At 52.1% G+C, this 47,764-nt stretch carries 40 protein-coding genes and 2 pseudogenes; 26 read left to right on the forward strand and 16 right to left on the reverse strand.

The annotated features are described in order from the left end of the window. The 9 genes and pseudogenes from TRICHSKD4_RS31885 to TRICHSKD4_RS25935 all read left to right on the forward strand — a co-directional run. A pseudogene (locus TRICHSKD4_RS31885) lies at nucleotides 1–425 on the forward strand (xanthine dehydrogenase small subunit); the annotation flags it as partial. Then, nucleotides 409–2,769, forward strand: a complete 2,361-nt coding sequence (gene xdhB, locus TRICHSKD4_RS25900; protein ID WP_009760256.1) for a xanthine dehydrogenase molybdopterin binding subunit — start codon at nucleotides 409–411, stop codon at nucleotides 2,767–2,769. The pseudogene TRICHSKD4_RS31885 and the gene xdhB, both read left to right, overlap by 17 nt. Then, complete coding sequence (gene xdhC / locus TRICHSKD4_RS25905; RefSeq protein WP_009760257.1) at nucleotides 2,766–3,752, forward strand: xanthine dehydrogenase accessory protein XdhC; 987 nt, start codon at nucleotides 2,766–2,768, stop codon at nucleotides 3,750–3,752. Before xdhB ends, xdhC begins: the two co-directional genes overlap by 4 nt. Nucleotides 3,753–3,793: 41 nt before the next feature. Continuing rightward, nucleotides 3,794–5,362, forward strand: a complete 1,569-nt coding sequence (locus TRICHSKD4_RS25910; protein ID WP_009760258.1) for an ABC transporter ATP-binding protein — start codon at nucleotides 3,794–3,796, stop codon at nucleotides 5,360–5,362. After that, nucleotides 5,362–6,456 carry an ABC transporter permease gene (locus TRICHSKD4_RS25915; protein ID WP_009760259.1) on the forward strand — a complete coding sequence of 365 codons (1,095 nt, stop codon included), beginning with the start codon at nucleotides 5,362–5,364 and terminating at the stop codon, nucleotides 6,454–6,456. The genes TRICHSKD4_RS25910 and TRICHSKD4_RS25915 overlap by 1 nt, the downstream gene beginning before the upstream one ends. Then, nucleotides 6,449–7,363, forward strand: coding sequence for an ABC transporter permease (locus TRICHSKD4_RS25920; protein ID WP_009760260.1), 915 nt, complete (start codon nucleotides 6,449–6,451; stop codon nucleotides 7,361–7,363). Before TRICHSKD4_RS25915 ends, TRICHSKD4_RS25920 begins: the two co-directional genes overlap by 8 nt. 54 nt (nucleotides 7,364–7,417) lie before the next feature. Further along, nucleotides 7,418–8,482 carry a BMP family ABC transporter substrate-binding protein gene (locus TRICHSKD4_RS25925; protein WP_009760261.1) on the forward strand — a complete coding sequence of 355 codons (1,065 nt, stop codon included), beginning with the start codon at nucleotides 7,418–7,420 and terminating at the stop codon, nucleotides 8,480–8,482. Between the two features lie 456 nt (nucleotides 8,483–8,938). Then, complete coding sequence (locus tag TRICHSKD4_RS28660) at nucleotides 8,939–10,840, forward strand: bifunctional diguanylate cyclase/phosphodiesterase (protein WP_009760262.1); 1,902 nt, start codon at nucleotides 8,939–8,941, stop codon at nucleotides 10,838–10,840. A gap of 199 nt (nucleotides 10,841–11,039) precedes the next feature. Continuing rightward, the gene (locus tag TRICHSKD4_RS25935) at nucleotides 11,040–12,497 is read left to right on the forward strand and encodes an EAL domain-containing protein (protein WP_009760263.1); all 1,458 of its coding nucleotides are present in this window, start codon (nucleotides 11,040–11,042) and stop codon (nucleotides 12,495–12,497) included. Here TRICHSKD4_RS25935 and TRICHSKD4_RS25940 read toward each other — a convergent pair. From TRICHSKD4_RS25940 to TRICHSKD4_RS25960, 5 genes are read right to left on the reverse strand one after another with little or no spacing between them, the layout of a single operon-like run. Continuing rightward, the gene (locus TRICHSKD4_RS25940; RefSeq protein WP_009760264.1) at nucleotides 12,494–13,936 is read right to left on the reverse strand and encodes a M81 family metallopeptidase; all 1,443 of its coding nucleotides are present in this window, start codon (nucleotides 13,934–13,936) and stop codon (nucleotides 12,494–12,496) included. The two genes, TRICHSKD4_RS25935 and TRICHSKD4_RS25940, sit on opposite strands and share 4 nt — an antisense overlap. A 15-nt stretch (nucleotides 13,937–13,951) precedes the next feature. Continuing rightward, nucleotides 13,952–15,862 (reverse strand): beta-N-acetylhexosaminidase, encoded by a 1,911-nt coding sequence (locus TRICHSKD4_RS25945; protein WP_009760265.1) that lies wholly within the window; start codon nucleotides 15,860–15,862, stop codon nucleotides 13,952–13,954. Nucleotides 15,863–15,881: 19 nt separating this feature from the next. After that, nucleotides 15,882–16,670: an SDR family oxidoreductase gene (locus tag TRICHSKD4_RS25950; RefSeq protein ID WP_009760266.1), complete on the reverse strand. Its 789-nt coding sequence runs from the start codon at nucleotides 16,668–16,670 to the stop codon at nucleotides 15,882–15,884. Then, on the reverse strand, nucleotides 16,663–17,529 hold the full coding sequence (locus tag TRICHSKD4_RS25955; protein ID WP_009760267.1) for a MurR/RpiR family transcriptional regulator: 867 nt from the start codon (nucleotides 17,527–17,529) through the stop codon (nucleotides 16,663–16,665). The genes TRICHSKD4_RS25950 and TRICHSKD4_RS25955 overlap by 8 nt, the downstream gene beginning before the upstream one ends. A 7-nt stretch (nucleotides 17,530–17,536) precedes the next feature. Continuing rightward, nucleotides 17,537–17,920: a RidA family protein gene (locus TRICHSKD4_RS25960; protein ID WP_009760268.1), complete on the reverse strand. Its 384-nt coding sequence runs from the start codon at nucleotides 17,918–17,920 to the stop codon at nucleotides 17,537–17,539. A 104-nt stretch (nucleotides 17,921–18,024) separates the two neighbouring features. Between TRICHSKD4_RS25960 and TRICHSKD4_RS25965 the strand changes: the two genes are divergently transcribed. From TRICHSKD4_RS25965 to TRICHSKD4_RS25975, 3 genes are read left to right on the forward strand one after another with little or no spacing between them, the layout of a single operon-like run. Next, nucleotides 18,025–18,525, forward strand: a complete 501-nt coding sequence (locus TRICHSKD4_RS25965) for a hypothetical protein (RefSeq protein ID WP_040617427.1) — start codon at nucleotides 18,025–18,027, stop codon at nucleotides 18,523–18,525. A gap of 5 nt (nucleotides 18,526–18,530) precedes the next feature. Then, nucleotides 18,531–20,015 carry a M81 family metallopeptidase gene (locus TRICHSKD4_RS25970; protein ID WP_009760271.1) on the forward strand — a complete coding sequence of 495 codons (1,485 nt, stop codon included), beginning with the start codon at nucleotides 18,531–18,533 and terminating at the stop codon, nucleotides 20,013–20,015. Nucleotides 20,016–20,032: 17 nt separating this feature from the next. Further along, complete coding sequence (locus TRICHSKD4_RS25975) at nucleotides 20,033–21,100, forward strand: D-TA family PLP-dependent enzyme (RefSeq protein ID WP_009760272.1); 1,068 nt, start codon at nucleotides 20,033–20,035, stop codon at nucleotides 21,098–21,100. A 57-nt stretch (nucleotides 21,101–21,157) separates the two neighbouring features. Here the strand turns inward: TRICHSKD4_RS25975 and TRICHSKD4_RS25980 are convergent, their stop codons facing one another. The 8 genes and pseudogenes from TRICHSKD4_RS25980 to TRICHSKD4_RS26015 all read right to left on the reverse strand — a co-directional run bounded on the left by TRICHSKD4_RS25980 (nucleotide 21,158) and on the right by TRICHSKD4_RS26015 (nucleotide 29,244). Next, a complete protein-coding gene (locus TRICHSKD4_RS25980) occupies nucleotides 21,158–22,285 on the reverse strand; it encodes an ABC transporter ATP-binding protein (protein ID WP_009760273.1) in 1,128 nt (375 codons plus the stop codon). A 342-nt stretch (nucleotides 22,286–22,627) separates the two neighbouring features. Further along, a pseudogene (locus TRICHSKD4_RS25985) lies at nucleotides 22,628–23,566 on the reverse strand (sugar ABC transporter substrate-binding protein); the annotation flags it as partial. A 30-nt stretch (nucleotides 23,567–23,596) separates the two neighbouring features. Further along, nucleotides 23,597–24,439, reverse strand: coding sequence for a carbohydrate ABC transporter permease (locus TRICHSKD4_RS25990; protein ID WP_009760275.1), 843 nt, complete (start codon nucleotides 24,437–24,439; stop codon nucleotides 23,597–23,599). After that, nucleotides 24,429–25,325, reverse strand: a complete 897-nt coding sequence (locus tag TRICHSKD4_RS25995) for a carbohydrate ABC transporter permease (RefSeq protein WP_009760276.1) — start codon at nucleotides 25,323–25,325, stop codon at nucleotides 24,429–24,431. The genes TRICHSKD4_RS25990 and TRICHSKD4_RS25995 overlap by 11 nt, the downstream gene beginning before the upstream one ends. Nucleotides 25,326–25,333: 8 nt before the next feature. Beyond that, nucleotides 25,334–26,500, reverse strand: coding sequence for a Gfo/Idh/MocA family protein (locus TRICHSKD4_RS26000; protein WP_009760277.1), 1,167 nt, complete (start codon nucleotides 26,498–26,500; stop codon nucleotides 25,334–25,336). After that, the gene (locus tag TRICHSKD4_RS26005) at nucleotides 26,497–27,243 is read right to left on the reverse strand and encodes a copper homeostasis protein CutC (protein WP_009760278.1); all 747 of its coding nucleotides are present in this window, start codon (nucleotides 27,241–27,243) and stop codon (nucleotides 26,497–26,499) included. Before TRICHSKD4_RS26005 ends, TRICHSKD4_RS26000 begins: the two co-directional genes overlap by 4 nt. Beyond that, the gene (locus tag TRICHSKD4_RS26010; RefSeq protein ID WP_009760279.1) at nucleotides 27,243–28,148 is read right to left on the reverse strand and encodes an ROK family protein; all 906 of its coding nucleotides are present in this window, start codon (nucleotides 28,146–28,148) and stop codon (nucleotides 27,243–27,245) included. The genes TRICHSKD4_RS26005 and TRICHSKD4_RS26010 overlap by 1 nt, the downstream gene beginning before the upstream one ends. Nucleotides 28,149–28,338: 190 nt before the next feature. Then, on the reverse strand, nucleotides 28,339–29,244 hold the full coding sequence (locus TRICHSKD4_RS26015; RefSeq protein ID WP_009760280.1) for an N-acetylmuramic acid 6-phosphate etherase: 906 nt from the start codon (nucleotides 29,242–29,244) through the stop codon (nucleotides 28,339–28,341). 198 nt (nucleotides 29,245–29,442) lie between these two features. On the opposite strand from TRICHSKD4_RS26015, the gene TRICHSKD4_RS26020 reads away from it, so the two are divergent. From TRICHSKD4_RS26020 to TRICHSKD4_RS26045, 6 genes are all read left to right on the forward strand, one after another. Continuing rightward, nucleotides 29,443–30,210, forward strand: a complete 768-nt coding sequence (locus TRICHSKD4_RS26020; protein ID WP_009760281.1) for a GntR family transcriptional regulator — start codon at nucleotides 29,443–29,445, stop codon at nucleotides 30,208–30,210. Between the two features lie 37 nt (nucleotides 30,211–30,247). Further along, a complete protein-coding gene (locus TRICHSKD4_RS26025) occupies nucleotides 30,248–31,252 on the forward strand; it encodes an SIS domain-containing protein (protein WP_168157078.1) in 1,005 nt (334 codons plus the stop codon). Next, on the forward strand, nucleotides 31,249–32,427 hold the full coding sequence (gene nagA / locus TRICHSKD4_RS26030) for an N-acetylglucosamine-6-phosphate deacetylase (protein ID WP_009760283.1): 1,179 nt from the start codon (nucleotides 31,249–31,251) through the stop codon (nucleotides 32,425–32,427). The genes TRICHSKD4_RS26025 and nagA overlap by 4 nt, the downstream gene beginning before the upstream one ends. A gap of 280 nt (nucleotides 32,428–32,707) precedes the next feature. Next, nucleotides 32,708–33,916 (forward strand): ABC transporter substrate-binding protein, encoded by a 1,209-nt coding sequence (locus tag TRICHSKD4_RS26035; RefSeq protein WP_009760284.1) that lies wholly within the window; start codon nucleotides 32,708–32,710, stop codon nucleotides 33,914–33,916. Next, nucleotides 33,855–34,268, forward strand: coding sequence for a hypothetical protein (locus tag TRICHSKD4_RS26040; RefSeq protein ID WP_139052278.1), 414 nt, complete (start codon nucleotides 33,855–33,857; stop codon nucleotides 34,266–34,268). Before TRICHSKD4_RS26035 ends, TRICHSKD4_RS26040 begins: the two co-directional genes overlap by 62 nt. Continuing rightward, nucleotides 34,250–35,716 carry a response regulator gene (locus tag TRICHSKD4_RS26045; RefSeq protein ID WP_009760286.1) on the forward strand — a complete coding sequence of 489 codons (1,467 nt, stop codon included), beginning with the start codon at nucleotides 34,250–34,252 and terminating at the stop codon, nucleotides 35,714–35,716. Before TRICHSKD4_RS26040 ends, TRICHSKD4_RS26045 begins: the two co-directional genes overlap by 19 nt. A gap of 13 nt (nucleotides 35,717–35,729) precedes the next feature. Here the strand turns inward: TRICHSKD4_RS26045 and TRICHSKD4_RS26050 are convergent, their stop codons facing one another. Further along, the gene (locus TRICHSKD4_RS26050) at nucleotides 35,730–36,992 is read right to left on the reverse strand and encodes a urate hydroxylase PuuD (protein ID WP_009760287.1); all 1,263 of its coding nucleotides are present in this window, start codon (nucleotides 36,990–36,992) and stop codon (nucleotides 35,730–35,732) included. 107 nt (nucleotides 36,993–37,099) lie between these two features. Here TRICHSKD4_RS26050 and TRICHSKD4_RS26055 point away from each other — a divergent pair, with 107 nt between their 5' ends. Then, entirely contained in the window at nucleotides 37,100–38,053 is a 954-nt protein-coding gene (locus TRICHSKD4_RS26055) for a LysR family transcriptional regulator (protein ID WP_009760288.1), read from the forward strand. Between the two features lie 101 nt (nucleotides 38,054–38,154). Continuing rightward, complete coding sequence (gene puuE / locus TRICHSKD4_RS26060) at nucleotides 38,155–39,549, forward strand: allantoinase PuuE (RefSeq protein WP_208993203.1); 1,395 nt, start codon at nucleotides 38,155–38,157, stop codon at nucleotides 39,547–39,549. A gap of 15 nt (nucleotides 39,550–39,564) precedes the next feature. Here the strand turns inward: puuE and TRICHSKD4_RS26065 are convergent, their stop codons facing one another. After that, nucleotides 39,565–40,548 carry a type I glyceraldehyde-3-phosphate dehydrogenase gene (locus tag TRICHSKD4_RS26065; protein ID WP_009760290.1) on the reverse strand — a complete coding sequence of 328 codons (984 nt, stop codon included), beginning with the start codon at nucleotides 40,546–40,548 and terminating at the stop codon, nucleotides 39,565–39,567. 345 nt (nucleotides 40,549–40,893) lie between these two features. On the opposite strand from TRICHSKD4_RS26065, the gene TRICHSKD4_RS26070 reads away from it, so the two are divergent. Together TRICHSKD4_RS26070 and TRICHSKD4_RS26075 are read left to right on the forward strand one after the other, a co-directional pair. Continuing rightward, nucleotides 40,894–42,600 carry a methyl-accepting chemotaxis protein gene (locus TRICHSKD4_RS26070; protein ID WP_009760291.1) on the forward strand — a complete coding sequence of 569 codons (1,707 nt, stop codon included), beginning with the start codon at nucleotides 40,894–40,896 and terminating at the stop codon, nucleotides 42,598–42,600. Nucleotides 42,601–42,886: 286 nt separating this feature from the next. Next, nucleotides 42,887–43,096 (forward strand): hypothetical protein, encoded by a 210-nt coding sequence (locus TRICHSKD4_RS26075; RefSeq protein WP_009760292.1) that lies wholly within the window; start codon nucleotides 42,887–42,889, stop codon nucleotides 43,094–43,096. Between the two features lie 279 nt (nucleotides 43,097–43,375). Here the strand turns inward: TRICHSKD4_RS26075 and TRICHSKD4_RS29830 are convergent. Next, nucleotides 43,376–44,502 (reverse strand): IS3 family transposase gene (locus TRICHSKD4_RS29830; RefSeq protein WP_085979601.1). Its coding sequence is split into 2 segments (ribosomal slippage): nucleotides 43,376–44,238 and nucleotides 44,238–44,502, totalling 1,128 coding nucleotides; the frame shifts between segments, so codons are not numbered across the junction. Nucleotides 44,503–44,531: 29 nt separating this feature from the next. Between TRICHSKD4_RS29830 and TRICHSKD4_RS26090 the strand changes: the two genes are divergently transcribed. The 4 genes from TRICHSKD4_RS26090 to TRICHSKD4_RS26105 form a co-directional block, all read left to right on the forward strand. Further along, the gene (locus TRICHSKD4_RS26090) at nucleotides 44,532–44,978 is read left to right on the forward strand and encodes a virulence-associated protein E (RefSeq protein WP_009760293.1); all 447 of its coding nucleotides are present in this window, start codon (nucleotides 44,532–44,534) and stop codon (nucleotides 44,976–44,978) included. 179 nt (nucleotides 44,979–45,157) lie between these two features. Continuing rightward, nucleotides 45,158–46,507 (forward strand): IS5 family transposase, encoded by a 1,350-nt coding sequence (locus tag TRICHSKD4_RS26095; protein ID WP_009465529.1) that lies wholly within the window; start codon nucleotides 45,158–45,160, stop codon nucleotides 46,505–46,507. Further along, a complete protein-coding gene (locus TRICHSKD4_RS26100) occupies nucleotides 46,468–46,893 on the forward strand; it encodes a hypothetical protein (RefSeq protein WP_040617430.1) in 426 nt (141 codons plus the stop codon). The genes TRICHSKD4_RS26095 and TRICHSKD4_RS26100 overlap by 40 nt, the downstream gene beginning before the upstream one ends. Next, nucleotides 46,890–47,764: DnaB-like helicase C-terminal domain-containing protein (locus tag TRICHSKD4_RS26105; protein ID WP_040617431.1), on the forward strand; the 875-nt coding region annotated here is incomplete at its 3' end. The genes TRICHSKD4_RS26100 and TRICHSKD4_RS26105, both read left to right, overlap by 4 nt.

Here is a 47,764-nt window from a genome sequence, read left to right on the forward strand (position 1 = left end):
TCGTGACCGGGGTATTTGTGCCGCGCCCAACCCTTAATCAGTTGTTTCGCTGTTACAAGATTTCCAAACGCTTTGATCAGGATATTTCGTCAGTCATGGGCGCATTTCGCTTTACCTTGTCGGATGGTGTTATCACCGAAGCGCGGATTGCTTATGGAGGCATGGCCGGCACGCCCAAACGGGCGTCTGAGGCCGAGCGCGCTTTGATCGGTGCGCGCGTAGATGACCCTTCCAGCTGGGTCGGCGCCATGAAGGCCCTGCAGTCAGATTATGCTCCATTGTCCGACATGCGTGCATCTGATGAATATCGCCAGGAAACGGCGCGTGCACTGCTGGTCAAGGCTTTGATGGAAGCAGATGGCACTGATCCAGTGTCTCTGAACGTTCTCAAGCGGCGGGAGGCAGACAATGACCGCGCCGCATAATGCAGAAATGGATAAATCCCTGGGCCATGTCCATAAGCCGCTTAAGCACGACAGTGCAGACAAGCATGTTGCTGGCGTAGCTGCTTACATCGACGATATTCCGGAACCTGAAGATACGCTCCACGTCGTGCCGGTTTGGTCCAAAAAAGCTGTACGTGCCAATATATTATCAGTTGATGTTGATAGGGCAGTTGAACTACCCGGAGTTCTGGCTGTTCTGACCAAGGACGACATTCCGGGCATCAATGATTGTTCGGCAGCCATGGGTGATGATCCGGTTCTGGCGGATGGTGAAATCCAGTTTTTCGGGCAAGCAGTGTGTGCTGTTGTTGCGGTAACCCGAGACATTGCCCGGCGAGCAGGGCTGTTGGTGGACATTCAGTTTGAGACCACTACGCCGATATTGACTGCCGAAGATGCGGTCGATGCCGATACAACTGTGTTACCCGATTATCAGTTCCGCCGTGGTTCACCAGAGACTGGGCTGACGGCCACTGAAATGTCGCTCGCTGGAACCATGCATATCGGTGGTCAGGAGCACTTTTATCTGGAAGGCCAGATTGCGATGGCCACTCCGCAGGAAGATGGCGGCATGTTTGTTCATTCTTCCACCCAGCACCCGACCGAGGTTCAGCACACGGTCGCCAAGGTTCTCGGTGTTCCGGATGCGGCAGTCACGACCGAAATACGGCGCATGGGCGGCGGGTTTGGCGGCAAGGAATCCCAAGCCAATCAATGGGCAGCGCTCGCGGCTTTGGCGGCTGCCAAGACAGGCCGGACCTGCAAATTGAGACTGGACCGGGACGATGACATGGTCATGACCGGAAAACGTCACGACTTCCGTGTCGATTGGCAAGTGGGACACGATCAGGATGGTCGTATCCGAGCGGTTGATCTCAATTTTCTGGCTCGTTGTGGCTATTCGGCGGATTTATCGCTTGGGGTAAATGACCGGACGCTGTTTCACGCAGATTCCAGCTATTTTTATCCAGATGCGGCAATTCGCAGTCGAAGGCTGAAAACAGATACGTGTTCTAACACGGCATTCCGCGGATTTGGCGGTCCTCAGGGCATGTTGGCTGCCGAGCGTTTGATTGATGCGATTGCAATCCGGTTGGGCAAAGACGCGCTTCAGGTTCGTAAGTTGAATTTCTATGACGGCGAGCGAAACCTGACACCCTATGGGATGCCAGTTGAAGAATATGAGGTGATGCATGACCTTATTTCAAAACTGGAAGAAAGCTCAGGTTATTGGGAACGCCGTGAGGCTGTTCGTGCGTTTAATCAGACCAGTCCTGTATTGAAAAAAGGATTGGCGTTGACGCCGGTGAAATTCGGAATTTCCTTTACACTCAAACATCTGAATCAGGCTGGCGCGCTTGTTCATCTGTACACTGACGGTTCGGTTCATCTGAACCATGGCGGCACAGAAATGGGGCAGGGGCTTTATCAAAAAGTCGCCCAGGTCGTGGCCGATGAATTTGGCGTAACGCTCGACAAGGTTCGGATCACGGCGACAAATACGTCCAAGGTGCCCAACACGGGGCCGACGGCAGCCTCGTCTGGTACCGACCTCAATGCGATGGCGGCGAAAATTGCAGCGCGTACCATCAAGGAACGTCTGATCCACTTCCTGTGTGCCGATCACGATGTGACGCCGGACAAAATCCGCTTTGTGGACAATCTGGTTCATGTGGGTGAAACAACGCTGAAATTGGCTGAGGTCGCCAAATTGGCGCACATGGCCCGCATACAAATGTCTCATGCCGGTTTTTACGCGACTCCGGGCATTACCTGGGATCGAGACACTGCGACTGGGCGGCCGTTTTTATATTTTGCCTATGGCGGAGCCTGCGCTGAAGTAACAATTGACACGATGACCGGTGAAATGACCGTCGATCGTGTCGATATTCTGCACGATGTTGGTCACTCACTGAACCCGGCAATTGACATTGGGCAGATTGAAGGCGGTTTCGTGCAAGGCATGGGCTGGCTTACCACCGAGGAGCTTTGGTGGGATGATGAAGGCCGGCTGCGCACGCATGCACCTTCAACATATAAGATCCCAACAGCCTCGGACATTCCGGAGGACTTTCGGGTCAGTCTTTATGAGGGGCGCGGAAACCCTCAAGACACGATCTATCGATCAAAAGCTGTTGGCGAACCGCCGGTTATGCTGGCCAACTCTGTTTTTTGCGCAATCAATGATGCGGTTGCCAGTTTGAAGCCCGGCGTTGTTCCAAATCTGAATGCGCCGGCAACACCGGAAGCGATCATGAAGGCCGTCCGGTTCATGCGGTCCAGCCCCGCGCCCAACCAAACTGCGGGAGAGGCGTTAGAATGAGGGTTTGGGGGCACATTGCAAATACGCTTGACCAAGGCGCTGCATGTGTCCTCGTAACCGTTGCGTCTGTCGCCGGATCAACCCCGCGCGAAGTTGGGGCGCGAATGATCGTGCTGGAGGATGGTGGTTTTTATGGCACCATCGGTGGTGGAACGCTTGAGTTTGAAGCCATCAAAGCAGCCCAGCGGTTTCTGCAAAGCGGTGATACCGGTCTGACGTTGCGAAGAATGTCCCTTGGCCCGGACCTCGGCCAATGCTGCGGCGGGGCGGTTCAGATCGCTTTTGAAGTCTTCTCATCAGACCAGAGAGAGAATGTTACCGAGTTTGCCAAAGCAGAACTGGCTGGTGTTCCTTTCTCAACGCAGGCGAAGGTGAGCGACGGCAAAGTGGAGCGGTCAAACGTGGAGCCCCACGCGCATCGCTTTCATATGGAAAGCGGCTGTTTGCTTGAAACCTTCGGGGAGGCGCGTCGTCCTGTTTATCTGTTCGGGGCAGGGCATGTCGGCAAGGCTGTTGTGCTGGCCCTTGCGCCGTTGCCGTTTCAGCTGACATGGATTGATTCCCGAAAGGACGTCTTTCCTGCCGCTGTTCCGCAAAATGTCAGAATGGTTCATGCGGCAAATCCCGACGATATTTTAGAGAGCGCCCCGGCAGAGGCTCTTGTGCTGGCCATGACCCATTGTCACGCCATGGATGAGGAGGTCATGGCAGCAGCACTTGGGCAGCAGCGTTTCCAGTATTGTGGCGTTATTGGCAGCAAGACAAAGCGCGCCCGGTTCTTGAGCCGGCTGAAAAAGCGCGGACTACCTGCCAGTGTGGTGGCGGACATGGTGTGTCCGATTGGTGTGCCAGAAATTCGATCTAAGCATCCGGCCGCGATAGCAGCTGGTATTGCTTGTGACTTGTTACAACGGGAGGAAATCGCCCAAAATAGGGTGAACCAACCAGAGGGACTTGAAATTATAAGGACAATTAGCCGATAAGTCGGCAAACAGTTGGGGGTGACCAGGTGGCAGATGTGTCAATGGCGGGGGAGGAGCACCGCGCCGCGGCCAGTGTGCGTTCTGAAACGGGAATGTTGCTTGATGCACGTGGCCTGACCAAACGTTTCGGGGACATATTGGCGAATGACCGCGTTGATCTTGCGATCAACAAGGGTGAAATACATGCCTTGCTGGGTGAAAATGGCGCCGGCAAATCCACATTGGTCAAGATGTTTTATGGCTCACTGGAGCCCGATGCCGGAACAATCTCCTGGCAAGGAAAGCCGGTTAGCATAAACAGCCCTGCCGAAGCGCGTGCGCTTGGTATCGGCATGGTGTTTCAGCACTTTTCCTTGTTCGAAGCCTTGAGTGTTGTTGAAAACATTGCCCTTGCCCTGTCGGATGCCGGGGACATGAAGGCTCTGGCACGACGCATTGAAGAAGTGTCGACTGATTATGGGTTGCCACTTGATCCAAACTCAATCGTCGCAGATTTGCCGGTCGGTATCCGCCAACGCATTGAAATCGTGCGGTGTCTTTTGCAAGAGCCGCAACTGATTATCATGGATGAACCAACGTCGGTTCTGACCCCGCAAGAAGCAGACCGTCTGTTTCTGACCCTCCAGCGGTTGGCGAGCGAAGGTTGCGCTGTACTCTACATTTCTCACCGGCTGGAAGAAGTCCAACGCATTTGCCATCACGCGACGATCCTGCGCCATGGCCAGTTCGTAAGCGAATGTGATCCTTCCAAGGAAACGCCCGCTTCACTGGCTCGGATGATGGTCGGAACAGAAGTTGTTGGTGTTTCGCTTGGGGCACATCAGGCAACGGGTGGAACCGTTCGTCTGGGCCTCAGCAACTTGAGCGCAAAGGCGAGTACTCCCTTTGCCACTGAACTCAGAAACATCAATCTCAACGTTCGTGCAGGCGAGGTCATCGCAATTGCAGGGGTTGCCGGTAACGGGCAGGGTGAGTTGTTCGACGCCATATCGGGGGAAATGCGTGTCGACAACGATATGGTTCGTTTCGATGACGTTGCTTGTGGGCATAAAGGTGTCAATTGGCGACGACGCAAGAATGCGGCCTTTGTACCGGAGGAAAGGCTCGGCCATGGTGCCGTGCCAGGCCTTAAGCTTTCTGAGAACATTGTTCTAACTCGCCATTCAACTCGCGATGGCCTGACAGGTGCCGGGTTTGTTTCCACCACAAAAGCGGGTGAACTGGAACAACGGATCAAGAAAAATTACGACGTGCGGATGTCGCATGATGATCCGGAGGCGCGGTCGCTATCTGGTGGGAATTTGCAGAAGTTTGTTGTTGGACGTGAACTTGACCGGAAACCGGGTGTTCTCGTAGTCAATCAACCGACATGGGGCGTTGATGCTGGTGCGGCAGCCTTGATCCGGCAAGCGCTAATTGACCTCGCCCGTGAAGGCTCCGCCGTTTTGGTGATCAGTCAGGATCTCGACGAAATTTTCGAGATTGCCGACCGGATTGCCGTGATTTCCCGTGGGTACCTGTCTGAACCTGAAGACGCCCACACCATGACCCGCGAACGTATTGGTCTGCTTATGGCTGGCGGCGCAGAAGAAAATGCAGGAGCTGCGTGATGCGGATCGAACTCGTTAAACGCAAGGAACACAGCGGAGTGATGGCCTTGCTGTCTCCTGTCATCGCGGTTGGATCGACGCTCATTGCTGCAGCTCTGATTTTTACCCTGACCGGAAAAGACCCGGCGCTTGGCCTCTACAAGTTCTTTATTGAACCGCTTACAGATACTTGGTCGCTGCAAGAGATTGTCGTCAAGGCGACACCGTTGGTGTTAATTGCTTGCGGGCTTGCAGTTTGTTATCTCTCGAACAACTGGAACATTGGGGCAGAGGGGCAGTTTGTCTTTGGCGCAATCTGTGGATCGTTTCTGCCGATCCTCATTCCAGATTTCGCCAATGGTGCAACGCTTCCTTTGATGTTGGTATTCGGCGCTCTTGGAGGAGCGGCTTGGGGGTTGATCCCGGCGCTCCTCAAGACGCGTTTCAACACCAATGAAATTCTGACGAGCCTCATGCTTGTATATGTTGCTGGCCTGCTGCTGGACTATCTTGTTCGTGGTCCCTGGAGAGACCCGGGCGGTTACAATTTTCCTGAATCCCTCATCTTTTCCGACGCAGCAACACTGCCGGTTATCGGGGATGGCCGGATGAGTATCTCTGCGCCGATTGCAGTTTTGGTGGTTATCGTACTGGCTGTGGTTTTGGCAAAAACCCTGAAGGGCTTTGAGATCCGCGTGATGGGGGAAAGTCCTCGCGCTGGTAGCTTTGCAGGTTTTTCCTCAAAACGCCTCACCATCTTCGCTTTTGCGCTTGCCGGCGCCCTTGCAGGCCTTGCAGGGACAATGGAGGTTTCGGGTTCACTTAACCAGTTGTTGCCGACAATCTCCCCAGGGTACGGCTTTACAGCCATTATAGTCGCCTTTCTGGGTCGACTGAATCCGATCGGCATCCTGATCGCCGGTTTTGTGCTTGCATTATCTTACATCGGCGGTGAGGCGGTGCAGGCCTCCATGGGTGTCTCAGACAAGATTACGAGTGTTATTCAAGGGCTGCTGCTCTTCTTTGTGCTCGCTTGCGATACCTTCATTTTGTATCGACTGCGCTTTGTTAAATCTCGCAAGTCTGCTGGCGTTCCGGAGGCATCTCATGTTTGAAGCAGTCCTTTTGACCGTCATCACGGCGGCGACGCCTTTGTTGATCGCTGCGGTTGGCGAGCTGGTTGTCGAACGCTCCGGTGTTCTCAACCTTGGTGTTGAGGGCATGATGATCATGGGAGCCGTGGTTGGCTTTGCTGTTGCCAACCAAACAGGGTCGGGCTCCCTAGGTGTGGTCGCGGCGATTGTTGCTGGAATGGCGATGTCCGCTTTGTTCGGATTTCTGGTGCTCATTTTGGTAACCAACCAAGTTGCTAGCGGTCTTGCTCTGACGATTTTGGGCCTCGGACTGTCTGGTATGATCGGCGAAGCATTCATTGGAGTGCCGGGGCTTCGTCTGCCGGAACTCTACATTCCGGTTCTTTCCGAGATTCCTTTCGTTGGGCCTGTTTTCTTTCAGCAAGATGCGCTGGTTTATGTGAGCTTTCTACTTGTTGGGGCTGTGAGCTACATGCTCTTCAAGACGCGGGCGGGTCTTATCCTTCGCGCCGTTGGGGATAATCATGTTTCAGCCCATGCACTTGGATATTCGGTTGTGCGGGTGAGGTTCATGGCAACCCTGTTTGGCGGCGCCTGCGCCGGGCTTGCTGGAGCTTACATGTCGCTCGCTTATACTCCGCAGTGGGTTGAGAATATGACGGCCGGGCGGGGCTGGATTGCCTTGGCTCTGGTTGTCTTCGCCTCTTGGCTTCCGTTTCGGGTTGTTGCGGGCGCCTATTTGTTCGGCGCGGTGACAGTCTTGACTTTTCATGCGCAGGCACAAGGGCTTGGCATTCCGTCCCAATTCCTTTCCAGCCTGCCATACCTTGCAACAATTGCCGTGTTGGTGTTGATTTCTGCTAATCGCAGGCTAACGCTGGTGAATACCCCGGCTTGTCTTGGCAAGCCGTTTGTACCGGATCGCTAACGACCAGTTCGGCATCAAATGCCGATGAGTAAAGACCAGAAAGGGAATGACGTCATGAAATCCATCCTAAGAGGCGCAGTAGCTGCCTTGGCGCTGACTGCAGCGGGTTCCGTTGCACAAGCGGCAGATCTGAAAGCCTGCTTTGTTTATGTTGGTCCGGTTGGCGACTTTGGCTGGTCTTACCAGCATGATCAGGGACGTCTTGCGGTTGAAGAGCATTTCGGTGACCGCGTGGAAACAGCTTATCTTGAAAGCGTTCCGGAAGGACCAGATGCAGAGCGCGCCATTGAACGGTTTGCCCGCGACGGCTGTGGCCTGATTTTCACGACATCATTCGGATATATGAACCCGACCATCAAGGTCGCGAAGAAGTTCCCGGATGTGAAATTCGAGCACGCAACTGGCTATAAGACGGCTGACAACGTTGCGACATATAACTCAAAGTTCCATGAAGGCCGATACATCATTGGCCAGATCGCTGCCAAGCAATCCAAAACAGGCGTTGCCGGTTATATTGCCTCGTTCCCGATCCCGGAAGTTGTCTCCGGTATCAACGCCTTCATGCTCGGTGCTCAATCGATCAATCCTGATTTCAAGTTGAAGGTGGTGTGGGTCAACACATGGTTCGACCCGGGTAAGGAAGCGGATGCGGCCAAGGCACTGATCGACCAAGGTGCAGACATCATCACCCAGCACACGGATTCCACCGCACCGTTGCAGGTGGCGCAGGAACGCGGCGTGCATGGTTTTGGTCAGGCTTCCGACATGATCAACTTTGCAAAAGATGCGCAGTACACAGCCATCATCGACGATTGGGCACCTTATTACATTGAGCGTGTTCAGGAAGTGCTGGACGGAAAATGGCACTCTCACAGCGCATGGGATGGGATTTCAGAAGGCCACGTTGTGATGGCGCCGTACACCAACCTGCCGGATGATGTGGTTGAAATGGCAAAAGCAACAGAAGCCAAAATCAAAGGTGGCTGGGAGCCTTTCACGGGTCCGATTACAAAGCAGGACGGGACTGAGGCTGCCGCCGATGGGGTGCGTCTCGAAGACGGCGCGATCCTTGGCATGAACTGGTACGTCAAAGGCATCGACGACAAGCTTCCGCAATAAGTCTCGCTGTACAGCTTAAAAATGGTGCTCCCGGACTGGTTGGTTTGGGGGCATTTTTTGTTGCAAGGTTTGATTGCAGTTACAGCCTGAAAATCTCAAGGGGAAAACCTGAACGCGTCACGCCATTGAGATGATCGGTATATTGCGGGGCCACGCGTATATCTCGAATCCCTGCCACTTGGTCAAAAATTCTAATAGGCATCTTTGTGACTCGTAATAATTGTCAGAGGGTTGCACCTCTAAAAGATACTTTATTTCATATGTTTAGCGCATGCCGTTACGGCAAAATACGGTAAAGCCATTGAGAGTTATCACGTGATCCCGGTTTACTGTTACGCGGTTTCGTAAATTCGCGTGCGGTTGGCCAGTATTGTCTATCGCTTGAAATGTTTCGTGCCTGGAAAACGGGAAGCGGCTTTTTGCAGCTCCTTTCGAACTTACGGAAGAAGTTTGTTTATGCTCAAACGAACGGGTTCGTGGAATCTCATTGCTGGCATTGGTCTTGTTTTTGTTGTCGCCACTTTCTTGGCTCATGCATTTTTAAACCGGTCGGAAGAGAATGCCCTGGAGCAATTGCTTGATCGGGCAGGGACGCAGGAAACCCGTATTCTTCGCAACATGGCTGTTCAGGCGTCCAGCACCCTTTCGGAAACTGGGCTCACAGGTCAGCCCTACAACATTTCCATCTCTGGCCGCGCAGCTCTTTCGTACTGGGCTGTGCTGGCCCGCAAGCCAAATAACCTTCCTCCGCAAATTCAGGCCATCGTTGGTGAAGTGGCCACAATTCTTTCGAAGTTCGAACAAGCACTATTTGATAATACACTTGCTATCAGCGCACTAGAACTTCAAGCGCTGCGAATGTCATTTGAAAAGGTGGTTGCAGAACTGGAAGTTAGTCACTTCAATTCGGAAGATCGGCTGAAAGATGATTTTATCGCCAGAGGGCAAGCCAAAAACGCCATTTTCTTTGTGATCTTGACCGTAGCATCCGGCCTAATCGTCATGACGCTCCTGCAAAATAATTGGCTGTTAGATGCCAACGCGAAGATTACAGAAAGTGCACAGCGTTATTCGAGGTTAGCCCGCCATGACGCGCTTACCGATTTACCCAATCGATTGTACTTTGAAGAGGTTTTGGCTGAAGCGCTATCGGAATGGGACCAGAGTGAAACCCTATCGGTTTTGGCACTGGATCTAGACGGCTTTAAGGGTGTGAACGATACACTAGGACATGATGGTGGCGATGCGCTTTTGCGCTCCATAGCATCACGGTTGAAAAACATCGTTCGGAACCTCGATGGCCGCAACTGTGTCGCACGCACAGGCGGGGATGAGTTCGTAATCCTCCTATACCTTCAAACTGGAATTGCAGACCCGCGCCGTATTGCCTCCCGAATATGTTCAGAATTGCAACGACCATTTGAAACGGAATACGGTCACATCAAAGTTGGTGGGTCTGTTGGTTATACATTTGCCCGAGCGGATGTTTTGGAGGCTGATGTTCTTCTAAAGGAAGCTGATCTGGCATTAATGGAAGCAAAGTCTTCGGGCCCAGGTTTGTCTCGTCCGTACAATTGCACAATGATGGAGGACCTAAAGCGTCGGCTCAAAATTGAGGCGGACCTAGGTAGTGCGATCGATGCCAACCATATTCGCGCGTTCTATCAACCTCAGTTTGATCTTCAGACCGGGCGCTTGATTGGCGCAGAGGCATTGGCCAGATGGAAACACGCGGAATTAGGGCAGATTTGGGCTGCGGAGTTTATTCCAATCGCAGAGGCGAATGGGGATATTGTGCGGCTTGGCAAGCTGATATTTGAACAGGTTTGTGCGGAAGTAGCACAGATGCCGCACCATCTCACTGTTACAATCAACGTGTCTTTGGCCCAGTTGATGGAAGCAGAATTTCCGACTTTTGTCAGAGATATGCTTGTGAAGACAGGCGTGTCTCCAGCCCGGATTATTCTTGAGTTTCGCGAACATACCCTTTTGGTCAACCCGCATTACGTTCGCCAGGCAATCGTAAGCCTGCAAGCTTTGGGTGTGAAGATATCCTTGGGGGACTTTGGAACTGGAACGGCCCGCATTCAAGATGTTCTTCAAGTTCGCTGGAACGAGATCAAAGTCGACAAGTCGCTGTCCGGACTGGATGAACCAGATGGTGTTGTGCCGCCGATTGTGAATTTGATCCAGCATATTAGCGGGCATGTTCAATCAAGCTTGCTTGTTGGTGGGATTGAAACCGAACACCAAAAGGCCGGCTTTTCCGAGGCCGGATTTGCTCATGGTCAGGGATATTTCTATTCTGAGGCACTCCCCAAGGATGAATTTGAAAAAGCGTATCTGATGACAGGCTGAGCAGGCTTTGATCTGCTGTCTGCCAAGAGTGACCAAGGGTTAGGTATTTTGGCTAAATTTTTTCCGATTGATTTATTCGCGACTTAAAACCACCTCCTTACAATTTACAGGTGTGCTATGGCTGCCGCGCTTTTTCGTCAGGTTTGGGTCGGCGGAAACGCGAAACTGGTTCGACGGGGGCTTCGTTGGAGGATCGTTGTTGATTGATCCACTCGAAATGCAGGTGAGTGTCTGGGCGATTTATACGGCCTGCTTTCTTCTGGTTTGCCTGAGTGTTTTTGTCATTACCTTGGTTTGGCATTCCCGTCGACTGAATGCTGATTGTCTGGAAAAAGACGAAGCAATTCATACAGTGCGGAATCTTGATCTGGAAACTGGGATTCCAAACCAACAGGCATTCATTTCTCAAGTCGACCTAAAGTGCGGTCAATCCAATGGTACGGGCACCACTGCCTTGTTTGTCATTGGCTGTAGTAGTCCAGTCAACAGTGTCCATGAGGGTGTCTGTCAAGCGGACCGTTTTTTGTCTGCTGTCAGTCCAATATTGCTCCCATTGCTGCGGCGCTGGGACAATGCCCCACTGATTGCAAGAGGTCGTACAGGCTGCTTTCTCTGTTTGCTCCATCTGCACCCAAATCATCAAATTGGCAGCGTCTCAGAGGACATCCTTTCTGAAATCAAGGACTACGTGGGGATGAAATATGAAGACAGCATGTTGCGACCTGCAATTGGTATTGCACTGTGTGAGCAGGATGGTGGTGATCCTTCGGAACTCATTTCGCGTGCGCAGCTAGCTTTTGAAGAGGCGGTTGACGTCCGGCACGAAGACTATTCCGTGTTTCACCCAAGCTTGGTTACACCTCAAATCCGCCGCGAAACGATAGCGAAAAATATTGGCCACGCCGTAGAACACAAACTTATCCGACCACATTTCCAACCGTGTTTTGATGCGCGGAGCGGGCGGGTTTTCGGGCTGGAAGCTTTTGCACGGTGGCATCACCCCAAGCTTGGATGGATTACGCCGCCCGAATTCTTGCCTTGTGTTCGCACCTCAATGCTTCATGCAGATCTTGATATCAGTGTCTTGGATCAAGCTTGTGCCGATATGTGCCGTTTGTCTCAGCAGGTACCTGTCACAATCAATTTGTCAAAAGAAACGATTTTGAATGACGATTTGGCTCTAATAGTCGAACGGGTCCTGTCAGTTTACGGTTTAAAACCGCAGCAATTGGTTTTTGATATTGGGGAAGGTGCCATCGAAGCTGCGGGAAGCAGATCCATCCAGACTTTGAGAGGATTGCAGGGCCTGGGAACTAAACTCTGTCTTGATGGGTTTGGTTGGGGAGGTGCGCGTTCGTTTCGGAATCTGTCTGTTATTGATTGGGATATGGTCAAGTTTGACCCCGAGTTGATCAGTCAGGCACTTGAAGACATACCCACCAGGACGCTCGTTAATGGACTTATGAAAGCAACCTCTGATATTGGGATTACACCGCTAGCCAAAAATGTCGAAACTGCTGAGCAGCGTGACTTTCTGTTGGAGGTCGGAGTCTTCCACGCCCAAGGATTCCTTTACTGCGGACCGTTGGCGTTTGAAGAACTGGATAAAATATTCGATGAGCTAGATGCCTTGGGCGGTGTTGCGGCACTTGCTTAAGGTTTTTGCGAAACACGCGCTGACAGATGCGCTTTTGGTGTGAATTCAAAATCGGTTTCAAACGGAAAGGTTGGTTTGCTGCGATTGTTGATTTCGAGTGTGGAATGATCTTGCTGAACAGCTCCCTCGGTCAAAGCCATGATCGCCGGATTGGCAACACCAGCAATTTCCGTGACTAAGTATCCAGCCTTCACGATCAACGTTCTTGCATCCGCAAGCTCGATGCCAAATTTTTCAATGTCCGAAAGGTGATGGAATGGGCGTCTTTGTTCGGTCAAGATGATGATGTTATCTGCCAGATCGATTGCTACTTCGCGGTTTTTCTCCGCTGCTGCACCGCAGATGGCCTTTACAATCGCGGTTCCTGACACTTTGGGGCACTTGCTTCCGAGTTCGGCTCCCATCACGACATCTATGGATGCGCCAACTCCGGCTTCGGCGCAACTCCTCGCCATCGAAGGGGCAGTGATACCTGCAAATACACCGCCTTTCATGCCTTCATCAAGCCAGAGTTTCAGAAGGTCTGTACGGTCTCCAACGCCGCCCCCGGTCGGGTTGTCTCCACTGTCGGCGAGAACAATTGGCGACGTTGTTAGTTTGGAGGCGTATTTGATAGCGTCTTTCAGGGAAAGGGCCGGAACTCCAAACGTAAAGTCACGTCGGCTCTCCCAATAGCGGGCAGCGATGCGTTCGGCTGATTTCGCAATAATGACAGGATCGGTTCCGGTCACCACTGCTGCAGCTGTTGCACGTTTGGTATCGGCCCAGACATAGCCAACCATCAAATTGGCATCTGTAACACCGTCCAGTTTGTTATCGTGGCAAAGTCCTTTGTAAAGGCTTTGGGCAGGTTCATCGACTGTGCTTGTTTTTTCGCCCGGTAACAAAACAGGAATCGGAGCCCATGCGACATAGCGTGGTTCTCGATCCTTGAGCATCGCAACAAGCTGATTGAGGGCCCTTTGATGTGTTTCCCGAACATCGATATGCGGAGCAGTGCGGTAAGCGCAGAAGACGTCGATTTGATCGATGATTTTCTGCGTGACGTTGCCATGAAGGTCGTAGCTGACTGCGATTGGGATCTTATCACCGACTGCGTGTCTCACAACGCTGATCCAATCCCCTTCAACATCTTCCATTTGAGACACGTGCATCGCGCCATGCATCAGCAACAGGACCGCATCATGTGGGCCTGTTGCTTGAAGCTCCTTCAAAAACCGTACCTTGAATGCTTCGTAGCAATCGCTTGTGACCGGACCACCGGGAATTGAGCGGGCATGGAAAAGCGGTTGGAGTTGTACTCCCTCAGGCGAGGAAGTTTCGCCCAGAACCTGATGGAGCAGTGCATCCCCAGTCGTGAGCAGAAAATCATCTGTTGTTTGCACAACAGGTGAATAGGTGCTGCACTCGGTATGAATGCCTCCAACCGCTATTTTCATATTCTTACCCGAGGTTTAGAGGTTCGGGAAATGGTGGCTGAGGGCGACGAACCGTTGCCAGTTCTTGTTTTGGGGATCTGTCCAGCCCGCTTCAGCCACTGCAAAAAGGCGCGGAAACACCATGTGGTTGAAAATCGTCTTGTTGGTGATGTGTTCACACCAAATGCAGGCTTGTACGCCTTTCAAACGATCCGCGACATCATCATCAAGCCCGGTGGCGGCTTCAAATGCATAAGCAGCTTCGGGTGTTGTGTAACCCGCCCAGCCTGCGCCCGGTTCTTCCCAGCCTTCGGATTGGGCCATATCGAGATAATAGGCCTGACCCGGACTACAGACGACCTCGTAACCTTCCTCGATGAGTTTTTTGGTCAGTTCCGGTTTTTGCCAAGCAACGAGCAGAGAACCATCTGCATCCACACCGCCGCCGTGGGACACTTCATCCCAACCAGCAAGTTTGCGATTATGCTTCTTCAAGATAGCTTGTGCCTTGCGCAGGAAATACGCCTGAAGCTCCATTGTGCCTGAAAGGCTTTCAGCCTTCATCAGGTCTTGGGCATTGGGCGATTCCAGCCACGATTTTTCATCCACTTCATCGCCGCCAACGTGAATGTATTCACTTGGGAACAGATCTGCTACTTCAGCAAAAACAGCTTCCAAAAACTCATAGGTTTCGGGAATTGCAGGGTTCAGAGCGTTGTTCGCGTACCCTTGAACGGAATGATAGGATTCTTCACGCTCATCCGGGTCGGTCAGGTTGGGGTAGGCTTTGAGTACTGCCGTGCAATGACCGGGAATATCGATCTCCGGAACGACCGTTACATTAAGGCTCTCCGCATGAGCGACGATGTCGCGTACTTCTTCCTGCGTGTAGAAACCTCCATATGTCTCGTCTCCATAACCATGTTGCGAGACCAACGGCAGGTGCGGCCCACGAAACGCTCCAGTCATGGTGAGTTCCGGATAAGCCTTGATTTCAAGACGCCATCCCTCGTCATCGGTCAGATGCCACTGAAAGACATTCATGCGGCTCCATGCCAGAATGTCCACGAACCGCAGGATGTCTTCTGTTGGCCAGAAATGGCGTGAAACATCGAGATGGGAAGCGCGCCACTCAAACCGCGGCACATCCGTGATAATGCCTTCTGCTGGGGTCTGAAACTTGGCCGGATCACTTTGTGTTCCGTAAAAGATCTGGGCCAGAAGTGTCAGGCCGTAATCCCGACCAGCGTCGGACGAAAATGATAGTTCTACCGTTCCATCGGAGAACTTCAGAGAATAGCCGTCGTTTGAAAATCCATCGGTTTGTTTGAACGCAATCGCCATTCCATCTTTGGTTGGCGTCATTCGAAACGGATTGGCGCAATCTGGAAATAGCCTTGTAGTCAGAGCATCGATTTTCAGAATTGCAGCCTTGTTTTCGCTGGTGCAATCCTCAGAAGGATAGAAACGAACTATGCCAGCGCGATAGGATGAGATTGATACCTGATGCGGGTAAGGAACAGCATAAACAGGTGTGTCAATTACGCCTTTTGGAATGTGACGCAGTTCGCCGCTGTCGCGATCTTCCGGGCGTTGCAGATCGGAGACTTGAACAGGTACTACAGCGTCATCAATAAGCGCGTAGGCGGACTTTGGACCATCGACCCGGTGTCGCGGAGGCATTTCGATTTCTTCGACGGTGAAATCCCAAGTCTCACCCGGTTGAAGCACGAAGCCTTCTGGAGGTGCGATTTCATGAAAATTGGCGACGCGACGAAGCAAGGTGCCATTGCTTATTCCGGAACCTCGAACACATCGTGACATGGCAGAGTAGGCGAGAGTGAAGCCGGATAAAGCTGTCTTGCCGTAGTTCGACAGCGAAAGCGCAAAGGCGTTTTTTGTGTTTTCCGTTGCCGGAACAAATCGAGCTTCGAGACTAAGCGTCATGGAATGATCCTGTACGATACTAGAAATCAGCAGATTGCGTGAAAGTGCGGGGCAGGGCCGGGGAACCACAGGTCAGCCCACTGTCGATGGGCAGACATATGCCGGTGATGCACTGTGCGTGAGGAGAGGTGAGGAAGGTTACTGCTTGCGCAATGTCTTCAGGCGTTGGCAGTTGTTTGAGTGGGTACCACGTCAAGGCTTCATCAAAAACGTTGGGATTGACAGAAGTTCGGTCTACCCAAGCTTGGGTTCGAACCGTTCCCGGTGCAATCGTATTGGCCCGCATCCCAAATTTTCCGTATTCAACGGCGAGTTGGCGGGTTGCGTGGATCAATCCCGCCTTAGCGGCGGAATATGCCGGGTGCCCATAGGTTCCAAGGCCGTTGACTGACGCTATGTTGATGACATTGCCGCCGTCTTTCAGATCAGCTTCAAACGCCTTGAAGCAGGCAAGGGCCGCTTTGAGGTTGAGACGCAGATCCTTGTCGAGCGAGTCGCTGGTCATATCCTGATAGCTGTAGGCCATACCGGCACCAGCGTTGTTGACCAATATCTTGACTGTGCCCCAAGCAGATACGTCTTTTCCCATCTGTTCAACTGCTTGGTGGTCAAGCAGGTCAGTCTGAAATCCACGGGCTTCTATGCCGTTTTGCGCGAATCTGGAAACTGTTTCATCCAGTGCCGCGCGGTTGATGTCGACAAGAGCGATACGATGTGAGGTTCCTAGCGCCTTGGCGATTGCACTGCCAATTTCGCCGGCACCGCCTGTCACAACAGCAACAGGACGTTTTTCGTCAGCTTTAGTCACCAAGGGCCTCCTTGTCGTTTTCATCTCTGGCATTGGTCAATTGGTGCTTGACCCGGCGAAGGCTTTCCTGAGCCGGTGCAGCGCGCGAAATGGCAACCAATGTGGCCAGCACGTCAACCACATACAAAAAGGCATAGCGGCTGCTGCTTGGACGCAGGATGTGCCCGTGCTCGGGTACGTCGATGGGGATTGTTATGTTTGCAGCTTTTGAAACGGGTCTTCCGGGGCGAGTAAGAGCGATCACCGTTGCGCCATAAATTTGGGCAGCTTCCATGGCTTCAACGAGAGGGTCATTACGACCGGATACAGAGGACGCAATAACCACATCGCCTGCAGCAAGGGTCGCGCTCTGCATCAATTGAATCGCGTGGTCAGTGGAACTCGTCGCACGCAGACCCAACCGAAACAGGCGGTTGCGCAGTTCCTCTGCGATCATTGAGGATGTGCCACCAGATCCGAAGGACACAACATAAGAGGCCTTTGATATGGCTTGTGTTGCGGCTTCAATCGCCTTCAGGTCCAATTGGTCCCGAACAAGGGTCAGTATGTTTTGGCTTTGCGCCAAAAGACTATCGGCAACGTCTGTGGGTTGATCACTGGTTTCATTGACTTCAAGGTAGCGCAAACCGGCAAAGGTGGCCTGAGCAAGCTGAACCTTGAAGGCTGTGAAGCTTTCACATCCCAAACGGCGCGCAAAGCGGGTGACAGTTGGCGGCGAGACGCCTGCTTTCTCCGCGACCTCGGTTATACCGGCATGCACAATGAATTCGGCATTGCTTCGGATCAGGTCGGCAAGAATTCTCTCGGATTTGGAGAGCTCTGAGGCCTTGTCATGGAGAATGGACAGAACGTCTCGCATATCAGACCTACGGTTTCTTGTAGGCGATACAGTCAATTTCGACTTTGCAATCGACCATCATCGTAGCTTGAACGCAGGCACGCGCAGGCGGATGCTCGCCAAAGTAACTTTTGTATACGCCGTTGAAAGACCAAAAATCGCGTGGGTCATCGAGCCAAACACCGCAGCGAACAACGTGTTCCAAACCGTACCCGGCTTCTTCAAGGATAGCGATCACATTTTTTATCGTCAGATGGGTCTGCTCAACGATTCCATTTCCGACAATTTCTCCGTCTTTCATTGCGACTTGACCAGAAACATATAGCCATCCATCAGCCTCGACAGCACGTGCGAAAGGAAGGTTCTGGCCACCTGCACCGGACTTTTCTGCCCCAATTCGTCTGATCGACATATCGTCTCCAATTTGAAAAGGATTTACATTGTGGTTTGATATTGGTGTTATATCATCCCTATAGTGGATGAAAATCAACACCGAAAGCGAAAATGGTTTCCGTAATGAGTGATTTAGTTGTGTCTGAGCGCAACCCGTTCGAAGGAAAAGATGTTGACCGAACGGAAATATGGAACATGTTGGTCCAGCGCGATATTGATGCATTTGTCAGTGCCGACTGGTCGATGGTGCAAAATGACTTCATCGAGGACGAGTTTTTCGGGGTTGATGGCGACAAGGGTGCCAATCCAGACGGCTGGCGCATGCGCTTTCCGAGCCTTGCCGAGTACAGGGATGAGTGGTTGCGGCAGGCAGTCGAGTTTCAAAAGACTGACTTCGCCGAAGATGCACGCGCTGCGATTTTCGATACCACCACGTTGGTGGACATTGAGATTTCAGGTGCCCGGGCTATCGCGCACAAGAAATTTGACGGCAAGATCAAGAAAGCTGATGGAACCAGTGATCGGCTGCTGTGGCAGACACTTTACTTCTGTAAGAAAACACCAGAAGGCTGGAAGATCACCGGCTTTTGCGGGTATTTGCCTAATCCGTTGGGAGCTGCTTGATTCAGATGTCTGTAAAACGCGTTTTTTCAGCAGCTCTTGCCACTGAGACCAATACCTTTTCCCCGATCCGTGTCGATTTGCGGGCTTTTGAAGCGTCATTGTTGGCGCGTCCGGGCGAGCATCCCGATACTCCGACCTTATGTTCTGCTGTCATTCCTGTTGGCCGGGAGTTCTGCAAGCAAAAAGGGTGGGAGTTGGTCGAAGGGACAGCTGCCTGGGCTGACCCGGCCGGGCTTGTTTCCAGGCCAGCATTTGAAGGGCTGCGGGATGAAATCCTTGATCAGCTGAAAGAGGCAATGCCGGTTGACGGCGCTGTGATCGGAATTCACGGGGCAATGGTTGCCGATGGATACGACGATCCGGAGGGCGATTTCCTCACGCGTGTGCGAAACATTATAGGGTCAGACATTCCGCTTATTGTCACCCTTGATCCGCATAGTCATCTGACAGCCAAGAGAGCTGCAGCTGCAGATGCCTTGATTGCCTTTAAGGAGTTCCCGCATACGGATTTCGTCGACCGGGCTGAAGATGCATGGACAATTGCGGATGCTGCGATTGAAGGGCGTGCTGCACCTCAGGTCTCTGTGTTTGATTGCAAGATGATTGACGTGTTTCCAACATCCCGCCAGCCAATGCGGGGGTTTGTCGACGCTTTGTTCGATTTGGAACGGACCGATCAAAAGGTTCTTTCCACCTCGGTTATTCACGGGTTCATGGCAGGTGATGTACCTGAAATGGGAACGAAGATCGTCGTTGTAAGTGATGGTGCCTCGGATTATGGGCAAAGCATTGCCCAGGAGCTGGGTGAGAAACTATTTGAGATGCGCGGTCAGGTGCGCAGCCCGGAAGTCTCCGTGAGCGAAGCGTTTGATAGGGCCTTGTCAGTGAAAGATGGCCCTGCCGTGATTGCAGATATGTGGGACAATCCGGGCGGCGGAACAGCTGGTGATGCCACCGTTATTCTGGCAGAAGCTATAAGTCGCAATCTTCAGGGCATTGCCTTTGGATCTATCTGGGACCCTGTTGCTGTTCAGTTGTGTCATGCGGGGGGAGAAGGTGCTGAGATGGAACTGCGGTTCGGTGCAAAATCCGCACCCGGGTGCGGTGATCCGATTGATGCAAGAGTTAAGGTCATTCGCAACATCGCCAACGCAGAACAAAAGTTTGGCGACAGCTTCGTTCCAATCGGCGATGCCAGTTTGATCAACGTGAATGGTATTGAGGTTATTCTCAATTCAACGCGTGCCCAATGTTTTGATACAAGTCTGTTTGAGATTTTCGACATTGATCCGAAGGCGCGACATATTCTGATTGTTAAGTCGACCAACCACTTTCAGGCGTCTTTTTCACAAGTCAGTGACACGATCCTGTATTGTTCTGCGGGAAGTCCTTATCCGAATAATCCGGCAACGACGCTCTATCGTCACGCACCGCGAGATATTTGGCCAATTGTTGAACGCACATCACCGCATGATGAAACGCCGGCTTGAGGGTAGGGAGTGGTGGCATGACCAAGGGCACACATATTGATCAATTGCAGACACCTGTTGCAATCATTGATGAGGATGTGATGGACGCCAACATCAAGGTGGTTCAACGCTATTTTGATGAAATTGGCCGTTCTTTCCGTCCGCACATCAAGACGCACAAGATACCCGCCCTTGCGCGCAAACAGGTTGAAGCTGGTGCAATCGGGATCAACTGTCAAAAGATCAGCGAAGCGGAAGTGTTTGCCAATGCCGGCTTTAACGACATTCTGATCACATTCAATATGCTTGGAGATGACCGGTTGGCGCGGCTCAAAGCGTTGAATGACCGGGTAGGTTTGCAGGTTGTTGCCGACAATGAAGTGGTTGTCCGCGCGCTTGCCTCCACTTTTGCCAAAAACGCCCCGCTCAAGGTGCTGGTTGAGTGTGATACGGGCGCGGGGCGAAACGGTGTTCAGTCTCCGGAAGACGCGTTGGCTCTTGCGCTGAAGATCAATGCGGAAGAGGGGCTGACATTCCATGGTCTGCTAACCTATCCAAAGGCCAACACGGAAGACGCAGTTGAGGCGTTCTTCAGCAAAACGATCAGCTTGTTAAAGGAACAGGGCTTGGCATGCCCTGTTGTCTCTCATGGCGGGTCTCCAAGCTTACTGGATTCACATCTGGTGAAATCAGCAACCGAACATCGGGCTGGAACTTATATTTTCAATGACCGGGCCATGGTGCGTGCTGGGTTGTGTGACTTTGACGATTGCGCAATGCATGTTGTTGCAACAGTCGTTTCAAGGCCAACAGAGACGCGAGCGGTGCTGGATAGTGGTTCCAAGGCATTGACCTCGGACCTTTTGGGGTTTGAGGACTACGGCCATGTCGTCGACTATCCGGAAGCTTCGATCACAGCCTTGAGCGAAGAACATGCTGTGGTGGATTTGTCCAAGTGCTCGAAAAAGCCTGAAATCGGTGAGCGATTGCGGATCATCCCGAACCACACCTGCGTTGTTTCAAACCTTTATGACCAGCTGGTGTTTCACAAATCCGGGCACGTGAGTGCCGTTGAAACGGTGGCTGCGCGTGGATGCGTCACCTGATCCGATTTGGTTTTGATAGCTTAAAAAAATATGGCCGGGAAATCCCGGCCATTTTCATTAGATATGCATTTGGGATGGGTCAATTTCGCTCATTGAGATGGACCGTTCATATGCTGATCCGTCTTCACGGAACAGATGGCAATCGGCACCATTTGCACCCATCGTCAGGGTCTCACCGACACGAGCAGGTGCATCGCCTGGCAGGAGGCTGCAGAACACATGATCGCTGCCTTCCAGTGAGGAATAAGTAACAGTGTGAATGCCAAGTCGTTCAACAACATTCGGGACGACGTCGAAGGATGCTTCGGCGTCTTTTAGCTGAATATGTTCCGGGCGCAGACCCAGCGTTAGCTTCTTGCCTGACACATCTTCATTTGTCTTGACCGCAACTGTCAGCTCCGACCCATTCGGCAGGGTGACTGTTGCCCCGTTCTCGGTGGTCGCTTTTCCTGTCACGTGAATGAAGTTCATCTTCGGGTTGCCGATGAAACCAGCCACAAACATGTTTTTCGGCGTGTGATAGAGTTCAAGCGGGGTTCCCACTTGTGAAATGACACCGCCATCCAACACAACGATCCGATCGGCCATAGTCATGGCTTCCACCTGATCGTGTGTGACGTAAATCATTGTCGCATCAAGGTCGTTGTGAAGTTTTGAGAGCTCCACACGCATTTCCGCACGAAGGGCCGCGTCAAGGTTGGACAGAGGCTCGTCGAACAGGAAGACCGACGGTGCGCGTACAATCGCACGTCCGATAGCGACACGCTGACGTTGACCACCGGACAACTCGCCCGGCTTGTGATGCAGTCGGGATTCCAATTGCAGGATCTTGGCCGCTTGTTGAACTTTTTCCTCCACCTTGTCATTTGGTAGGCGTTCAACACGAAGCGGGAAGGCGATGTTCTCGTAAACGCTCATATGCGGATAAAGCGCATAGGACTGGAACACCATGGCAATGCCACGTTTGACCGGAGGAAGTGCGTTCACAACTTTCTTGTCGATGGAAACATCGCCGCCAGAAATTTCCTCCAGACCAGCGATCATGCGCAACAGCGTTGACTTGCCGCAGCCAGAGGGGCCAACGAAAACCACAAATTCCCCATGCTGCACGTCAAGGGATACGCCCTTGATAACTTCAGCACTGCCGTAGCTTTTGCGAACGTCGCGCAGCTGCAACTCGCCCATGATTGTTTCCTTCTTTCCATAGGGCCGGGCCCCGATAGTCGGGGCCCGGTTTTTAGTTCAGGGAAAAGGTTACTTGACCTCTTCGAGCTGCTGGGCTGCGTACTCGACAGCTTCAGCGGCTTCAACTTCACCAAGGACGACGGATTGCAGTGCTTCGTTGATTGCATCCTGCATACCAACATAATCGGTGACGAACGGCTCTGGACCACCATCCGGGATCGCGGACAGGAACGGCGCCCATGTCGGATCCTTTGCAGCCAGTTCACGAACCTGCGGCATGTCGCGCAGCGGAGTGAAACCTTCGCCCAGTTCAAAGCCAACCTGGTTTTCAGGATTGGTCAGCAGCTTGCCGAGAGACAACGCCTGCTCTTCAACACCAGAGCCCTTGAAGATCGCAAGAGAGTCGGTGATCAGAAGAGTTCCGGACTTGCCGCTTGGACCAGCCGGGACACGCGCAACACCCCAGTTTACGTCACCGACCTGAGAACGCTCCCATGGGCCAGAGATGAACATGCCGATCTGGCCTTCAGAGAAGAGAGGACGCAGTTTCGCACGGTCATAGGCAACCGGGCCAGGTTGGGAAACTTCGGCGAGCTTGCCGTAAAACTCAACGGCTTCAACGGTGTTCGGAGAGTTGAATGTGATTTCTCCGTCTGCGTTGATGACTTCACCGCCATTGGAATAAAGGTAGTTCAGGAACTGGTGCATCGTGTTGTCGAAGGATGCAGCAGCAAGGCCAACACCATTGGCGTCAGTCTTTTCCTTGATTGCCTTGGCGGCGCTGTACATTTCATCCCAGGTTTTTGGCGGGGATTCTGGATCGAGACCGGCTTCCTTAAAGAGGTCTTTGTTCCAATACAGGGCCTTTGTAGAGAACGCGCGCGGGAGGCCCCACTGTTTGCCGTCAGCCGTGATCGTACCAAGGATCGGAGCGGCGTATGTTGCCTTTTCCTCATCGGTCATGTCGACCGAAATGATCAGGTCGTTCTTCGCCAGCTGCTTCAGCGTCCGGGAGCCCATGTATGCGATTGCTGGCGGATTACCAGCAGATGCAAGTGTTGTGGACTTTTCCTGACACTGGCCCCACGGCACAAATTCCACATCAACCTTGTAGCCTTCGTTGGCTGCTTCCCATTGGTTGATGACTTCAGCTTGCAGCGGAATACCGGCACCGGTGTTGTCGCCGCAAACGATCATGTGAAGGCGCTGGTCTTCTGCAGCTGCACTACCGGCAGCAGCAAGTGCGAATACACCACCTAAAAGCAAAGACTTGAGTTTCATTGCTGTTTCCCTTTCTTGGAGTGTTTACTTTTATTCTTTCACCGCACCGGCCGTGAGGCCTGCAACGATGTATTTTTGTAGGAACACATAGACGATGAGCACCGGCAGGATACCGACGAGGCTCGCGGCCATGAGTTCATTCCAAACCACTTCCTGACGGCCGAAGAACTGGAACAGTCCGACAGGCAGCGGGTTGAGCTCGTTCACCGAGTTGAAGGTGAGGGCGTAGATGAACTGTTGTGCATAGGCCGTGATAAAGGCCGTGATGGACACAACAACAATTCCGGGGAGGGCGACCGGGATAATTACCCGGACCAGTGTGTAGATGCGGCCTGCGCCATCGACCCAGGCAGCTTCTTCAAGTTCCTTTGGAATGCGCACCAAATAGGAGCGAAGCAGCCAGATGCCGGTGGGGATCACAAAGGCTGTGCCCGGCGCGATCATTGCGAAGTACGTGTTCAGCAATCCGTATTGCTGCATCAGCCGGAACAACGGAATGATCAAAACGGCGCCTGAGAACATGTTCACCGCAATGAACAAGCCGAGCAGAGTATTGCGTGCCGGAAACTCAAAGCGAGAGAAGGCGTAAGCGGCTGGAATAATGCAGAATAGGCCGAGAACTGTAATCACCGTTGCGATGAAGAACGAGTTCAGCATGTACATCCAAAGGAGCGGTACGTTTTCCCACATGGTGAAATAAGCATCAAAGCTCATTTCATCGGTGATGAACTTGTATGGAACCGAGAACAGGCTGGACAGGGGCCGCAGGGACACCACGAAGGCCTCGACAAACGGAGCAAGTACGAATGTCAGGAAGACGGCCAGCCCGGCATAGATGAGGACGTATTCGTACCAGCGATACTTATTTAGCATTGTGCGGACTCCGTTTCGCCAGACGGTTCAAAAGCAGGAAGTAGACCAAGGTGAAACATCCAAGGAACATCACAATCATCACGGTCCGCGCGGCGCCTTCGCCGTATTTGAAGCGGCTGATAGCGGTCTTATAGGTGTCGATGATCATCGTCGTGGTCGCGTTGCGTGGACCACCCTCAGTCAGGATCCAGATGATATCGAAGGAGTTGAAGGTCGCGATGGCCGACAGGAGCGCCATGGTCGCTATTGAGGGAATAATTAGCGGCAAGGTAATGCGCCGGAAGCGATACATGCGCGAGGCGCCATCGACCCAGGCTGCTTCATATAGGTCTTTCGGGATCGATTGCATGGCGGCGAGCAGATAAAGCGTGACCATGGGCACACCAATCCAGACATCTGTCACAATCGTGGAATAGAACGCAGAATTCTTGTAGGCGAGGAATTCAAATGGCCCATCGATGAGGCCAATCCGCTGCGCCATTCCGGAAATCATTCCGAATTGCCCGTTATACATCCAGCCCCAGATAAAGACGCCAATTGCAATCGGGATGACCCAAGGTGGCATGACAAGCACGCGGAAGAGCACTCTTCCGGGAACTGCGGCGTTTAGGAGCACAGCCCCGACTGTGCCGATCAGCATTTTGAGAGCCACAGACAGGCTCATCCAATAGAAGGTTCGTGCGATCACTTCGGGGAAGCGGCGCGACATGATCTTCTCGTAATTGTCTAGACCTACATATTCGTAGTTCTGGCTCAACGTCGTATTGGTGAACGACAAACGGAAGGTTTCATAAAGCGGATACGCCACGATCGCGATCATCACGGCGGATGCCGGAATGAGCAGCATATAGGGGAAGTAATCTCGTTCTGTTTTTGCGACAGCCATATTTCCTCCTAAACCAGCCCGTAGCTGTCAAATCTCTGCCATGTCTCGGTCATGTCGATGACAGCGCGAGATTTTCGGGCTTCGTCCATTTTTATCGCGGTGAGGCCAGCTTCCAGTGCGTCGAGAACGCTGACAGGCAAGTCTCCGCCATTTTCGAAATAGGCAACCAGATCACGTGCCATGCCGTCGTCGGCTCCATAATGGCCGGAGTGCCCCTGGCCGACCTCTGGCATGTCAATCAGGCAGCGCGACGTGTACGCGTCGTGAACCTTGTAATAGTTGCGAATGAAGTCGCCTTCCGCAATGCCTTTTGTGCCCATCACGGCAAACCGGCGAAACTCGTCAGGCACAAACATGTTGGTGTGGAAGCACAGGTTTGCGCCGTCTTCATATTCAACGAGTGCGGTCTGGTAGTCGATGATATCGCCGTCCGATTCAAAGTCAGCATTGCCGCCTCCCCACCGGGGTGTGAATGGGTCGACCCGATCTCCGGCGTCCGGCTGCGGGAACTTTTCGCGAGTTTCCGGCTGGTTTTCCGGAACGAAGCTTTTTCGCCCGCCAAAGCTGGAGACGTAGCGTGGACGCTGTCCGACAACACCTTGATAAAGGTCGAGGTCATGGCAGCACTTTTCCAGCATGAAGCCGCCGGAGTACTTTGAATATCGGCGCCAGTCCCGCATGAAGAAGGAGCCATGATAGGGGCCAATATGCTCCGCCGCCTCAATTGAGACAATCTTGCCAATTTGACCACTGTCAAGGCTCTTACGCAGCGCCACGTAAAGGGGGGAATACCGCAGGACCAGGCCAACCAGCACCCGTTTGGCACCACCATGCGCCTTCATCAACTCCAGCAGCTCAAAGGTCTCTTCTTCGCCGACAACGATTGGCTTTTCGGCAAAGATCTGTGGCACCTCAGACTGGAGAGCGATACGCAAATGCTCGATATGCATGAAGTTCGGTGACCCGATCATCAATAGATCGAGTTTTTCCCGGTTCAGCATCTCCTGCAGAGTTTCGTATTGGGCAGGTTCTGAGCCAGCATATTTGCGAACATGAGGGAGGCCGGCTGGTGTCGGGTCGACATAGGCAACGAAGTCCATATCCGACTTGTGGGCTTTAAAATAAGCCCCCACATTTGCAATTCGAGCGCCGAGGCCAACGAAACCAACCTTCATGATGCGATCCTCGAAATTTGGCTAATGGCAGATTTCATCTCTTGAACGAGTCTCGCGTCGGTCACTTTTTCCCCGCCCGCCGGGACGAACCCGAGAATGACATTGCTGTCTCTCAAATCTGCAGGTTGACGAAGGGCGGAGCAGGAAGAGTGGATTTCATCCGCTGTCGTTTCGTTAATAATCTGCGCAGCGTTGTCAGGGGTGATGCCAGTGCCCGGCATGATGGAAATACGTCCGCGAGCAGCTGAAACAAGGTCTCGCATGAGCTCGGTGCCTTTTGCAGCCACTGGCTGCTGACCTGATGTCAAAATACGCTCAAACCCGAGATCGATTGCTTCTTCAAGGGCTTTAAATGGGTCTTTTGCCGTGTCGAAGGCCCGGTGAAGTGTTGCGGGTAGTCCAGCGATTTCAACGACGTCTTTCAAGAAGACAGTATCTAGAGTGTGATTGGTGGTGATGGCACCTACGACAATCCCTTTTGCTCCGTTTTGCCGAACTGTCCTAGCATCTTCTAGTATGGCGTTTTTCTCATCATCGGAATAGATGAATGAGCCGCCCCTAGGGCGCAGCATGACATAAACTGGAACGTCAAGTTTTGATGCGTATTTCTGGAAACCCGCTGAAGGTGTTAGGCCGCCTTCAGCAAGGCTGGCACATAGCTCGATGCGATCTGCACCATTTTGAACTGCAATACGAGCCCCTTCAATTGTGTCAACACACACTTCAAGCAGTGGAGCACTCATTACGCAGCCTCCATTGTGGCGTCTTGGGCAATCAAGCCGGCACCGACGAGACCACCATTGGCCGCATGCGTGCCACGAACCACCAGTGGATAGTCATATCTTGCGAGCGTTCTTGCGCGGGTTTTCCGGTCAATTTCGGCGAGTAATTCTGCGTCGGAAGACAGGCCGCCGCTGACAGGGACGATATAAGGCCCGAGCGTGTTGATGATTGCTGAGAGTGGCCGTGACAGAAGGGTGGTGTAGGCGTCAATTGTCTTGGCGGCGTTTGGGTCTTTGTCGCGCCAGCGACCGGTAACTTCCAGACTGCTGATATCTTCGCCATGCAGCATGAAATGGATTTTCTCCATTCCCCGAGCAGAACCATACGCATCTACACAGCCAGTACGCCCGCATCCGCATTTGATCGGATCAATACCATTAATGGTACCACCCGCGGTGGGATCAACCATTGGACCATGACCCCATTCTCCGGATATTCCACCATAACCTGGAACAAGGTGATTGTTGATTACCAATCCACCACCGACGCCAGTTCCAAGGATCAGTCCGAACACAACGGGTTTGTCGACCCCAGTCCCCAGACGTGCTTCGGCGATCGCAAAACAGTCTGCGTCGTTTGTGACTTGAACTGGACGCCCAATCGCTTTTGCAAGGTCAGAAGCGACTTTGCGGCCATGCAGGCAGGGAATGTTGGCGACGTCTGCAATGCCTGAGATTGCGTCAAACGCACCTGCCAAAGAAATAGAGATCGGGCCCGCATCTGGTGCTGCAGACTGGATTGCGCTCACAAATGCGTCCCAATCGGCCTTTGGTGTTGGGACACGGCCAAGCTCCGGGACCGTTCCGTCTGCCAGACGGCGCCCGAACCTCAAATATGACCCCCCAATGTCGAAACACGTCGTCATTTTGTTCCCAGCAGCATGACTAAATTTTAATACCAATATTAGACCAATCTTTATGTGAGTAAATAAAAAAGATTGATTGGTATCAATTTTCGACGGGCTGCGATGGTGCCCGGCACTGGCTACAGGGGTATAATTACAAAGGAAATCAGGTTCCTGTTAAAAATTTGGAGAGATTTTATTTCTTAACGAATTAGGTGTCTGAGGTCGTTGAAATGTCGAGCAATGGTCTGAGATTGCCGTCACATTCAGCGATTTTCTGGCGGGCAATATCCACTGGCAGATCATCTCTAACCATAAGGATTGCAACTTTAACATCGCCGAGGGTTTGCTTGAGCGCAAACTGTGCGGTTTCGATGTCGCAACCAGCAATATCCATGATAATCCGGGTAGCTCGGATTTGAAGTTTTTCGTTGTCTGCAACGAGGTTGACCATATGTCCGCGCACGGCGTGCCCAAGCCGCAATGCGACCAAAGTGGACATCATGTTTAAAGCAACTTTTTGAGCTGTGGCGGCGCCTAATCTCGTTGAGCCTGCAATAATCTCAGGTTGGGTTTGCAAAAGAATCGGAACATCGGATTGATGCAGGAGCGGAGTGTCGGGATTGTTAGCCAGTCCGATGGTCGTGATCCCTGCCGCCTTAGCTGCATTCAGTACACCTAGGGTGTAAGGCGTTGTTCCGCTGGCAGAAATGAGAATGAGGCAATCATTTTCCGACAGACCGGAAGCTGCGAAATCGTTTGTGCCCCCTTCCAGAGAGTCCTCGATGGAGCCCTTCATGGATTTGAGATTGTCTATTCCGCCTGCAAACAGCATCCGCAGGCGATCCACCGGGTACCCAAATGTTCCCGGCAATTCGAGATAGTCGCACAGTGCTGCAAGGCCGGCGCTTCCGGCGCCTGCGTATCCGATCAGCCGTTTCTCTATGATTGCCTTTTGGATGAGTGACGCGCCTTTGGCCAGTTGGGGTAATGCGGAATGAACCGCATTCAGTGCTTCAGTTTGCTTTTCGAGCAAAAGGCCAAGGATGTTTTCATCGGAGCTTTTGGCAAGTCCGATAGCGTCTGGGTCTCTTAGTTCTGTGCGTGGCAGTGACATGGATGGGTATCCGTGACTTTTAGGCTCATATTGCCGAAACTTGCGGGTGGCGCAAGTCTTTGAATTTATATTCATTCGACCCAATTTCTAGTTGAAGACGAACCGCCTAATAAAATTCTTCGGAAAATTGGCTTCGCATTTTTCAATATTGGTATTATAAAGGTATTGTCGTGATTTAAAACGGGACGCCCGCGCTTCATGTCAGATTTTGTATCGATGCTTCAAGACAGGTCCTGGCTGGAGAACGGGAGCGGCCCGAGATATCTGCAGCTAAGAGAGCGGATACAGGAGGCGATACAAGCTGGTGTGTTGAAAGAGAACCAGTCGCTTCCGTCAGAGCGTGAAATTGCAGCAATCACGGATCTTTCTCGCGTCACTGTTCGAAAGGCAGTGTCAGGCTTGGTCGAAGACCAGGTCGTCGTCCAAAGGCGCGGTAGTGGCTCTTTCGTAGCCCCTAAGGTCCAGAAAGTTGAGCAAAAGCTCTCGAGCCTGACGTCTTTCACAGAAGATATGGCGCGTCGCGGACTTACAGCAGACAGTGAGTGGTTGACGCGTGGTTTGTTTCTTCCTTCTCCCGAGGAAACCTTCACTTTGGGTCTTTCGGTCGGCGAACGTGTTGCCCGGGTGGACCGGCTTAGGAAAGCCAATGGCACTCCGATGGCGATCGAGCGTGCATCTTTATCCGAACGCTCTGTCCCTGATCCTACCAAAGTCACTGTCTCCCTCTACGACGAACTGAAGCGTGCTGACCTTCGACCGGTCAGGGCGATCCAGCGAATTTCTGCCCGTAATTTAGAAACTGAGGATGCAGACCTGCTTGGCGTGGCGGTTGGGGCGGCCGGGCTTAAAATTGAGCGCGTTTCTTATCTTGCATCAGGACGGGTCGTTGAATTTACCCGCTCCGTCTATCGTGGCGATGCGTATGACTTCATCGCCGAACTCCAAATTTCCGATGAGGCTAACTGATATGCAGAGCTCAGCTCTCAAAACGAATGAAACTCACATGCGGCGTGAGATTCAGGAAATCCCTGCAGCAACACAACGACTGTTTCAGGAAAGCTTGGAACCTGTTCGCAAGGCGGCAGATACAGCGCGCAATGCTAAATATTTTGCGACAGTAGCTCGCGGCTCTTCAGATCATGCGGCGACTTTCTTCAAGTACGCAGTCGAAATTTACCTTGGTAAGCCGGTCGCCTCAATTGGGCCGTCAGTCACATCTGTTTACAAGAAACGGGTTGCTTTGGACGGTGCTTGCGTTCTGGCGATTTCCCAGTCTGGCGCCAGCCCTGATATTTTGTCATTGGTTCAGGATGCAACTGAACAGGGTGTTTCAACCATTGGTCTGACAAACACGAAGGGGTCTCCGCTCGCCGGCGTTTGTACCAACGCGATAGATATCGCTGCCGGGCCAGAGCTAAGCGTTGCAGCAACCAAAACCTACGTATCATCAGTCGTTGCCGGTCTCATGTTGATTGCGGAAATGTCAGATGATGAAGATTTGCGAGCTGCCTTGAAACGCCTGCCAGCCCGCTTTGAAGCTGCAATCGATCAGGATTGGACTTCGATGAACAGTGCGGTTGACGCGCATGGCTCGCTCTATGTCATTGGTCGTGGGCCCGGTTTTGCTGTTGCTCATGAAGCCGCGTTGAAGTTCAAAGAGACTTGCCAAATTCACGGCGAGGCATATTCTTCTGCGGAAGTTTTGCACGGACCTGTTTCCATCGTTGGCGAGAAGTATCCAGTTTTGGCGCTGGCGTCTCGAGATGAAGCAGAAGAAGGCTTGGTCGAAACGGCGGATTCCATCTCGGGAAATGGCGCGCTTGTTTTTGCAACATCGTCGAAGGTAAAAGCTGCGAAGGCCTTGCCTCATGTTGAGGATGAGCACCCCTTGACCGATGCGCTCATTCAGATCGTGTCTTTCTATAGCTTTATCGAACAATTCGCCCTGCATCGCGGATTGAACCCTGATACTCCGCGTTTTCTCAAGAAGGTGACACAGACCGTATGACCATGGACTGCAAAGCCTATCGCGCGGAACGTATATTTGATGGTGATCAAGTTTTAACTGACCACGCCGTTGTTGTGTCTGGTGAGCAGATCGTGTCGGTGCAACCTGTTGCCGAACTTGACACCGCTACGCCTGTTGAAGACCTTGCTACGCCTGTTGAAGACCTTGGAGATGTCCTGCTCTCTCCGGGTTTTGTAGATCTACAGGTTAATGGCGGCGGTGGCATCATGTTGGGCGATGTGCAAAACGTCGACGACGTTGCCCAAATTTGTGCTGCCCATATCAGCCTCGGTACAACGGCATTGCTGCCGACATTGATCACTGATGCTCCTGACAACACACAGCGCGTTGCTGAGATTGGAGCCGCGGCGTGGAAGGCTCAAGTTCCAGGATTTCATGGCCTTCACATGGAGGGGCCGCATTTAAGTGCAGCGCGAAAAGGCGCTCATGATGCGCAGCTCATCAGACCCATGACCTATGAAGACCTTGAGGTTTATGCGGCAGCGGCGTCCGACTTGCCAAATCTCTTGATTACTGTTGCGCCGGAGACTGTCCCTGTTGAGACAATCGCTAAGTTGGTTGGTTATGGGGCTGTTGTGAGCCTTGGTCATAGCGGGGCGTCCTATGATGTTGCCATCTCCGCGGCAGAGGCGGGAGCAACGAGTGTCACGCACTTGTTCAACGCTATGAGCCCGCTGCAGCATCGCGATCCCGGCATGGTTGGGGCTGCACTCAATTGCGGCAGTCTTCATGTCGGACTTATCGCAGATGGGATCCATGTTGATCCTGCCGCCATACAATTAGCGATGCGTGCAAAACAGGACCCTGCTCGGATATATCTGGTCACCGATGCCATGTCGGTAGCTGGAACTGAGAAGACCCGATTTGAGCTGGGCGGTAGAACTATCTTTAGAATGAACGGACGGCTTACGCTCGAAGACGGCACTCTGGCCGGCGCAGACGTCGATTTTTCGTCTTCGCTACGTGTGATGGTGAAGCAGGTAGGTGTTTCTTTGGAGGAAGCCTTGCGGATGGCCACACGATATCCTGCGGAAGTTATCGGCAGGTCAAATCAGGTAGGTACTCTTCAAGCAGGTGCGCGATCCGACTTTATTGCGCTTGATTACGACTTCGGTGTGAAGGCTGTGTGGCTCGGCGGGACGAAAATTCACTAAGCAGACTGAAGCAAGAGCATAACTGCATGACTGAGAAGGTGCGCAGTTACACGGTCCATTCACGAGTATTGGTCGTAGTTTGAGCGAAATCATCAGTTCGCATCACCACCCTTGTCACAATAAACGATGATCAGGCGGTTGCTGTAGAATGATGATAAACTTCTGATTTGTAAATTTGATCTTATTTCGCTCGCCCTTCAGATATTCATGAATGGGCTTTTGCTTTGTTTCTCAATGTTGATATAGAAAATGGATACTTCGATCTTCTCAGGGATTGAAAATGCGTCCTGTATATATTGCATTTCTGCTGGCTACCCTGTTTGCTTCCGGTCAAACTACCGCAGATGAAGTTCCGCGCGTTGAGATGCTCCACATGTGGCGGACAGACAGTGAGCAACATGCGCTTGGCGCATTTCGCGATCCGCTAATTGCTGATGGTGTCGATTGGTACGATTACGCAATCGACAACAATTTTCAGGGTATTCAAACAGAATTTTCAAATCGACTTTCATTGGATGATCCACCAACTGCAGTGCAATGGATAGTTGGGGAGGAAATGCGGCGTTTGGCTGGAGGGGATGCTATCCGGCGCATTCCGCTTACGCTGGAAATCACGAACCGTTTGCATCCTAAAGTCATTGAACTTGTTGAAATCGATGGAGAACTCGCTGGAATACCAGTGGGGATCCATACACAAAACCATATTGTCTACAATCGGCGGATTGCTGAGAAAGTGGGCATTGAGATACCGGAGACTTGGGATGACCTGATCGCTCTCGGAACAACTCTGTCGGAAAATGGTGTTTACCTGATTGCTGCCTCAAATCAGGAATGGCAGTTGCGTGTGTTGTTTAACTCCATTTTGTCTTCGGTTTTGACCGCAGATGAATTTCGACTTGTCATGTCGCCTCAGACCTCGGTTGATCACCTAGTTCCCAAATTCAAGACTGCCTTTACAACTTTTGCGCAGCTTAAAATGTTTGCCGATCCGAATGATGACGACCGGAGTTGGGAAGAAGTGACAGAAGTTGTAGCTGACGGAACGGCTTTTGCCCAAATTCTCGGGGATTACATCGTACCGGAATTTCCAGATCGTGAGGCAATCGTTTGCAAACGATCACCTGGCGCGAATTTCATTATTTGGGGAATGGATAGTTTTGTATTGCCCGAAACGAACGATCAAAGTGTTCGTATCGGACAAGATAAACTTGTCAAAGCTATCCTTTCTCCCGAAAATTCAGCTGAATATATCTCCCGGAAGGGCGGCGTACCGGTGACAAGAGATGCAGACCTGTCACGGTTGGGACCTTGTTCTTTGGCAGTGGCGGAGAGCTGGGACCGAATAGAGAACCGCATCTGGACCGGCGGTGATGTTTGGCGTCATCGTTTTTCCGCAATGGCCGCCGTCGCAAAACGTGAGTGGGATAATGAACAAATTGACCCAGAAGCTGCAGCCAAAAGACTTGCAAGCGTCCTCGGGGCAATATGACTCACTGAAGGCCTTTTCAAGCAACCAACGCCAAGCATCCTATGCGATGATGTTGATTTCAGCGCTGGTCGTGGTCAGCTGTTTGTTTACTTATGAGGTGTTTCGAATGCAGCGGACGATGTTTGAAATCGTCGTTCTTGCGAATGAAAACATCAATGTCTGGCGCCGGATCGAGAAACTTGTCACGTTTGAGCCTATCGATCGTCGGGATGGATCTCTAAACGAGAGAATGGCCAAACGCATCCAAAACGAAGTTGCTCGAAAACTCGAAGAATCTGAAGATTACGAGAGACGAATTGAACAAGCGATGGGCGAAAGCAAAACATTTTTTTTTTGCTGGACGATCGCATAACCGGTTCGCTTGTATCGCAATCAAAAGTTCCGAAAGCCATTCGATCCAAGCTTGAGCACTATGCGTCCCTTCCGCTTGAGCTGATGCCCATGGGCATCACGACTTGGGATGCCGATCTGAAAATCGATTTTCTAAGCTCAAACTATCTGCGCCCGGCTTCGGATTTCGTGAAGCAAACGACCTTGGTTGGTGAGCGCATCACACAAATTGCCCAGTATCTTTTGCTCTTTATTGGTGCGTTTCTCTTGCTGTTCGTGGGATATGTCTATCGTTTTTTTCTGTCGCCGATTTTTTCGGAAATGATCCGAATGCACAAACAGATCATTCAAGCGAAAGAACACGAGATGCACTACGAGAAACTACGTGTTCTTGGTCAAATTTCCGGAGGCGTCGCGCACGAATTCAACAATGTCCTTAACATCATTTCAGGTAACGCTGAGATGGCTCGTTTGAAGAGTGGACCAGATGCAGAATGTGCGCGGTACGTGGATAAAATACTGGATACGTATATCCGCGCCGCAACTCTGACAGACCAGTTGCTGATGTATTCTCGCCGGCGTCATTTAAATGAAGCACGTGTGTTCCTACCGGATTTTTTCGAAGGATTGGAGAAAACTGGTACGTCGCTGCTTGATGGCGATATCGCACTGACTATGAAATCAGATGCGGAAGTTACCGTTTTTGTTGATCCGGTTTTCTTTGAAACCTCTGTCCTAAATCTGGTTTCCAATGCTCGAGATGCCATCCTCATGGGAGGTGGCTCCCGCGTAAAGATTTTCTCCAGCGCAGATGGGGTAGGAAATGTGCGGATCGCTGTTGTCGACGATGGGCCAGGTATTCCGGAGAACGCCTTGTCGTTGGTTCGGGAGCCCTTTTACTCGACAAAAAGTCGAGGGCGTGGAACAGGACTAGGGTTGGCCATGGTGGAAGGTTTTGCGGCACAGGCAAATGGGCGGCTCGAAATTTCGTCTAAACCGGGACGCACAGAAGCAGCGTTGGTGCTACCGGTGGCAGAGCACTCAAGTCACACGTCGATGGCCTCGCACTTGGAAGCTGATGAAACTCAAGGGTTGTCGGGCAAACGTATACTTATCGTAGAGGACCGAATAGACGAATTTGGGTTCTTGACAGAACACTTGCGCTCGGTTGGATGCAATGTCGATATAGCGAAAACTGTTGCAGAGGCGGGTGCCAAGCAAGGTGAGCTCTGGGATATTGTTCTGTGTGATGTGGACTTGGGTGAGGGCAGTGGGTTGGATGTGTATCGAAGCTTCCAGCACAAGAATGTACCGCCACCCTTCATATTCATGACTGGCAACATACCGAATGAAGCCATGCGGGATTCCGTGGTGCGGACAAAACAGCGAATTTTGATGAAGCCGTTTCGCATGATGGATATGATGGAAGCCATACAAAAGACGATCCAATCAGTGACCCCAACGAAATAGTCGCCTTTGAACTTCAATTAGATGCAATACCAAAAGGCATTTTTGACTTGGCATCACGGTACCATTCGATGATGGTCTGTCGCTCGCTGGTTTCCATATGCGAAACATTTGCAGGCGGCATGGCGTTTGTGACACCCGCCTGAAGGTAAATTTCATTCGCTGCAGCGACAATATCTGCTTTTGTTTCCAGAACGACACCCTTGGGTGCCCAATAAATGCCCTCATAATAGGGTTCGCGCGCATGGCACATCGCACAGCGTCCCGGAACAATTGCCATCACATCATCCATATGCGCTGCGTTAGCGAAGACTTGTTCAGTCTTGGTTAGTGGTCGGTTCTCGGAGTGGTCATAGCTATCGTCGGACCATAGCGGTGCCATGCTCAGTTGAATAATGAGAATGAAGAGGATTGCGGTAACCGCCCAAGTCCATGTGGGATTTCCTGCGCGAGCATGCTTTGTATTGAAGTAGATCCGAATGGTGACGCCCATCAGAAACACAAGCGCTGCAATCACCCAATTGTACTCCGATGCGAAGGCAAGAGGATAGTGATTGCTCAGCATCAGGAACACGACTGGCAATGTCAGATAGTTGTTGTGGGTGGACCTTAGCTTCGCGATTTTGCCGTATTTCGCGTCGGGCTTGCGACCGGCGATCAGGTCGGCAACGACGATCTTTTGGTTTGGAATAATGATGAAGAAGACATTCGCAGTCATGATTGTGGCTGTGAAAGCGCCCAGATGCAGCATCGTTGCCCGGCCGGTAAACACCAGATTGTAGCAATACCCCATGGCCACAAGCAGACCGAACAGCAAGATCATGAGCAGGGTCGGTTTTTCAGCCAGACCGGATTTACAGAGGAAGTCATAAACCAGCCAGCCGATCGTCAGCGACGCGGCTGAGATCAGAATCCCTTGCCACAACGCAAGGTCGGTTTTTTCCGGATCAAGCAGATAGAGCTCGCCGCCGACCCAATAAATGATCATCAGGAGTGCAACGCCTGAGAGCCAAGTCGAATAACTCTCCCACTTAAACCATGTCAGGTGGTCGGGCATGTTTGCCGGGGCAACGAGGTATTTTTGGATGTGGTAGAACCCACCGCCATGCACTTGCCATTCTTCTCCATGCGCGCCTTCTGCCAAGTCGGGTGTCTTGCGCAAGCCAAGGTCCAGAGCCACAAAGTAAAAAGAAGACCCGATCCAGGCGACCGCAGTTATGACGTGGAGCCATCGAACAGCAAAAGCTAGCCAATCCCAAATGATGGCGATATCATACATTTTGCGTTTCCTCCCATAGATCGGCTGCACATTATCCCGAATCTGAATTACCTTGTATCTCAACAAAATCCGAGCAGCTTCAAAAATAACGGAAAAATGGGCGACGAATGGCCTACCTTGAAAACATCCGCACGTTCATAAGGGTCTATGAACTGGGTAATATGTCAGCAGCTGCGCGGGACCTTCGAATTTCATCAGCTGTCGCGTCGTCGCGGATTTCCCAACTTGAAGAACATCTAAATGTTCGGCTGTTTCAACGCACCACGCGCGCCTTGAGTCCGACGGAACAGGGGAACCTGTTTTACAACGGCGCTGTAAAGATCATTGATGCAGTTGAGGAGGCGGAAGCGGAAATTTCGAATGTGACCCGGCAGCCAAGAGGAACCTTGTTCATTGCTGCGCCGATTGGGCTCGGGCAGCGTTTCTTGGCACCGTTGATTCCGCTGTTCAAGAATGACAATCCACTTATTGATATTCGCCTCCGGCTGTCAGATCGTAAGGTTGATCTAGCAGGTGAAGGACTCGATGCGGCTTTCTTTTTGGGAGTGCCAGAAGATTCCTCCCTTCGCATTCGAAAAGTGGCGGATTGTGATCGTGTCTTGTGCGCGTCGCCCGCGTATCTGGAACGCAAAGGGGTGCCGAAGACCAGCGAGGAGCTGGTGGATGGAACCCATGATTGCCTCAATATTCGCTATCCCGGGGCGCCCGAGTTCCAGTGGATGTTGCAAAGCCAATCCGGTGTAAAGAAGGTCGCCGTGCGCGGCCCATTTGAATCGGATCACGGAGATGTCCTCACCAGTTGGGCGCTGGATGGTCATGGCATCATCCTCAAGCCGGTATTCGAGGTCGCCGAACACCTATCCAATGGAGCGCTACGAACGGTTCTAGAAAATGAGCCGCCAGTTCCAGTCCAGATGGCTTTCCTGTACACGCACAAGAAATATCAGGACCCGAAAGTTCGGCTCTTTATAGATTTTGTCGTGCCTCATATTGAAAAGGCATTGAAGGCGTCGGTTGAACAGGTGCGGGTCGAAAGCGAAGCACCTTCAAATATCACCTGAAATTCAAAAGCGAATTCTGGTTTATACAGTTGCTGAACCCATATTGGCCGTGGGCTTGGGATGGTGAGGGAGACAGCAAGGTGTCGCGATATATTAGAAACATGCGAGGCTATGGTCCGAATCCGCCGGATCCAAAATGGCCGAACAACGCTAGGGTCGCTGTTCAGTTTGTTCTCAATTATGAAGAAGGTGGCGAAAACTGCGTGCTTCACGGAGATTCGGCTTCTGAAGCCTTCTTGTCTGATATTCCGGGGGCTAGCCAATGGGCTGGGCAGCGCCATTGGAATATGGAGTCCATCTACGAATATGGCGCCAGGGCCGGTTTTTGGCGGATCCATCGGCTGTTCACCCGCGCCAATATACCGTTGACAATTTACGGCGTTACAACTGCGCTCGCCCGCAGTCCGGAACAGCTTGAGGCCATGAAGGCGGCGGGTTGGGAAATTGCCAGCCACGGCCTTAAATGGGTCGAGCACAAGGACATGTCGGAAGAAGAAGAGCGTGCTTTGATCGCAGAAGCGGTCCGTCTTCACACCGAAGTTGTCGGTGAGCGTCCGCGTGGGTGGTATACGGGCAGATGCTCTGAAAACACCGTCCGTCTGGTGGCTGAGGAAGGTGGTTTTGACTATATTTCAGACACCTATGACGACGATCTGCCCTACTGGCTCTCTATATCGGGTCGGGATCAGCTGATCATTCCATACACACTGGAAGCCAATGACATGCGGTTTGCAACGGCTCCAGGTTGGACGGATGGCAATGACTTTGCGAATTATCTGATTAATGCTTTTGACGAGCTTTATCTTGAAGGCAAAACAGATACGCCGAAGATGATGACGGTGGGGCTACACTGCCGTTTGATTGGACGACCGGGCAAGTTGGCAGCGCTTCGTCGGTTCATTGAGCATATCCAGTCACATGAAAACGTCTGGTGTCCGCGCCGCATAGATATTGCCGAGCACTGGAAGGCTCTTCACCCACCTGGAAAAACGGTCCAGTCGAGCACCATGGATCGGGATGAATTTGTTTCAGTTTATGGCGGGATTTTTGAACACTCACCCTGGATAGCTGAACGCGCTCATGATCTTGAGTTAGGGCCAGCACATGATTGTGCGTCCGGCATGCATAACGCAATGTGCCGTATGTTTCGAACAGCCAATGAGCAGGAGCGTTTGGGCGTTTTGACAGCGCACCCTGATTTGGCAGGCAAACTGGCTCAAGCCGGGCGTTTGACTTCAGAAAGCACTTCGGAGCAAGCCAGCGCTGGTTTGGATATGCTAACAGACGAAGAGCGAGAGACGTTTACCCGCCTCAACAATTCTTATGTCGAGAAACATGGCTTTCCGTTCATCATCGCCGTTCGTGATCATGACAAGGCTTCAATCATGAAAGCCTTTCATCGGCGGATCGACAATGATCGTGAAACGGAGTTCACTGAAGCTTGCCGTCAGGTCGAGCGAATTGCGTATTACCGGTTGAAGGACCTCCTGCCGTAATAGCGGCAGGATTATTTATCGGGTAATCATCTTTTCCGCCATTTCGATCATGCGGGCGGAGAAGCCCCATTCATTGTCGTACCAACCGAACAACCGAAGTTGATGACGACCGCTTTGCATGGTCTCAGGCAGGGCGATGATCAGCGACTCCGGGCGCGCTCTCATATCTGTTGATACAACAGGGTCATGTGTAAAGCCGACCACTTTGCTTTTAGAATAAGTCCCTTGAAGCCAAGAATTGATGTTCGTCGGCAGCTCTTTTTTGACAGTGACCGTCAGATCGACCGCTGACACACTGATGGTTGGGACGCGGACGGCAGAAGCGGTCATGCGGCCATTCAGATTTGGAAGAATTTCAGCAATTAGCCTTGCAGCGCTTGTTGTGGTCGGCACCATTGAGACCGCACCTGCGCGGCTTCTTTCCAAAGCACCTCTAGGCGCGTCAACCATGGGCTGGCTGCCGGTATAGCAATGGATGGTCGTCATGTGCCCATGCTCAATTTCGAGGCGATCATCCAGCCCCTTGAGCAATGGGGCCAGTGCATTGGTGGTGCAGGATGCATTGGAGACAATTTTCTCATCACCAAGATTATCCGCATTGGCTCCAAGCACGAGTGTTCTATTCGCAGCGAGCGAGGGGCCTGATATCAGCACCTGGCGTGCGCCTGACTTCAGACCGCGCTCTGCAATTTCTCGGGTTTGAGCCTTGCCTGTGCACTCCATGACAAGGTCGATCTGGGAGAGGTCGAGAATGGAAATATCGGGTTCGGACGTGAAGGAAACACGCTGTCCATTGATCACAAATCCATCTGCGGACGCTTCAACAGAACCGGGATAAGGGCCAAATACACTGTCATATTTAAAAAGGTAGAGAGCGGTCTCAAGACCGGCGATGTCGTTGAGCCAGATCGATTTGGGTTTGCGATCAGCAGGAAGGGCAAGGAGTTGGCGCAGAACGGTCCGGCCAATGCGACCGAACCCATTTATTAGCAAGTGCATGGCGAGGTCCGATTTCGTTAAGAAGCCTTTCCGCCTATCATCAAATTTGTTCGGGTAGGAAAAAACATTGTCTTCGATGACAATTCACCATGGGATGCGCACCGCGGAACCGGGATTTCTCGGTAATGTGCAATATGCGTGAACGCGATTGAAATGCTGAATGACGCGGTGCTGTGAGACGGTTGCCTCATATTCAATTGATTAACGGGTGTGATTTTTCACAATTCACGTTACGTCAAGTAATAATATGTAACGATAATGTATTTCGTTATCGGTAATTCTTAGGTGTTTTGTTAATATTTGCATCTAGTCTCTCGCATACTGTTATCGGGAGATTAGTGAACCATGTCGTTAGCTCGTTGGCCTCTGGCCCTCAAAATATTATCACCTGTTTGCGTTATCGCGCTTTTCACAGCAGCGCTCGCTGTCGTGTCGCTTTCATCCCTCAAGGAGGCGATGTTCACCGAGCGGATGGTGAAAATCGAAGATATTTCACAAACAGCCAAAAACATTGCTCAGCGCTATTATGAACTGGAACAGTCTGGTGTTCTTTCCCGTGAGGATGCACAAGCACAAGCGGTCAATGCAATCTCGGCCATGCGCTTCGAAAAAGGCACAAATTATATTTTCGTATTCGATTACGATGCGGTAACGGTTTCCCATGTCAAAGAAAGCTTGATCGGCAAAAATCTTGCAAGTCTTGAAGATGCCAACGGTGTTCGGGTTATAACCGAACTCGTAGACCGCGCTCAAAATGGTGGTGGCACCTTGCAATATTTGTGGCCCCGGGCGTCCGGTGACGAACCGATTGAAAAATGGGGTTATGCAGTTGGTTTTGAGCCTTGGCAGTGGATGCTTGGAACCGGTGTCTACATTGAGGATCTGAATTCGGCTTTCTGGCAACAAGCCATGGTGACTTTAACGTTGACCCTGCTCGGCGCTGTGGCAGCAGGTGTGATTGCGCTTCTCGCTATTCGCAGCCTTGTACGTCCTCTACGTGAACTCACTACCAACATGAGCTCTTTGGCTGATGGCAACACCGACATTGTCGTCGCCGGAGCGGAACGCGGCGATGAAATCGGCAAAATGGCCGCTGCCATGAAAGTCTTTGTTGCCAATGAAACGGCGCGCAAGGAACTGGAACTTCGTCAAAAAACGGATCAGGAATTGGCGGCTCAGACTGGCGAGCAAGTTCGCCGCTTGAGCCAGGATTTTGATAGCCAAATAACCGAATTAATGCAGACGATTGAGCTGTCAGTTGGTCATCTGAAAACCGCATCGTCGGAAATGATGATTGGCGCAGAACAGACATCTGAAAAGTCTGGCATTGTTTCCAAATCGTCTTCTCAGGCGTCCAGCAATGTCGAAACCGTCGCTGCTGCTGCTGAAGAATTGTCAGTTTCTGTCAACGAAATCCGCCGTCAGGTGCAATCCTCAAGCGAAATTGCAGCGAAAGCGGCAACTGAGGCTTCTGCGACCAATGAGCGGATGAATGGGTTGTCAGACGCAGCTGCGCGCATTGGTGAGGTGGTCACCTTGATTCAGGCGATTGCCGAGCAAACCAATTTGCTGGCCTTGAATGCGACCATTGAGGCTGCCCGTGCCGGAGAAGCCGGTAAGGGCTTTGCGGTTGTTGCAGCTGAAGTTAAAGAGCTGGCCAACCAAACGTCAAAGGCAACCGAAGAAATTTCCAGTCAAATTTCTGCCATTCAGGGCGAAACAGAACAAGCCGTCGGCGCGATTGGTGCCGTGACTGACATCATCAGCACGATGAACGAAATTGCCTCCTCAATTGCATCGGCTGTGGATCAGCAAGGTGCAGCAACGCAAGAGATTGCACACAATGCTCAACAGGCTTCGCAAAGTTCTGTTGAAGTGGGGCAGACCATTCACAGCGTTTCCGAAGCAGCTGAAAGCACCAAACAAACAGCTCATACAGTCGATGTTGCGGCAGTCGATCTAGAAGAAAATGCTGCTGATCTGCGCTCCAAAGTTTCGGCGTTCCTTGGTGGTGTCCGGGACCTGACAAGCCAAAAAGGTGAAGCAGCCTAAAATCTACTCTCTACACCTTCATAGCCCGCGGCTCTAAAGCGCCGCGGGCTTTTGCTTGCCAACGTGAAGAAGGAAGCACCTGATTTTTTGGAGCGAAGTTAATATCGCAGCCGACTTCCATCTGGGGTCTCAGAACTTGATATCTGCTCTGATTTTGACTTCAGAGCGCGAGTGTAAGACTACCAATTTCATTTCTCAGAACTGCAGTATTAGCTATCAGCCAAATGGATCGGTTCGACAACAGAACTATCACTTCTTCGCAGTCAATTCGCCTGAACGGTTAGTCATGCTGGAAGGTAAATACAGAAACCAAGTCACGTCAAATGTCGGGCAGGACCTTCTCTTCAACCGCATTCTGACGGTGATCGCCTTCCCGCTCTTTGGTGTGTTCTTACTTTTGAAAGGGAAGGGGCAATCGCGCAGTGAGCCGGTGCGTCGAGCCGCTGAAGCCCGCCAGCCTGTCATTTTTGAGGCTGGAGATCATCCAGCAAGCTGAAATCATAGCTCTGTTATAGGTGCTGCCAGCAACACTGGCTGACGATCCTATGGGCGACGGGTGTGGAACAATGGAATGTGGGGAGGTGGCGGAAGAGGTGACGGTTACAATAAATACATAATACGTTGTTTTTGTTTATGTAAAAGGCTGGATCAAAAGCAATATACCCGCTTTTCTAAGCCGTTGCCTTGTAGTTGACCCTTGGTTGGGAAAGCATCCATTCCTCGATTTCATGCTCGTACCACTGATCAGCCCCACCTGAGTGGTCCGTTTTGATTGTTAGTGCATGACTGGGCTTTGGTCCATCCGGACGATGGTTTCTGGTGCCGGTGGTCGGTAGCCCAAGGCGCTGTGTGGGCGTTTGGTATTGTAATGTTTCCTCCATTGTTCAATCAGGATTTGTGCTTCCTTTAAGCTGTAGAAGATTTCACCATTGAGTAGCTCATCTCGGAGGCGGGCGTTGAAGCTCTCGCAGTATCCGTTCTCCCATGGCGAACCTGGTTCGATGTACGCGGTCTTTGCACCCACAGCGTTGATCCAGTCCCTGACTGCCTGAGCAATGAACTCCGGCCCATTGTCTGATCTGATGTAGGCTGGAACACCTCGCAGGATGAAGAGATCCGTTAGCACATCAATCACGTCGGTGGAGTTCAGATTTCGCTTCACCCGGATTGCCAGGCACTCTCGGGAATACTCGTCCAGGATGTTCAGTGTCCGGAACGCTTTTCCTTCATTGGTTCGGCAGTGCACGAAGTCATAGCTCCAGACATGATTGGGATACTCTGGCCGCAGCCGGACACATGATCCGTCGTTCAGCCAGAGCCGCCCTCTCTTCGGTTGTTTCATTGGCACTTTCAGCCCCTCTCGTCGCCACAGCCGCTCAACACGCTTGTCATTCACATGCCAACCAGCATCTCTGAGCAGAGCTGCAATACGCCTGTAACCGTAACGGCCAAACTCACGGGCGAGTGCGATCATATCCGCCACAAGACGTTCTTCGTCAGCACGCCCTGCTGGAGGTTTCCTCTGCGTAGACCGGTGCTGACCCAGAACACGACAGGTTCGGCGCTCTGACACGCCGAGATGCTGACGAATGTGATTGATGCAGGCTCGACGACGGGCGGGGCTCAGAAGTTTCCCTTTGCGGCCTCCGACAAGATCAACTTGTCCAGGGTCAGGTCAGACACTGCCTTGCGCAGCCGCTCGTTCTCTTTCTGAAGGCGTTTGAGTTCTTTCAGTTGGTCGGTTCCCATCCCACCATACTGCTTTCGCCACCGGTAATACGTCTGTTCGGTGATACGAACCTGCCGAATGGCATCAATGCGCGGCATGCCTTGGCCGACAAGGACTTCAACCTGCCGCAACTTCGAGACAATTTCTTCTGGCTTGTGACGTTTCGTAGCCATGTTGATCCTCCGTTTTCCTAAACATAACGATGGACCACTTCAAAGGGGGAGGATCAGCGAAGATCAAGAAAGGGCTCGGACCATGCGCTGAAAAGGGCGGAGCAATCCGGCTGTTCCAATCAGATGGCTGCACCACGATTGGAGCCTGTGAAGGTGTCGAAAGTGGTTATGGTGCGTGGAATATCGCCGGTCGGGAATTTCCGATCTGGCCCATGATGTCCACCTCCGGAATGAAGCGTTTCATCCCACCGTTTGAAGTCGAACGCATTGTCGGCTTTCCAGACGGCGATATCGAGTTTGACGATCATAAGAAGACATGGAGGGAACCGCCGGGCCGAAAAGCTTGGCTGAGCCTTGAAAGCCGTGTGCAGGAAGAGGGCATCGTTACCGGGATGAACCCGACCGAATGGAACGGCACTGACCCTCTCGACAACTGGAACGACTTTCACAAGAGATTTGGAGGTATCGCCGCATGAACAGTTCAAGGCGCGGATTTCTGAGCCTGTTGGGTGGTGGTGCGATTGCTGGGCCGAAGGCACTTAGTTCGCGCTGAAAAACCCCTTAACTGATTGAAGAGTATGGATACCCATTGGGTTTTGGATGTGTGAATATGCCGGTTAGTTGATCCGAAGCACGCATTTTCTGGCATATTCTCATGAGACCTTCAAAACGCAACAAACGGTGTGGCGATCTGTTCAAGGAACGCCTGGCCGCAATCATCGATATGAACCATTCGTTGGTGCGGCTGTCTGGTCTGATGCCTTGGGATGAATTTGATGCGGAGTTCGGCAGGCATTATCGCCCCTTGGGACGACCGGCCAAACCAACGCGTCTGATGGCCGGGCTGCACTTTCTCAAGCACATGTACGATCTTTCCGATGAAGAGACGGTTGAGCGTTGGGTTGAAAACCCCTACTGGCAGTCTTTCTGCGGTTTTGAGTTTTTCCAGCACCAATTCCCCATTGATCCCTCAACCATGACCCGCTGGCGCAAACGGATTGGTCCTGAGGGAATGGAAAAGCTTCTTTCTGCTACGGTAGGTGTTGCGATTGAGAGCGGGACGATCAAGAAGAGCAGCCTTGAGCGGGTCTTGGTTGATACGACCGTTCAACCCAAAGCCATTGCCCATCCCACCGATAGCCGTCTTTATCACAAGGCCTTGCAGCTTCTGGTGCGCCAGGCCAAGAGGGCCGGCATCATCTTGCGTCGCAGCCATACCAGAGTTGCCAAAAAGGCGGCCTTGATGGCGGGCCGTTATGCCCATGCCAAACAGTTCAAGCGGATGCGCCGGGAACTCAAAAAGCTGAAGACCTATCTGGGCCGGGTCTATCGCGACATCTCCCGCAAGATCGCAGGCAACGAAGGTCTTGAGCACCGGTTCTCCCGTCTGCTGGGACTGGTGGAGCGGCTTCTGGCCCAGACCCCCAAGGACAAAAACAAGATTTATTCCATGCATGCGCCGGAAGTGGCCTGTATTGCCAAGGGCAAGGCGCGAACACCTTACGAGTTCGGGGCCAAGGTTGGCATTGCCACGACCAATCGGGAAGGATTGGTTCTTGCGGCGAGGGCTTTTGAGGGCAATCCCTATGATGGGCACACCTTGAATGACACCATCAGTCAGGCTGAGAAAGTCTGCGGCACCAAAGCTGAGCGTGTCTATGTGGACCGTGGCTATCGGGGGCATGATTATGAGGGCGACGCCAAGGTCATGATCTCCGGCCAGAAGCGCGGGCTGACGGCACAGATGAAGCGTGAGCTGAAACGACGATCAGCGATCGAGGCCACCATCGGCCACATGAAAACAGATGGACGACTTGACCGGAACTTCCTCAATGGCAAAAATGGCGATGCCATCAACGCCCTGCTGGCCGCAGCCGGTCATAACCTGCGTCTGATCCTCAATGCACTGATCATTTTGCTGCTCTGGATCACAAACCCCATCCCCAAACCGGTCAAATCGAATATTTGCGTATTGCTTCGGCCACGCGCAACATCAATGGCTTAGACGTTGTTCAGGGCGGACCACTTAAAGGCACCGTTGCAAAGGTTGTCGGTTCGGAGCCGACCAATATCTCAAGCATTGCAACAGGGCAGGGCATGTCGCCAGAAATAGATATGAGTTGGCGAGCCCGTGAGGTGTTGGACATGATCAGGCGACCTCAGCAAACCGCCACACGCAACAAGTATCACGACCACGTATTTCCGGACGTTGAGGCGCTCGTTTCGGTTTCTCCGGTCAATAAGCACCGGATGAACAAGCAAAGAGAACGCGAAAGTAACTTGGCCTATCACATCCGTGATTTGGTCCAACACTACAAGCTCGATTGGATGGGCCTGAGTGAAGAACAGTTGATTGAACAGATCGAAAATATTGCTTGGGACCGACCATGATCGAAGGCTTCCCCGACAACGAATGCGAGTTCATTGGCCTTATCCTTCAATCACCGCCAAGTATCGCAGCCTATCAAACCCGTGTGCCGCCCGAAGCTTTCACAAACCGGCTCACACGCATGATCTGGGAAGGCATGGTGAGGCTTTCCAAGTCTGGGACAACACTATCGGTTCCAGCTTTACGGGAAGCGGTGAAAATTGATCCTTCGGCCTTTGGTATTCCGGGCCTGCCTGCCTTTTTGACAGTCTGCATGCAGAAGGCGAAAGGAGACCTAAGCCAAGACGAGCTGGCAGAAATCTTGTGTGCCCAAGCCACAAGGCTTCGTCTCAGTGAATTTGCCTCCAAGCTGATGAAAGACCTCAACGACGGCAGGAAATCAGGAGAGGAACTGGCGCTGGAGGGTTCCGCATTCCTTGCAAACATGGCAGCGGCTCAACGGCCTATGGTTGGCATATCCATTCACGAGGCCGGTCAGCGGGCAATCAAGGACCAAGACCAAACACTCCGCAATGGAACTGGCCGGGGCCATGACTGGGGTATCAGAGCGCTCGATGACATCATGGGGCGGATTGTTCCCGGTGATTTCGGTTTAATGATTGGGCCGTCAGGTCACGGGAAGTCTGCTAAAGCGCGAGGATTGGCAAATCACATCGCATTGCGGGATCCGGTTCTAACGATCTCAGATGAAGAAATGCCGGAAGACATAGCCATCAAGGATATGATCGCACGAACAGGTGTTGATAGCAGGAATATTGAAGACGGCACGCTGCGCCCTGACGATCTTGAAAAGCTCTGTGCAGCCAACATGAAACAGCACGGGCTCCAGTCCTATTTCGAATACACCGACGATATGCGGATATCGAACATCGA

Origin of the sequence: Roseibium sp. TrichSKD4 (assembly GCF_000148725.1) — a bacterium.
Classification (GTDB): Bacteria; Pseudomonadota; Alphaproteobacteria; order Rhizobiales; family Stappiaceae; genus Roseibium.

Coding starts and splice junctions, on each gene's coding strand:
- xdhB (WP_009760256.1), top strand. CDS start 409: ATGACCGCGCCGCATAATGCAGAAATGGATAAATCCCTGGGCCATGTC.
- xdhC (WP_009760257.1), top strand. CDS start 2,766: ATGAGGGTTTGGGGGCACATTGCAAATACGCTTGACCAAGGCGCTGCA.
- TRICHSKD4_RS25910 (WP_009760258.1), top strand. CDS start 3,794: ATGGCGGGGGAGGAGCACCGCGCCGCGGCCAGTGTGCGTTCTGAAACG.
- TRICHSKD4_RS25915 (WP_009760259.1), top strand. CDS start 5,362: ATGCGGATCGAACTCGTTAAACGCAAGGAACACAGCGGAGTGATGGCC.
- TRICHSKD4_RS25920 (WP_009760260.1), top strand. CDS start 6,449: ATGTTTGAAGCAGTCCTTTTGACCGTCATCACGGCGGCGACGCCTTTG.
- TRICHSKD4_RS25925 (WP_009760261.1), top strand. CDS start 7,418: ATGAAATCCATCCTAAGAGGCGCAGTAGCTGCCTTGGCGCTGACTGCA.
- TRICHSKD4_RS28660 (WP_009760262.1), top strand. CDS start 8,939: ATGCTCAAACGAACGGGTTCGTGGAATCTCATTGCTGGCATTGGTCTT.
- TRICHSKD4_RS25940 (WP_009760264.1), bottom strand. CDS start 13,936: ATGAAAATAGCGGTTGGAGGCATTCATACCGAGTGCAGCACCTATTCA.
- TRICHSKD4_RS25945 (WP_009760265.1), bottom strand. CDS start 15,862: ATGACGCTTAGTCTCGAAGCTCGATTTGTTCCGGCAACGGAAAACACA.
- TRICHSKD4_RS25955 (WP_009760267.1), bottom strand. CDS start 17,529: ATGCGAGACGTTCTGTCCATTCTCCATGACAAGGCCTCAGAGCTCTCC.
- TRICHSKD4_RS25960 (WP_009760268.1), bottom strand. CDS start 17,920: ATGTCGATCAGACGAATTGGGGCAGAAAAGTCCGGTGCAGGTGGCCAG.
- TRICHSKD4_RS25965 (WP_040617427.1), top strand. CDS start 18,025: ATGAGTGATTTAGTTGTGTCTGAGCGCAACCCGTTCGAAGGAAAAGAT.
- TRICHSKD4_RS25970 (WP_009760271.1), top strand. CDS start 18,531: ATGTCTGTAAAACGCGTTTTTTCAGCAGCTCTTGCCACTGAGACCAAT.
- TRICHSKD4_RS25975 (WP_009760272.1), top strand. CDS start 20,033: ATGACCAAGGGCACACATATTGATCAATTGCAGACACCTGTTGCAATC.
- TRICHSKD4_RS25980 (WP_009760273.1), bottom strand. CDS start 22,285: ATGGGCGAGTTGCAGCTGCGCGACGTTCGCAAAAGCTACGGCAGTGCT.
- TRICHSKD4_RS25990 (WP_009760275.1), bottom strand. CDS start 24,439: ATGCTAAATAAGTATCGCTGGTACGAATACGTCCTCATCTATGCCGGG.
- TRICHSKD4_RS25995 (WP_009760276.1), bottom strand. CDS start 25,325: ATGGCTGTCGCAAAAACAGAACGAGATTACTTCCCCTATATGCTGCTC.
- TRICHSKD4_RS26000 (WP_009760277.1), bottom strand. CDS start 26,500: ATGAAGGTTGGTTTCGTTGGCCTCGGCGCTCGAATTGCAAATGTGGGG.
- TRICHSKD4_RS26005 (WP_009760278.1), bottom strand. CDS start 27,243: ATGAGTGCTCCACTGCTTGAAGTGTGTGTTGACACAATTGAAGGGGCT.
- TRICHSKD4_RS26010 (WP_009760279.1), bottom strand. CDS start 28,148: ATGACGACGTGTTTCGACATTGGGGGGTCATATTTGAGGTTCGGGCGC.
- TRICHSKD4_RS26015 (WP_009760280.1), bottom strand. CDS start 29,244: ATGTCACTGCCACGCACAGAACTAAGAGACCCAGACGCTATCGGACTT.
- TRICHSKD4_RS26020 (WP_009760281.1), top strand. CDS start 29,443: ATGTCAGATTTTGTATCGATGCTTCAAGACAGGTCCTGGCTGGAGAAC.
- TRICHSKD4_RS26025 (WP_168157078.1), top strand. CDS start 30,248: ATGCGGCGTGAGATTCAGGAAATCCCTGCAGCAACACAACGACTGTTT.
- nagA (WP_009760283.1), top strand. CDS start 31,249: ATGACCATGGACTGCAAAGCCTATCGCGCGGAACGTATATTTGATGGT.
- TRICHSKD4_RS26035 (WP_009760284.1), top strand. CDS start 32,708: ATGCGTCCTGTATATATTGCATTTCTGCTGGCTACCCTGTTTGCTTCC.
- TRICHSKD4_RS26040 (WP_139052278.1), top strand. CDS start 33,855: ATGAACAAATTGACCCAGAAGCTGCAGCCAAAAGACTTGCAAGCGTCC.
- TRICHSKD4_RS26050 (WP_009760287.1), bottom strand. CDS start 36,992: ATGTATGATATCGCCATCATTTGGGATTGGCTAGCTTTTGCTGTTCGA.
- TRICHSKD4_RS26055 (WP_009760288.1), top strand. CDS start 37,100: ATGGCCTACCTTGAAAACATCCGCACGTTCATAAGGGTCTATGAACTG.
- puuE (WP_208993203.1), top strand. CDS start 38,155: ATGCGAGGCTATGGTCCGAATCCGCCGGATCCAAAATGGCCGAACAAC.
- TRICHSKD4_RS26065 (WP_009760290.1), bottom strand. CDS start 40,548: ATGCACTTGCTAATAAATGGGTTCGGTCGCATTGGCCGGACCGTTCTG.
- TRICHSKD4_RS26070 (WP_009760291.1), top strand. CDS start 40,894: ATGTCGTTAGCTCGTTGGCCTCTGGCCCTCAAAATATTATCACCTGTT.
- TRICHSKD4_RS26075 (WP_009760292.1), top strand. CDS start 42,887: ATGCTGGAAGGTAAATACAGAAACCAAGTCACGTCAAATGTCGGGCAG.
- TRICHSKD4_RS26090 (WP_009760293.1), top strand. CDS start 44,532: ATGGACCACTTCAAAGGGGGAGGATCAGCGAAGATCAAGAAAGGGCTC.
- TRICHSKD4_RS26095 (WP_009465529.1), top strand. CDS start 45,158: ATGAGACCTTCAAAACGCAACAAACGGTGTGGCGATCTGTTCAAGGAA.